Annotated in this window: 53 protein-coding genes and 1 riboswitch (1 of these 54 only partly in view); of the genes, 26 read left to right on the top strand and 27 right to left on the bottom strand. The window is 74.8% G+C overall.

Features of this window, described 5'->3' with window-relative positions; genetic code table 11:
* The 3 genes from ACIA8O_RS26740 to ACIA8O_RS26730 all read left to right on the top strand — a co-directional run.
* Positions 1-2,010 carry the 3' portion of a BTAD domain-containing putative transcriptional regulator gene (locus ACIA8O_RS26740; protein ID WP_396296521.1) on the top strand. The gene continues 1,353 nt to the left of window position 1, outside the view, so 2,010 of the gene's 3,363 nt are visible here — the last part of the coding sequence; its start codon lies beyond the left edge, outside the window; the stop codon is at positions 2,008-2,010.
* Positions 2,007-2,348, top strand: coding sequence for a hypothetical protein (locus ACIA8O_RS26735; RefSeq protein WP_396296520.1), 342 nt, complete (start codon positions 2,007-2,009; stop codon positions 2,346-2,348). Before ACIA8O_RS26740 ends, ACIA8O_RS26735 begins: the two co-directional genes overlap by 4 nt.
* Before the next feature lie 100 nt (positions 2,349-2,448).
* Positions 2,449-2,937 carry a YfbM family protein gene (locus tag ACIA8O_RS26730; RefSeq protein ID WP_396296519.1) on the top strand — a complete coding sequence of 163 codons (489 nt, stop codon included), beginning with the start codon at positions 2,449-2,451 and terminating at the stop codon, positions 2,935-2,937.
* A gap of 13 nt (positions 2,938-2,950) precedes the next feature.
* Here ACIA8O_RS26730 and ACIA8O_RS26725 read toward each other — a convergent pair whose 3' ends face one another.
* The 3 genes from ACIA8O_RS26725 to ACIA8O_RS26715 form a co-directional block, all read right to left on the bottom strand.
* Positions 2,951-3,820 carry an SAM-dependent methyltransferase gene (locus tag ACIA8O_RS26725; protein WP_396296518.1) on the bottom strand — a complete coding sequence of 290 codons (870 nt, stop codon included), beginning with the start codon at positions 3,818-3,820 and terminating at the stop codon, positions 2,951-2,953.
* 93 nt (positions 3,821-3,913) lie between these two features.
* The gene (locus ACIA8O_RS26720; RefSeq protein ID WP_396296517.1) at positions 3,914-4,711 is read right to left on the bottom strand and encodes an SGNH/GDSL hydrolase family protein; all 798 of its coding nucleotides are present in this window, start codon (positions 4,709-4,711) and stop codon (positions 3,914-3,916) included.
* Positions 4,695-5,267 carry a PadR family transcriptional regulator gene (locus ACIA8O_RS26715; protein WP_396296516.1) on the bottom strand — a complete coding sequence of 191 codons (573 nt, stop codon included), beginning with the start codon at positions 5,265-5,267 and terminating at the stop codon, positions 4,695-4,697. The genes ACIA8O_RS26720 and ACIA8O_RS26715 overlap by 17 nt, the downstream gene beginning before the upstream one ends.
* A gap of 90 nt (positions 5,268-5,357) precedes the next feature.
* Here ACIA8O_RS26715 and ACIA8O_RS26710 point away from each other — a divergent pair, with 90 nt between their 5' ends.
* Both ACIA8O_RS26710 and ACIA8O_RS26705 read left to right on the top strand, forming a co-directional pair.
* Positions 5,358-5,801: a nuclear transport factor 2 family protein gene (locus tag ACIA8O_RS26710; RefSeq protein WP_396296515.1), complete on the top strand. Its 444-nt coding sequence runs from the start codon at positions 5,358-5,360 to the stop codon at positions 5,799-5,801.
* Between the two features lie 50 nt (positions 5,802-5,851).
* A complete protein-coding gene (locus ACIA8O_RS26705) occupies positions 5,852-6,712 on the top strand; it encodes an acyl-CoA thioester hydrolase/BAAT C-terminal domain-containing protein (protein ID WP_396296514.1) in 861 nt (286 codons plus the stop codon).
* 311 nt (positions 6,713-7,023) lie between these two features.
* On the opposite strand, the gene ACIA8O_RS26700 is transcribed toward ACIA8O_RS26705, so the two are convergent.
* From ACIA8O_RS26700 to ACIA8O_RS26675, 6 genes are all read right to left on the bottom strand, one after another.
* Positions 7,024-7,755, bottom strand: a complete 732-nt coding sequence (locus ACIA8O_RS26700) for a hypothetical protein (RefSeq protein WP_396296513.1) — start codon at positions 7,753-7,755, stop codon at positions 7,024-7,026.
* A gap of 399 nt (positions 7,756-8,154) precedes the next feature.
* The gene (locus tag ACIA8O_RS26695; protein WP_396296512.1) at positions 8,155-9,222 is read right to left on the bottom strand and encodes a HEAT repeat domain-containing protein; all 1,068 of its coding nucleotides are present in this window, start codon (positions 9,220-9,222) and stop codon (positions 8,155-8,157) included.
* Positions 9,223-9,289: 67 nt separating this feature from the next.
* Positions 9,290-10,033: an amino acid ABC transporter ATP-binding protein gene (locus ACIA8O_RS26690; RefSeq protein WP_396296511.1), complete on the bottom strand. Its 744-nt coding sequence runs from the start codon at positions 10,031-10,033 to the stop codon at positions 9,290-9,292.
* Positions 10,026-10,811, bottom strand: a complete 786-nt coding sequence (locus ACIA8O_RS26685; RefSeq protein WP_396296510.1) for an amino acid ABC transporter permease — start codon at positions 10,809-10,811, stop codon at positions 10,026-10,028. The genes ACIA8O_RS26690 and ACIA8O_RS26685 overlap by 8 nt, the downstream gene beginning before the upstream one ends.
* A gap of 37 nt (positions 10,812-10,848) precedes the next feature.
* Complete coding sequence (locus ACIA8O_RS26680; RefSeq protein WP_396296509.1) at positions 10,849-11,733, bottom strand: ABC transporter substrate-binding protein; 885 nt, start codon at positions 11,731-11,733, stop codon at positions 10,849-10,851.
* A 370-nt stretch (positions 11,734-12,103) separates the two neighbouring features.
* Positions 12,104-12,481 (bottom strand): hypothetical protein, encoded by a 378-nt coding sequence (locus ACIA8O_RS26675; RefSeq protein WP_396296508.1) that lies wholly within the window; start codon positions 12,479-12,481, stop codon positions 12,104-12,106.
* A gap of 82 nt (positions 12,482-12,563) precedes the next feature.
* Here ACIA8O_RS26675 and ACIA8O_RS26670 point away from each other — a divergent pair, with 82 nt between their 5' ends.
* Entirely contained in the window at positions 12,564-12,953 is a 390-nt protein-coding gene (locus ACIA8O_RS26670) for a hypothetical protein (RefSeq protein ID WP_396296507.1), read from the top strand.
* 34 nt (positions 12,954-12,987) lie between these two features.
* Positions 12,988-13,596, top strand: a complete 609-nt coding sequence (locus ACIA8O_RS26665; RefSeq protein ID WP_396296506.1) for a GNAT family N-acetyltransferase — start codon at positions 12,988-12,990, stop codon at positions 13,594-13,596.
* Between the two features lie 7 nt (positions 13,597-13,603).
* On the opposite strand, the gene ACIA8O_RS26660 is transcribed toward ACIA8O_RS26665, so the two are convergent.
* On the bottom strand, positions 13,604-14,962 hold the full coding sequence (locus ACIA8O_RS26660; protein WP_396296505.1) for a DUF4190 domain-containing protein: 1,359 nt from the start codon (positions 14,960-14,962) through the stop codon (positions 13,604-13,606).
* A 146-nt stretch (positions 14,963-15,108) separates the two neighbouring features.
* Here ACIA8O_RS26660 and ACIA8O_RS26655 point away from each other — a divergent pair, with 146 nt between their 5' ends.
* Both ACIA8O_RS26655 and ACIA8O_RS26650 read left to right on the top strand, forming a co-directional pair.
* Positions 15,109-16,047 carry a hypothetical protein gene (locus tag ACIA8O_RS26655; protein ID WP_396296504.1) on the top strand — a complete coding sequence of 313 codons (939 nt, stop codon included), beginning with the start codon at positions 15,109-15,111 and terminating at the stop codon, positions 16,045-16,047.
* Between the two features lie 150 nt (positions 16,048-16,197).
* Positions 16,198-17,310 (top strand): glycosyltransferase family 4 protein, encoded by a 1,113-nt coding sequence (locus ACIA8O_RS26650; protein WP_396296503.1) that lies wholly within the window; start codon positions 16,198-16,200, stop codon positions 17,308-17,310.
* 22 nt (positions 17,311-17,332) lie between these two features.
* Here ACIA8O_RS26650 and ACIA8O_RS26645 read toward each other — a convergent pair whose 3' ends face one another.
* Genes ACIA8O_RS26645 through ACIA8O_RS26635 form a run of 3 tightly spaced genes read right to left on the bottom strand, consistent with a single transcriptional unit; the run spans position 17,333 to position 20,389 of the window.
* Positions 17,333-18,352, bottom strand: a complete 1,020-nt coding sequence (locus ACIA8O_RS26645) for an ABC transporter substrate-binding protein (protein ID WP_396296502.1) — start codon at positions 18,350-18,352, stop codon at positions 17,333-17,335.
* An 11-nt stretch (positions 18,353-18,363) separates the two neighbouring features.
* Complete coding sequence (locus ACIA8O_RS26640; RefSeq protein WP_396296501.1) at positions 18,364-19,302, bottom strand: ABC transporter ATP-binding protein; 939 nt, start codon at positions 19,300-19,302, stop codon at positions 18,364-18,366.
* Between the two features lie 58 nt (positions 19,303-19,360).
* Positions 19,361-20,389: a FecCD family ABC transporter permease gene (locus ACIA8O_RS26635; protein WP_396296585.1), complete on the bottom strand. Its 1,029-nt coding sequence runs from the start codon at positions 20,387-20,389 to the stop codon at positions 19,361-19,363.
* Between the two features lie 216 nt (positions 20,390-20,605).
* A riboswitch (cobalamin riboswitch) is annotated at positions 20,606-20,725 on the bottom strand.
* Between the two features lie 154 nt (positions 20,726-20,879).
* Between ACIA8O_RS26635 and ACIA8O_RS26630 the strand changes: the two genes are divergently transcribed.
* Positions 20,880-21,794, top strand: a complete 915-nt coding sequence (locus ACIA8O_RS26630; protein WP_396296500.1) for an SDR family oxidoreductase — start codon at positions 20,880-20,882, stop codon at positions 21,792-21,794.
* Between the two features lie 30 nt (positions 21,795-21,824).
* Positions 21,825-22,109, top strand: a complete 285-nt coding sequence (locus ACIA8O_RS26625) for an acylphosphatase (RefSeq protein WP_396296499.1) — start codon at positions 21,825-21,827, stop codon at positions 22,107-22,109.
* Here ACIA8O_RS26625 and ACIA8O_RS26620 read toward each other — a convergent pair.
* The 3 genes from ACIA8O_RS26620 to ACIA8O_RS26610 form a co-directional block, all read right to left on the bottom strand.
* Positions 22,096-23,550 carry an amino acid permease gene (locus ACIA8O_RS26620; protein WP_396296498.1) on the bottom strand — a complete coding sequence of 485 codons (1,455 nt, stop codon included), beginning with the start codon at positions 23,548-23,550 and terminating at the stop codon, positions 22,096-22,098. The two genes, ACIA8O_RS26625 and ACIA8O_RS26620, sit on opposite strands and share 14 nt — an antisense overlap.
* 216 nt (positions 23,551-23,766) lie before the next feature.
* A complete protein-coding gene (locus ACIA8O_RS26615; protein WP_396296497.1) occupies positions 23,767-24,615 on the bottom strand; it encodes a patatin-like phospholipase family protein in 849 nt (282 codons plus the stop codon).
* A gap of 101 nt (positions 24,616-24,716) precedes the next feature.
* Positions 24,717-25,673 (bottom strand): serine/threonine dehydratase, encoded by a 957-nt coding sequence (locus tag ACIA8O_RS26610; RefSeq protein WP_396296496.1) that lies wholly within the window; start codon positions 25,671-25,673, stop codon positions 24,717-24,719.
* Between the two features lie 147 nt (positions 25,674-25,820).
* Here ACIA8O_RS26610 and ACIA8O_RS26605 point away from each other — a divergent pair, with 147 nt between their 5' ends.
* Entirely contained in the window at positions 25,821-26,771 is a 951-nt protein-coding gene (locus ACIA8O_RS26605) for an SMP-30/gluconolactonase/LRE family protein (RefSeq protein ID WP_396296495.1), read from the top strand.
* A gap of 163 nt (positions 26,772-26,934) precedes the next feature.
* Here ACIA8O_RS26605 and ACIA8O_RS26600 read toward each other — a convergent pair whose 3' ends face one another.
* From ACIA8O_RS26600 to ACIA8O_RS26585, 4 genes are all read right to left on the bottom strand, one after another.
* Positions 26,935-27,969 carry a WD40 repeat domain-containing protein gene (locus ACIA8O_RS26600; protein ID WP_396296494.1) on the bottom strand — a complete coding sequence of 345 codons (1,035 nt, stop codon included), beginning with the start codon at positions 27,967-27,969 and terminating at the stop codon, positions 26,935-26,937.
* 108 nt (positions 27,970-28,077) lie between these two features.
* Positions 28,078-28,770, bottom strand: a complete 693-nt coding sequence (locus ACIA8O_RS26595; protein ID WP_396296493.1) for a pyridoxal 5'-phosphate synthase — start codon at positions 28,768-28,770, stop codon at positions 28,078-28,080.
* Positions 28,771-28,879: 109 nt separating this feature from the next.
* Positions 28,880-29,299 carry a VOC family protein gene (locus ACIA8O_RS26590; RefSeq protein WP_396296492.1) on the bottom strand — a complete coding sequence of 140 codons (420 nt, stop codon included), beginning with the start codon at positions 29,297-29,299 and terminating at the stop codon, positions 28,880-28,882.
* Positions 29,300-29,368: 69 nt separating this feature from the next.
* Complete coding sequence (locus ACIA8O_RS26585; protein ID WP_396296491.1) at positions 29,369-29,851, bottom strand: hypothetical protein; 483 nt, start codon at positions 29,849-29,851, stop codon at positions 29,369-29,371.
* A gap of 233 nt (positions 29,852-30,084) precedes the next feature.
* Between ACIA8O_RS26585 and ACIA8O_RS26580 the strand changes: the two genes are divergently transcribed.
* On the top strand, positions 30,085-34,449 hold the full coding sequence (locus ACIA8O_RS26580; RefSeq protein WP_396296490.1) for an NACHT and WD repeat domain-containing protein: 4,365 nt from the start codon (positions 30,085-30,087) through the stop codon (positions 34,447-34,449).
* Positions 34,446-35,339, top strand: a complete 894-nt coding sequence (locus tag ACIA8O_RS26575; RefSeq protein WP_396296489.1) for a serine peptidase — start codon at positions 34,446-34,448, stop codon at positions 35,337-35,339. The genes ACIA8O_RS26580 and ACIA8O_RS26575 overlap by 4 nt, the downstream gene beginning before the upstream one ends.
* Positions 35,340-35,425: 86 nt before the next feature.
* Here ACIA8O_RS26575 and ACIA8O_RS26570 read toward each other — a convergent pair whose 3' ends face one another.
* The 3 genes from ACIA8O_RS26570 to sigJ all read right to left on the bottom strand — a co-directional run bounded on the left by ACIA8O_RS26570 (position 35,426) and on the right by sigJ (position 37,097).
* Positions 35,426-35,590 carry a hypothetical protein gene (locus ACIA8O_RS26570; RefSeq protein ID WP_396296488.1) on the bottom strand — a complete coding sequence of 55 codons (165 nt, stop codon included), beginning with the start codon at positions 35,588-35,590 and terminating at the stop codon, positions 35,426-35,428.
* Between the two features lie 38 nt (positions 35,591-35,628).
* Complete coding sequence (locus tag ACIA8O_RS26565) at positions 35,629-36,036, bottom strand: DUF6896 domain-containing protein (RefSeq protein ID WP_396296487.1); 408 nt, start codon at positions 36,034-36,036, stop codon at positions 35,629-35,631.
* A 158-nt stretch (positions 36,037-36,194) separates the two neighbouring features.
* On the bottom strand, positions 36,195-37,097 hold the full coding sequence (gene sigJ, locus ACIA8O_RS26560; protein ID WP_396296486.1) for an RNA polymerase sigma factor SigJ: 903 nt from the start codon (positions 37,095-37,097) through the stop codon (positions 36,195-36,197).
* 168 nt (positions 37,098-37,265) lie between these two features.
* Between sigJ and ACIA8O_RS26555 the strand changes: the two genes are divergently transcribed.
* The 3 genes from ACIA8O_RS26555 to ACIA8O_RS26545 all read left to right on the top strand — a co-directional run bounded on the left by ACIA8O_RS26555 (position 37,266) and on the right by ACIA8O_RS26545 (position 39,595).
* Positions 37,266-37,694, top strand: coding sequence for a hypothetical protein (locus ACIA8O_RS26555; RefSeq protein WP_396296485.1), 429 nt, complete (start codon positions 37,266-37,268; stop codon positions 37,692-37,694).
* An 88-nt stretch (positions 37,695-37,782) separates the two neighbouring features.
* The gene (locus ACIA8O_RS26550; protein ID WP_396296484.1) at positions 37,783-38,736 is read left to right on the top strand and encodes a pseudouridine synthase; all 954 of its coding nucleotides are present in this window, start codon (positions 37,783-37,785) and stop codon (positions 38,734-38,736) included.
* 70 nt (positions 38,737-38,806) lie between these two features.
* A complete protein-coding gene (locus ACIA8O_RS26545) occupies positions 38,807-39,595 on the top strand; it encodes an SGNH/GDSL hydrolase family protein (RefSeq protein WP_396296483.1) in 789 nt (262 codons plus the stop codon).
* Between the two features lie 450 nt (positions 39,596-40,045).
* Here ACIA8O_RS26545 and ACIA8O_RS26540 read toward each other — a convergent pair whose 3' ends face one another.
* Positions 40,046-40,954, bottom strand: coding sequence for a diiron oxygenase (locus tag ACIA8O_RS26540; protein ID WP_396296482.1), 909 nt, complete (start codon positions 40,952-40,954; stop codon positions 40,046-40,048).
* Positions 40,955-41,224: 270 nt separating this feature from the next.
* Between ACIA8O_RS26540 and ACIA8O_RS26535 the strand changes: the two genes are divergently transcribed.
* Complete coding sequence (locus ACIA8O_RS26535; protein ID WP_396296481.1) at positions 41,225-42,025, top strand: tetratricopeptide repeat protein; 801 nt, start codon at positions 41,225-41,227, stop codon at positions 42,023-42,025.
* A gap of 43 nt (positions 42,026-42,068) precedes the next feature.
* Here ACIA8O_RS26535 and ACIA8O_RS26530 read toward each other — a convergent pair whose 3' ends face one another.
* Positions 42,069-42,989 carry a hypothetical protein gene (locus ACIA8O_RS26530; RefSeq protein WP_396296480.1) on the bottom strand — a complete coding sequence of 307 codons (921 nt, stop codon included), beginning with the start codon at positions 42,987-42,989 and terminating at the stop codon, positions 42,069-42,071.
* 311 nt (positions 42,990-43,300) lie between these two features.
* On the opposite strand from ACIA8O_RS26530, the gene ACIA8O_RS26525 reads away from it, so the two are divergent.
* The 3 genes from ACIA8O_RS26525 to ACIA8O_RS26515 all read left to right on the top strand — a co-directional run bounded on the left by ACIA8O_RS26525 (position 43,301) and on the right by ACIA8O_RS26515 (position 46,243).
* Positions 43,301-43,609 carry a hypothetical protein gene (locus tag ACIA8O_RS26525; RefSeq protein ID WP_396296479.1) on the top strand — a complete coding sequence of 103 codons (309 nt, stop codon included), beginning with the start codon at positions 43,301-43,303 and terminating at the stop codon, positions 43,607-43,609.
* A gap of 82 nt (positions 43,610-43,691) precedes the next feature.
* Complete coding sequence (locus tag ACIA8O_RS26520; RefSeq protein ID WP_396296478.1) at positions 43,692-44,477, top strand: ABC transporter ATP-binding protein; 786 nt, start codon at positions 43,692-43,694, stop codon at positions 44,475-44,477.
* Positions 44,474-46,243, top strand: coding sequence for a hypothetical protein (locus ACIA8O_RS26515; protein ID WP_396296477.1), 1,770 nt, complete (start codon positions 44,474-44,476; stop codon positions 46,241-46,243). The genes ACIA8O_RS26520 and ACIA8O_RS26515 overlap by 4 nt, the downstream gene beginning before the upstream one ends.
* 31 nt (positions 46,244-46,274) lie before the next feature.
* Here ACIA8O_RS26515 and ACIA8O_RS26510 read toward each other — a convergent pair whose 3' ends face one another.
* Positions 46,275-47,765: an alpha/beta hydrolase family protein gene (locus tag ACIA8O_RS26510; protein WP_396296476.1), complete on the bottom strand. Its 1,491-nt coding sequence runs from the start codon at positions 47,763-47,765 to the stop codon at positions 46,275-46,277.
* Positions 47,766-48,013: 248 nt separating this feature from the next.
* Between ACIA8O_RS26510 and ACIA8O_RS26505 the strand changes: the two genes are divergently transcribed.
* The 5 genes from ACIA8O_RS26505 to ACIA8O_RS26485 all read left to right on the top strand — a co-directional run bounded on the left by ACIA8O_RS26505 (position 48,014) and on the right by ACIA8O_RS26485 (position 52,821).
* Positions 48,014-49,222, top strand: coding sequence for a sensor histidine kinase (locus tag ACIA8O_RS26505; RefSeq protein ID WP_396296475.1), 1,209 nt, complete (start codon positions 48,014-48,016; stop codon positions 49,220-49,222).
* Positions 49,219-49,881: a response regulator gene (locus ACIA8O_RS26500; RefSeq protein ID WP_396296474.1), complete on the top strand. Its 663-nt coding sequence runs from the start codon at positions 49,219-49,221 to the stop codon at positions 49,879-49,881. The genes ACIA8O_RS26505 and ACIA8O_RS26500 overlap by 4 nt, the downstream gene beginning before the upstream one ends.
* Positions 49,882-50,000: 119 nt before the next feature.
* Positions 50,001-50,543, top strand: a complete 543-nt coding sequence (locus ACIA8O_RS26495; RefSeq protein WP_396296473.1) for an EF-hand domain-containing protein — start codon at positions 50,001-50,003, stop codon at positions 50,541-50,543.
* Positions 50,544-51,007: 464 nt separating this feature from the next.
* Complete coding sequence (locus ACIA8O_RS26490) at positions 51,008-51,757, top strand: helical backbone metal receptor (protein WP_396296584.1); 750 nt, start codon at positions 51,008-51,010, stop codon at positions 51,755-51,757.
* Positions 51,754-52,821 carry an ABC transporter substrate-binding protein gene (locus ACIA8O_RS26485; RefSeq protein WP_396296472.1) on the top strand — a complete coding sequence of 356 codons (1,068 nt, stop codon included), beginning with the start codon at positions 51,754-51,756 and terminating at the stop codon, positions 52,819-52,821. The genes ACIA8O_RS26490 and ACIA8O_RS26485 overlap by 4 nt, the downstream gene beginning before the upstream one ends.
* Before the next feature lie 120 nt (positions 52,822-52,941).
* Here the strand turns inward: ACIA8O_RS26485 and fxsT are convergent, their stop codons facing one another.
* Complete coding sequence (fxsT, locus tag ACIA8O_RS26480) at positions 52,942-55,362, bottom strand: FxSxx-COOH system tetratricopeptide repeat protein (protein WP_396296471.1); 2,421 nt, start codon at positions 55,360-55,362, stop codon at positions 52,942-52,944.
* Positions 55,363-55,406 lie beyond the last annotated feature (44 nt).

The raw sequence follows: 55,406 nt of genomic DNA, 5'->3' as shown, positions 1-55,406 counted from the left end.
CTGCTCGGTGCCGCTGCCGAACTCCCCTCCGGCACAAGGCTCCTGATCGTCTGCGCGTACCGGGCGCAGGAGTCCCCGCCCCTCCTCACCGAGGCGCTGGCCCGCCTCGCCCGCCGCGAACCGCTCCGCCTGCCCCTGGCCGGGCTGACCCCGTCCGCGGTCGCCGAACTGCTCGGTGCCCTCGGCGCCCTCGACATCTCCGGCCACCGCCCGGCCCCGAGCCCGCAGACCGTCGCCGCGCTCACCGAGCGCACCGGCGGCAACCCGTTCCACTTGCGCGAGAGTGCACGGCTGCTCGCCTCCACCGGGGAGGAGGCGGCGCTGACCGAGGTCCCGGAGGGCGTCCGGGACGTGGTGCGGCGCCGGTTCGCCCGGCTGCCGGAGCCGGCGGTGGCCGTACTCCGGCTGGCCGCCCTGGTGGGCGCCGAGGCCGAGGTCGAACTGCTGGTGGTGGCCGCGGAGACCGGGGAGGAGGAGGTGCTGGGCGCCCTGGAGGCCGGGGTGGTGGCGGGTCTGCTGGAGGAGCCGGTGCCGGGGCGGGTGCGGTTCGTCCACGCGCTGGTGCGGGAGACCCTGCTGGCGGACCTGACGGCCCTTCGGGCCCGCCGGATGCACGGGCGGATCGCCGAGGGGCTGGAGCGGCTCGGCTCCACCGACGTGACCGCCCTGGCCCACCACTTCGCCTCGGCCGCCTCCTCCGCCACCGCCCGACGGGCGGTCCACCACGGCCTGCTCGCGGCCGAGTTGGCCGGCCGCCGGCACGCCCACGACACCGCCGCCGCCCTGCTGAGCACCGCCCTCGCCGCCTTCGACCGCGTCCCGGACGCCGCCCCGGCCGAACGCGTCGACCTGCTCGGCCGCCTCCTCCGCGCCCAGGTCCGCGCCGGCGCCGTCATGGACGCCCGCGCCACCCGGCAGCTCGCCGTCGACTCCGCGCTGGGCGACCGCCCGCTCCTCACCGCCGCGCTCACCGCCTGGACGGTCCCGACACCGTGGCAGATCCGGCCGTACGGGGAGCTCGACCAGCCCCTGATCGCCCTGCTCGCCGCCGAGTCGGCCCGGCCCGGGCACTCCGACGCGGTCCGGTGCGAGCTCCTGCTCGCCTACTGCGCCGAACTCTCCGACCTCCAGGACCCGCGGGCCCGCACCGCCGCCGAACAGGCCCTGGCCCTCGCCGCCTCCGCCACCCCCACCGATCCGGTCCGCCACGGGCGCGCCCTCGCCGCGCTCCTGCGCGAACTCGACTCCGACCGGGAGCGGGACCTGCTCGCGCTCCGCGGCGCCGAGCTGGCCGGGCTCGCGCTCGCCCACGACCTGCCGGGGCTGCGGTGGTTCGGCCTCTTCTCCGGCGCCTCGGCCCAGCTCACCGCCTCGGCGGCCGACCGGCTGCTGGACGAGGCGGCGGAGGTCGCGCAGGCCTACCGTCTGCCGCAGGCCCTGATGGTGGGACGGACGGCGCTGGCCGTCCGGGCGGTGCTCGCGGGGCGGGCGGAGGAGGCCGAGCGGCTGTACGCGGAGGCCGCCGCCGGGATGGCCGCCCAGGGCTCCCCGCACGCGGAGGGCTTCCACCTCATCGCCCTCGCCACCCTCCGCACCCGCCAGGGCCGGCTTCCCGAACTCCTGCCCCGGCTGGCACACTTGGCCGCCCGGTACCCACCGGCCCGCGACCTCCTCGCCGCTGCCCTCTGCGCCGCCGGCCGCCACGACGAGGCCCGCACCGTCCTCGCCGAGGCCGGCCCGCTCCCCACCGACTTCTTCCTCAAGCTCTACGCCACCTTCCGCGCCACCACCGTCCTCGCCCTCCGGGACCGCACCGCCGCCGCCGACCTCTACGCCACCCTCCTCCCCCACCACGCCGCCCCACCGCCGACCGCCGGCTACACCGTCGCCATCCGCCCCGTCGCCGCCACCCTCGCCGACCTGGCCGCCTTCCTCGGCGACACCGAGGCCGCCGACGCCCACCGCCTGGCGGCCGCCGCCATCACCACCGACTGGGAGGTCCACCGATGACCGTGCACCGCCGTACCCTCCACCTCGACCCCGCCGCCCCCTTCGGCGTCCGCCCCGACGCGGACGGCGACTGGTCCTTCCTCTGCCGCGAGCGCCACCTCCCTTCCCTGCTCGCCTACTCCGAGGAGGACGGCTTCCTGCTCCTCGCCGCCGACCTCCCCGAGGGCACCGCCCCGCCCGCCACCCCCGTCGTCCACACCTCCCTCCCCGCTCCCGACCACGCCGAGCTCCTCGGCCTCCCGCCCACCGTCCCCGTCACCCACATCGACCTCACCGCCGACGGCTCGGGCGTCCGCATCGTCGCCCCCGCCCACCTCTGGGACCTCGCCCCGTCCTGACCGGCCGTCCTGACGGGCCGTCCTGACGCCCCGTCCTGACGGACCGTCCTGGCCGGCCGGTTCTGACGGACCGTCCGAACCGGCCTGTACGGTGTGCCGCATGACCCTGGGAGTCCACTTCGCCATCGACGCGGAGACCGCCGACCGTCTGCTCGCGGCCACCTCCGACGACGAGGTCACCGCCGTCGTCGAGGAGATCGAGGAGGAGGGCACCGGCCTCGGCTCCTGCGACACCGACAAGGCCTGGGACGCCATCCACCGCAGCCTGACCGACGGCCGCCTCTCCTACGACAACGGCTCGTACCCACTGAACGCCGTGGTCCTGGGCGGCGCGCAGCTCCACGAGGAGGACGACTACGTCGTCAGCCTGCTCACCCCGGACCAGGTCCGCGAGGTCGCCGACGCCACCGCCGCCGTCGACCCCGCCGCCCTGCGGGCGGGCTACGACCGCATCGACGTCGAGGACTACGGGCCGGAGTTCGGCGACGAGGACTTCGCCTACACCTGGTCCAACTTCGCCGACCTGGCCGCCTTCTTCCGCGAGGCGGCGGACGCGGGGAGCCACGTGATCTTCACCGTCGGCCTGTAGGCGTCGCGGACGCTCACGGCTTGCGGGCGACGCCGCCCGCGATGCAGCGTTGGCCGGCGGTCCTCGGCTTCAGCTGCGGGCCGTCGGGCCACCAGTCGGCGCAGGGGACGAGGCCGGGGGTGATCATGTCGAGGCCGCTGAAGAGGGGTTCCAGTTCGGCGCGGGTGGAGAAGGTGCCGCTGCCCATCATGCTGTGCAGGAACATCTCCTCCATCGTGCGGGCGGTGGCGCTGTGTTCGCCCCCGGGGTCGAGGAAGTGACTGACCGCCACGTACGAGCCGGGCGGCAGCGCTTCGATGTACGCGCGCATGATGTCGCGGCGGGTCCGCACGGCCTCGCCGTTGTAGTGGTGGAGCGTGCCCAGCTGCAGCAGCGCGACCGGCCGGGTCCAGTCGAGGGCGGTCCGTACGGTCTCGTTCCGCAGCAGCGCCTCCGGCTCGAAGATGTCGGCCTCCACGACGGTGACGTCCGCCGTGCCCGCGAGCAGGGCGCGGCTGTGGGCCAGTGCCGTCGGGTCGTTGTCCACGTACACCACCCGCGCCGCGGGGGCGAGGCGTTGGACCACGTTGTGGGTGTTCTCGGCGGTGGGCAGGCCGGAGCCGCAGTCGAGGTACTGGGTGATGCCGGCCTGGGTGGCGAGGAAGCGGCAGGCGCGGATCAGGAAGGCGCGGTTCTCCAGGGCCAGGTCGACGGCTTCGGGGGCGGCCCGCAGCACCCGGCGCAGCACCTCCCGGTCCACCTCGTAGTGGTCGGTGCCGTTGAGGAAGGCGTCGTAGACCCGCGCGATGCTCGGCTTCGTCGGGTCGACGTACGCGGGGACGGGCTCCTCGGACGAGGGCGCGGAGGAGGAGGGCGCGGGCGAGGACAAGGGCGTCTGGGCCATGTCCGCCGACCCTAGTCCGCCGGGAGCGCCGCCCGCCGCCGCAACGGCGCCCCGCCCGCACAACCACCCGTCCGTGTGAAGACCGACGCCGTGTCAGCCCCCGAGGGCCACCGGCGCGAGCGCGGGCCGCCGGGCGCTGCGCCCGTCGCCGGAGGAGCGGCCGCGGATGCGCCGGGCCAGCCAGGGGCCCAGGAAGGCGGCGGCCCAGCGGAGTTCGGCGGCGGTGGCGCGGAGGCCGGCCGGGACGGCCTGCGGCGGGAGCGGTTCGGCCCAGGCGCCCGAGCTGCCGGGCAGGCCGAGGGCCTCCGCCACCGCGTCGGCGATGCAGCGGTGGCCGAGCGGGGAGGCGTGCAGGCGGTCGGCGGCCCACATCCGGGGGTCGGTGGAGGCCTCCGGGAGGGCGGTCTCGGCGACCACCACGCCGTGCCGGGCGGCGGCGGCCCGGATGTGGTCGTTGATCTCCAGGATGCGGGGGCGCAGCGGCTTGGCGAGCGAGACGATCCGGGTGATGTCGGGGAAGGTGACGGTCGCGACCTGCGCCCCGGCCTCCGTCAGTGCCGCGAACATCAGCTCCAGCTCCCCGGCCACCCGGGCCGCCTCGAAGCCGGGCCGCAGCAGGTCGTTCACTCCGGCCACCACCGTGGCCAGGTCGGGCTTCAACTCCAGGGCGGGGCCCAGCTGTTCGGCCCGCACCTGCCCGGCCAGCCGGCCGCGGACGGCGAGGTTGGCGTACTGGAACCCGGGCTCCAGCTCGGCCAGCTGCTCGGCCAGCCGGTCGGCCCAGCCGCGCAGGCCGACGGTGTCGTCGCCGTCCCCGACCCCCTCGGTCTGGCTGTCGCCGAGGGCGACGTAGCGCAGGTAGGGGCGGCTCTGCTCAACTCCGTTCGGCACGGCTCTCCTCGCGTGCTCGCAGGACGGCCGCGATCCGCAGGCACCAGTCCCTGGTCTCCCGTTCGAACGCCACACCGCGCAGGCAGGTCAGGTAGGGCCCGATCCGCTCGCCGTGCAGCAGGTACTCGTCCTCGTCGGCGCCGCCGCGCAGGGTGCGCAGCAGCTCGACCAGGAAGTCCACCTTGGCCGCGGCGATCTCGGCGCGCTCGTCGAGCTGCGCGAGGACGGCGGCGGTGCCGATCCGGTCGGCGGCCTGCACCTTCACCATCAGGTCGTCGCGGATGAAGGAGGGTTTGGCCGCCACCTCGGCGAAGGCCTCCAGTTCGGCCCGGCCGGCCTCGGTGACCCGGAACAGCCGCTTGTTGGGCCGGCCCTCCTGGAGCACCTGACGGCCCGACACCAGGCCGTCCTTCTCCAGCTTGGCCAGTTCGGCGTAGAGCTGCTGGGGCAGGGCGTGCCAGAAGTTGGCCACGCCGATGTCGAAGGCCTTGGCCAGCTGGTAGCCGCTGTACTCGCCGTCCAGCAGCGCGGCCAGGACCGCGTGTCGCAGTGCCATCTCCCGTGCCCCTTCCGTTCCGAGGTCCGCGGCTGCATCATACTCAAGAAAATGACTAGTCACATTGATGACTATCGAGGAGACCCCGCCATGCCGCTGCACCCCACCGCCGAACGCTTCCGCTCCGCCGTGGAGAAGGGCGACCACGCCGCGCTGGAGGACCTGTTCAGCGCGGACGTCCGCTTCTTCAGCCCGGTGAAGTTCACCCCCTTCGAGGGTCGGCCGCTGGTGTTCGGCCTGTTCGGCGTGCTGCTGCACACCTTCGAGGACTTCCGCTACCTGGGCGAGTTCGACGGCACCGCCGAGCCGACCGCCGGCGGCGAGCCGGGCCGCTCCGCGATCCTGCCGTTCCGCACCACCGTGGACGGCAAGCAGATCCACGGGATCGACCTGCTCCAGTTCGACGAGGAGGGGCGGATCGACGAGTTCACCGTAATGGTGCGGCCGCTCTCGGCGGTGCAGACCCTCTCCGCCGCGGTCCTGCGCGGCCTGGTCGCGGCGGGCCTGGTGCCGGACCCCGCCGCCGCCTCCTGACGGGGCGTCGGCTAGCGTCCCCACCAGGAGCACGAGCACCGGGGGACCTCATGACCGTGACCGAGCAGGAACTGACGGCCCCGTGGGAGGCACTGCTGGTCGGGCCGGCCTCCGGCCGTGCCACCACCGGCGTCCTGGTGCTCGCCGGGTCCAGCGGCCGGGTGGACCGCGCCCGGGCCCGGCTGCTCGCCGAACAGGGCGTGCTGGCCCTGGCCGTCCGCTGGTTCGGCGGGCCGGGGCAGCCGCCGGGGGTGTGCGAGGTGCCGCTGGAGACCTTCACCGCCGCCGTCGACCTGCTGGTGGCACACGGCGCGGAGCGCATCGTCACCCTCGGCACCTCGAAGGGCGCGGAGGCGGCGCTGCTGACGGCGGTTCACGACCCGCGCGTGGACGCGGTGGTGGCCTTCTCCCCCACTCCGGTGGTCTGGTGCAACGTCGGCCCGGGCCTGGACGGCCGCAACCGCCCCCTGCGCTCCTCCTGGACCTGGCGCGGCGAACCGCTCCCCTTCGTCCCGATCGACGAGTCCTGGAAGCCCACCGAGCCCGAGGGCACCCCGGTCGCCATCCTGGACTGGTACGAGCTCAGCGAACGCACCTTCGCAAACCGGCTGCCGCCCGCCGCGATCCCGGTGGAGCGGACCCGCGCGGAGCTCCTGCTGGTCGCCGGAGGGGACGACGCCATGTGGCCCTCGCTCCGGTACGCCGGGCAACTGGCCGCCCGCCGCCGCGGGTTCGGCCTCCCGGCCACCGTCCTCAGCCACCCGGCCGCGGGCCACCGGACCGTCCTCCCGGGCGAGTCCGCACCGGCCCCGTCCACCGTCTACGCCTACGGCGGCAGCGCGGCCGCCGACGCCGAACTCGGCCGGGCCGCCTGGCCGGCGGTCCTGTCCCTGCTCCCCCCGGACGCGTGACTCGGACCAGGCGGTCGGCGTCGTGACTCGGACCAGGCGGTCGGCGTCGTGACTCGGACCAGGCGGTCGGCGTCGTGACTCGGACCAGGCGGTCGGCGTCGTGACTCAGTACCTGTTTTCAATCCCCGAAGCCGCAGGTCAACCCGCTAATGCCCGATAGGCGAAGTTCGCGGAAGCGTTCGCCGAACGGTCACTGTGACCGTTCGGCGAACGGAAGTGCGGGGGCGGGTGTGCCGCGCAAGGCGTTATCCGTGGAGAACAGGGCCTGGGAGGCTCGCTCTGTGGGCGCCTGGCGGTGGCAGGGTCTGCCGTTAGGGGTTGAGCTTGACCACCAGCGGGACGGTCTTGGAGAGCGGGGACTGATTGCCGGCCTTGTCGAACAGCCAGTACCCCAGCTTCACCGTTCCGTCGCCGGCACCGGCGACGAAAAGGACCGGGTACACCAAGGTGACCTCCTCATCGTGACGACCGGTCAGCGTCACTTCCGGGCCGTGGTGCAGGTCCCCTTGCGCGTCCTCGATCACCAGCTGCACCAGGTCCCCGGGCTCGGCGCCGGGGTAGGGGGGAAGGGTCGCGCTGATCCCGAACTCCAAGGTGTTCAGGACCTCGGTGGTGAGCCCGTCGCGGTAGCGGTCCGGGTCGGTGAGCTCCGGCGGCGCGGGCTGCCCGCTGGGGCCCGGGGGCGTGCGGTCGATGGTGAGGACGACCGGGTCGAGTTCGGTCACCGCGCCCGACGTGTTGTTGGTCGCCTCGACACGGACGAGGACGTCCCCTTCGCCTTGCAGGAACGTCGGCGGGATCTGGACGGTGACCGCGTTCCCCTCGGTGGCGTCCTCGGTCACCACGCTCGCGGCCTCCGTGGAGCCCAGGTAGACGCGCAGCGTGTGGGTGGCGCCGTCATCGGTCCCCGGCCGGCGTTGGATCACCACGGCCAGGGGCTGCGACGCCGCGGACACCGGCAGCGTCCGCTGCCCGTCGGAGAAGAGCGCGTCGGGGATCTCGACCCACCCGTCGTAGTCGTAGCCGGGAATTTCACGCGTCATGTGACCACCTCAGTACTCAGAGAATCCCGAACAGGGCGCGCCGTGCGGACACGCCCCCGCCGTGCCGTCCAGTGACCACGACCCTCGGCGGCCGGCACCGGGCGAGCCGTCACAGGCCGGGTGCCGCGACCAGCCGAAGATCATGATCAAGGTCGGACGAGACCAAGGTAGTTCGTGACGCTGGGCCGGACAGGCCGATCCGCAGGATCGGTACCGGGTGTTCCCGCCTACCGGGCCTGCGGGATCCCGAACATGGGCTGTCGCCGACCTAGACATCCTGTCCACCCACCACGGCATCACATGGCCGATCGGCAACTTGGCCCGAAGGCCGACGGGTCGGACCGCCCTTGATCGTTCTCACGGTGGTGGCCACCAACAGGGCCCAGAACCCACCCGCCATCAAGCTACCGGCTCAGCGCCTGCCAAAGGATCAGAAACAGGCACCCAGACCGGGAGGTCGGCGTCGGCCAGCCCGGCGGCGCGCGCGGGATCACCGCCCGCCCGCCGGAGCAGCGCCGCCACGTCGTAGTCGCCCTCACCGACCACGAGCGACAGGCCCTCCTCGAACCGCGGCCGGTACAGGCCCGCCCGGAGGTCGGGGCGGAGGCGGTCGAGCTCGTGGAGCAGCTCCCAGCCGGCGGCCTCCAGGCGCGCCCGCTCCTCCGGGTCACAGGCCTCGACGGCGTCGGAGACGTCGGAGTCCTTGAGGTTGTACTGCCGCAGGTACGGCAGCAGCTCCGGCGCGCCCAGGATCCCGGCGGCCCGGAAGGTGAGGGAGCTCACGCCCTCCGGGTCGTCGAGCAGCTCGGCCATCAGCGGGACGGCGCGCGGGTCGTGACGCCGCGCCAGCCCACGGATCCCCTCCTTCCGAGCCTCGGCGTACTCGTCGTCCGTCCGCTCCCAGAGCGCGGAGCGGACCTCGGCGGTGTCGGCCTCGCTCAGGAAACCCAGCGTGTGCGTCGCCCGGTCGCGGACGTCCGGGTCCTCGTCCCGGGTCAGCCCGATCAACGCGCGGATGTCCGGCCCGTCCGGCAGCCCCGTGAACACCTCGGAGAAGACGTAGGCCACCTGGGACCGGACGTCGGCGTCGGGGTGCCGGGCCAGCGTCACCAGGACCGGGACGGCGCACTGCTCGTGGGTCCGGCCGAGCGCCCGGACCAGGGCCCTGCGGACCTCGCCGTCCGTCTCCCGCTCGGCGAGCGCGACCAGCGTGGCCGCCGCCTCGGGGGCCACCTCCTCGTTCCGGTCGGCCGTGTACCCCAGCAGGGTGCACCCCAGCTCCCGCTCGCCCGGATCCTGCGCACCGGTCAGCTCCTGACCGAGCGTCAGCGCACCCGGTCCGTCCGCGGCCGCCCGCCACAGCAGCCCGCGGTACTCGTTCCAGTCGTCCCAGTCGTCCGTCTTCTCGGCCAGCCGTGCGGCCGCCCGCGCCTGCTCGACCAACTCGGTCACCGTGCTCGTCTCCATCCGGGCAGTCTGCCGAACGGAGCCACCCGCGCGCACACGGGTTTCGCAGCTCAGGGCACCGGCCCGGTCAGATCACGTCGGCCAGGAACTGCCGCAGCCGCGGGCTGGCCGGGTCGCCGAAGACGGCCTCCGGCGGGCCCGACTCGACCACCACGCCACCGTCCATGAAGGCGACGCCGTCCGAGACCGACCGGGCGAAGCCCATCTCGTGGGTGACCACCACCATCGTCATGCCCTCCTTGCCCAGGTCGGCCATCAACGACAGGACGCCCTTGACCAGTTCGGGGTCGAGCGCGGAGGTCGCCTCGTCGAAGAGCATCACCCGGGGCCGCATCACCAGTGCCCGCGCGATGGCCACCCGCTGCTGCTGGCCGCCGGAGAGGGAGCCGGGGCGGACGTCCGCCTTGTGCCGCAGCCCGACCAGGTCGAGTTGGCGGTGGGCGGCCTCGACCGCCTCGTCCCGGGAGAGCTTGCGCAGTTTGCGCAGCGGGAGGGTGAGGTTGTCCAGCACGCTGCGGTGCGGGAAGAGGTTGAACTGCTGGAAGACCATGCCGATCTGTTGGCGCAACAGGTCGGGATCGCTCCGCAGGACACTCTCGCCGTCCAGCAGGACGTCCCCGCGGTCGGGCTCGACCAGGCGGTTGACGGTCCGCAGCAGGGTGGACTTGCCGGAGCCGGAGGGGCCGATCACCGAGACGGTGTGGCCCTTCGGGACGTCGAGGTCGACGCCGCGCAGGATGCGGTTGCCGCCCAGCGAGAGGTGCAGGTCACGGACGCCCAGGCTGACGGGCGAGAAGGTCGGGTCAGGCACGTGCCGCTCCTTCGGGGACGGGGACGGCGTCGGGTCCGGGTCCGGGTCCGGGTTCGGGTTCGGGCTCGACGACCCGGCGCCCGGTGCGCAGGCGTCGGTCGATGACGTTGACCAGGTGGGTCAGCGGCACGGTGAGCAGGAGGTAGAAGAGTCCGGCCAGGACCAGCGCGGACTCGTTGCCGGTGTTGGCGGCGGCGTCCTGGCCGATCCGGAACAGGTCACGCTGATCGGCCATCAGCCCGAGGAAGTAGATCAGGCTGGAGTCCTTGATCAGCGCGATGAGCTGGTTGACCCAGGCCGGCAGGATCCGCCGCACGCCCAGCGGGATGACGACCAGTCGCATCGCGGCGGCGTAGGAGAACCCGAGGGCCCGGGCCGCCTCCAACTGCCCCGGCTCCACGCTCTGGATGCCGGAGCGGAAGATCTCGCCGAAGTAGGCGGCAGCGATCAGCGAGAGCGCCAGGATGCCGAGCGGGTACGGGTCGGGCCCCCAGATCAGCATGCCCTGCGGGGCCAGCCCGACCCCGATCAGCAGGATCGTGACCGCGGCCGGCAGGCCGCGGAACACGTCCGTGTAAAGGCGGGCCGGCCACCGCAGCCAGCGGGTCCGGGCGATCCCGGCGACGGCCAGGAGCAGGCCGAGCACCGTGCCGATGACGGCCGAGGTGACGGCGAGGACCAGCGTGTTGGGCACGCCGGTGGTGAGCAGGTCGGGGATCGCGGAGCGCATCGACTCCCAGTTGAAGAAGGTCTCCGCCAGCGTGCCCAGCTGGTCCACGTCGGTCTCCTGTCCTCTCGGTGACGGTGACGGTCGGTCAGGAGGTGGGCGAGGCGCTCGCCGTGCCGCCGGCCGCCGCGAGCGGCGGGAAGGCGACCGAACCGCTGCCCGGCTTGAAGCCCTCGGGGATCGGGCGGCCCGGGTAGTACTGCTCCTGCAGGCGGGTCCAGGTGCCGTCCGCGATGACCTCGTCGAGGGCCTTGTTCAGGGCGGCCAGCAGCTCCGGGCGGTCCAGGGCGACGGCGAAGGCGGTCGGCGCGGAGCTGAGCTGCTTCTGCGCGAGCACCACCTTGCCGCCGCTGTCCTTGGCGCTCTTCTCGCCGATCTCGGCCGGGGATATCCAGGCCTCGGCGGTGCCGGTCTTCAGCTGGTTGAGCGCGCTGTTGTAGTCGGGCACCCGCACCGGGTCGAGCTTGTTCTTGGTGGCGTAGTCGTCCTGGACGGTGCCCTGGACGACCACGACGCGCTTGCCCGCGAGCTGGTCGAAGCCGGTGATCGGCGAACCGGCGGGCACGTCCAGGCCGAAGTAGCCGAAGTCGTAGCCGTTGGTGAAGGCCACCGTCTTCTTCCGGGCCTCGGTGACGGTGATCGACGAACTGCCCACGTCGAACTTGCGGTTGGCGACCTGGGAGAGGAGGGCCGAGAAGTCCGTCGAGGCGTACTGGACCTTGAGGCCGGCCTTGGCGGCGACGGCGGTGAACAGGTCGTTGTCGAAGCCGGTGAACTTGCCGTCCTTGAGGTAGACGTTCGGCGGCGCGTCCGAGAGCGTGCCGACCCGGACGGTGCCGGGCTCGTTCAGCTTGTACGGGTTGTCGGCGGGCTTCGCCGAGGAGGAAGAGGAGGCGTTGCTGCTGCAGGCGGCGAGCGGGGCGAGGGCGAGGACCGCGGCGAGGGTGGTGACGAGGGCACGGCGCGAACGCATGGGAGCTCCAGGGATGGCGGAGGGCGGGAAGGAGGCGCGCGCCGACGCCCCCGCTCCGGCTGTGGGGCCGGGAACGGGACGGAGGCAGCGCGAGGAACCCGGACGGGCCCGGTCAAGGGCGTGCCGACGGGAGGGGAACGCGGGAAGGAATGCGGGGAAGAACGCAGGGAGGGACGCGGCGAGCGGTCGGCGTCAGAGCCGGAAGTGGGCGCGCGTCAGCAGCTGGGGCGACAGCTCATCGCCGTCACACGGCGCAGGTCGATGTGCCTGCGCGAAACGAGGTATCCAGCCATGCGGGCACTATGCGTGGTGATCGTCCCCGGAGTCAAATCACATGATCCAAGGCCGTCAGACCGCACGGCCTGGCATTTCACCAGCCGTCGACCACCGCCTGCGCCTCTTCCGCACTCCCCCAGAGCGGCCGCCACGTCGCACCGTCGAGCGCCCGCGCCAGGGCGGGGCTGTGGACGGCCCGGACCCGGACGTTCTCCAGGCGGTCCTTGCGCATCACCACCGCGATGTAGCGGTTGAAGCGGCCCCAGTGCCGCCCCACCACCCGCAGCCGGTCCGTCCAGTCCCACGTCTGCGGCACCACCCAGACCTTGGCCCCGGGCGGGAAGTGCCTGGTCCCGCGCCGGACCTCCAACCCGCCCGGGCCCTGCGCGACGAACTCCACGATGTTCGCCGCGATCGCGAACCCGAACGGCCCCGGCTCCGGCTCCGCCTCCGTCGTCAACTCCTCTGCCATCCCGGCATGATGACCCCTCCCCCGCCCCGCGCGCACCGGGTTTCCGGGCGGGCTGTCGGTGGGTGGTGACACGATCGCCGGCATGACGCCCCTCCTCCTCTCCGACATCGAACGTGCGGTCCGCGACAGCTGGAGCGCCGAGACCTGCACGCCGGAGTACCGCGCGCGCTGGAGCGACGCGAACCCGGCGCGGGACCAGTGCGGGGTGACGGCGATGGTGGTGAACGACCTGCTCGGGGGTGAACTGCTGCGCGGCGAGGTCCTGGTCGGGGGCGAGCGGGTCGACTACCACTGGTGGAACCTGCTCGGCGCGGGCGTCGAAGTCGACCTCACCCGCGAGCAGTTCGCCCCGCACGAGCTGGTCACCGAGGGCACCGTCGTCCCCCGCCCGCCCCTGGCCGAGTGGCGCCGTCTCCGCCCCGAGTACGAGCTCCTGCGCACCCGGGTTCTGGAGCGCCTCGGGCACCGCTGACCGCCCGTCACGGGCGGTGTGCCAGGATGCCGGGATGATCGACGAGGACACCGCCGGCCGTGACGCCGCGTCAGGACCGCCCGTGCTCGGGCTGCCCCGCGGCCTGGAGCTGCGGCCCTGGACGGACGCCGACGCCGGGGCGCTGCTGGCGGCCGGGCAGGACGCGGACGTCCGCCGGTGGAACCTGTTCGGCGTGGCCTCGGAGGACGAGGCCCGGGGACGGATCGCGCGGATGCGGGAGCGGTGGGAGGCCGGCACGGGGGTGGTCTGGGCGATCGCGGAGCGGGGCGGCAACGGCTCCGGGGCGGTCGGGCTGATCGGGTGCAACGACCTCGATCCCACCCACCGCAGCGCGGAGTTGGTCTACTGGCTGCTGCCCGCCGCCCGCGGCCGCGGGCTGGCGGTGGACGCCGTGCGGCGGGTCACCCGCTGGGCGGTGGAGGAGTTCGGCCTGCACCGGCTCCGGCTCTGCCACTCCACCGCCAACCCGGCCTCCTGCCGGGTGGCGGAGAAGGCCGGGTACTCCTTCGAGGGCACCATGCGCGGGGCCCTCCTCCACGAGGACGGCTGGCACGACCAGCACCTGCACGCCTTCCTCCGCGGCGACCGGCTCCCCGCCCTCGCGGCCGACCGGGGCGCCTGACGGGCGGTCAGACCTGGGCGGGCCGCTCATCCGGCGGGGTGGAGCGCAGGCCGATGGCCTGGCGCAGCAGGGCGTCGGCCTCGCCGTTGGCGTTCTGGTCGAGGCCGTCGTAGGCGTCGTACAGGGCGTCGACGTCCTCGTCCCCGGTCTCGCCGAGCTTCTTGGCCTGGGTGACGACGCGGTCCAACTCGCTCTGGAGATCCGCGAGTTCCGGCCGGTCCGGCTTGCCCCACGGCACCCGTGCCAGCTTGGACTTGGCGGTGGTGGCGGCGTCGGCGACCGTGCGGCCCCACGCCTGGTAGTCGTCCGTCGCGTCCTCGACCTCCTCGGTCGGGGCGCCGGCCAGCGCGACGTTCAGCTCCCGGGTGGCCTCCAGGTAGCCGGACTGTTCGGCGGTCAAGCGGGAACGGTCCTGCCGGAGGGTGCCGGTGCGCGGCCGGTCGGAGTCGAAGAGGCAGATCGCGCGCTTGGTGGAGGGCCAGGCCTCGCGGTCCGGGTAGATGCTGGTGGACTCGACGGTGGCCGGGATGGACCAGTGGTCCGGGGTGTAGGCGTACTGGGGGCCGATGCACTGGAGCGAGACGGTCCGCTCCAGCTGGGAGGTGCCGGGGTGGTCGGTACCGGGGAGGTGGACGACGCCGAACACCTCGCCGTGGTGCGGTTCGCTGCACGGCACCACGGTGAAGCGGGCACGGACCTCCCGGTGCCCGGTGGCCTCCTTCATGCAGTCCCCGGCCTTGAGGTCGAAGACCGCGGCCCGGCTGCCCGCCTCCTGCACGCCCTCCTTGATCCCCTCCACGAAGTAGGGGGCCAAGGCCAGCGTCACCAGGGCCCAGCAGGAGGAGAGGACGATGCCGGCCACCGCCATGCCCTTGCCGCGCTGGGGGCGCCGCTTGAGCTGGCGCAGCGCGGCGATGCCGAGGCCCAGGCCGAGCGTCCAGGCCAGGCAGAACAGGCCGAGGATGCCGAGGACCAGCGAGGCGACGGCCATCCCGTTGGTGCCGGGCGCCGGGGGCGGCGGGCCCTGCCAGACGGGCTGCCCGGGGTACGGCGCACCGGGGTACGGCGCACCGGGGTACGGGGCGGCCCCGTACGCGGCATCACCGTACGGCGCGCCGCCGTACCCGCCCCCGTCGTACGCAGCGCCACCGTACGGAGCACCGCCGTACGAGCCGCCCGACCCGTACGGGCCGTCTGACGGTCCGTAGGACGCCGACGGCCCGTACGGGTCGGCGGAGGCCTGCGGCGGCACGTAGGCGTACGGGTCGGCCGCCGGGGCCGGGGCGCCGGTGTCGGCGGGCGGGGACCAGTCGGGAGCGGCCGGGGTGGCGCTCGGCTGGCTGGACTGGTCGGGCTCGGACGACAAGGGGGCTCTCCCGGAGGGAACGGGTTCCGTCGGCGCGACGGTTGCGCGAATATAGCTGATCGTCCGACTGTCTTCCCAGCGAGACCCCAGCTCACCCCGCCTCCCGCTCCTCCGGCTGTCGGCGGCGGGCCGTACGCTCACGTCCCATGGACGGGAACCGGACGGAGCCGGACGTGATGCCGGGCTGGACCTCGACGGGGCTGCGGTGGCGCGAGGGCGTGCCCCGGCTGACGGCCGCCCGGGGGGCGGAGGAGCGCGACCGCGAGATCGGGGCGGGCACCCGGATCGACTGGGAGGTGGCGGGGCCGCGCCGCTGTACGGGCATCCGGACGGCGCACCGCCACCACCCCTGCCCCGCCTCCGCCTCGCTCGACCCGGCCGGGAAGTCCGGGCAGTGCCCGTCCTGCCAGGACGCGGACCCGGGGCTGGCATTGGCCCGGGACCGGGTGGTGGACGACGGGCGGACGTACCGGCTGTACCTGGCCTGGTTCGGCCCGGGCCTGGCCAAGGTCGGGCTGACGGCGGAGCAGCGCGGCAGTGCCCGGCTGCTGGAGCAGGCCGCTCCGGCCTGGACCTTCCTGGCCCGCGGGCCGCTGCCGGGGGTGCGGCGGGCGGAGCTGACGGTGGCCCGGTCCGGGCTGGCCCGCGAGCGGTTCACCACGAAGGCCAAGAACCAGGGGTGGTGGCACCTGCCGGGGCAGCGGGAGCGGGCGGAGGCCGTCCGGGCGCTGCGGGAGCGGGTGCTGCCGGTGCTGGCCGGGCACGCGGTGGAGCTCTTCCCGGACGGGCCGGTGGTCGACCAGGTGGAGCTGTTCGGCCTGGCCGGGGGGCCGCCGCCGGTCTACCGGGAGGTGACGGCGCTCTCCGACGGGGCCCGGCTGAGCGGGGTGCTGCGCGCGCCGGTCGGCGGGCAGCTCTTCCTGACGCCCGATCAGGTGCCGGGCGCCGCCGGCGAGGCCGTCCCGCTGCTGCTGGACACCCGTCTGCTCACCGGCTGGACGCTCCGCCCGTGCGCCCCGGCGCCCTGTACGGGCCTCACCGAGGTGCCCCGCTCCCGCCCCGTGGAGCAGACGGCACTGTTCTGACGGCCGCTGACCACCCGGGTGATCCGCACCACCCCCACCGCCGCGCCCCGTGCGCCCCGGCGTACCACCGTCCGTACCCCGGCGCCGTTGTGACGGGGTGTGGGCTACGGGAAGCATGAGGAACCCAGTCCATTTGCGGAGGACCCGAGCATGCGGATCGCGTACCTGCACGACGGCAGCATCCCCACCGACCGGGCCGCCGGTGTGCGGGCGGTGCGGATGTGCGACGCCCTGGTGGACGCCGGGCACCAGGTGGTCCTGTACGCCCGGGCCGGATCGGTGCCGGACGGGGACCTCTACGCGTACTACGGCACCCGCAACCGCTTCGAGGTCCGCCCCGTCGCCCAGCCCGCGGTGCCGCTGCTCGGCCCCTGGCTGCGGGCCCTGCGGGTCCGGGCCGAGCTCCGCCTGCGGGCCGTACCGGACCTGCTGTACGGCGACGACCGGCTCGCCCTCCTGGCCTGCTCCGGCCTCGCGCCGATGGTGCACGAGGCGGACCGGCTCCCGGCCGGCCGGCTGGACCGGGCGCTGGAGCACCGTCTGCTGCGCCGCCGGCGGCTCCGCCGGGTGGTGGCCGGCTCCCACGCGCTGGCCGAGGAGCTGCTCCGCTCCCTCCCGCCGTCCACCCGGACGGACCGGCTGACCGCCCTGCCGGGCGCCGATCCGGTGCCCGCCGACGGTCCGGTGGCCCAACTCCCGGGCCGGGAGGGCGCGGTGCGCATCGGCTGGATCGGACGGCCGTCCACCGGCCGGGGCACCGGACTGCTGCTCGCCCTGGCCGAGCGCTTACCGGAGGCCGACTTCCACCTGGTCGGCGGCACCGAGGCCGAGGTCCGGCACTGGCGCGACCGCTGCCGCTCCGCCAACGTCCACTTCCACGGCCACCGCCCGCCCTCCCGGATCGCCCACTACCTGCGGGCCTTCGACCTGGTCCTGGCCCCGCACCAGCAGCACGCCGACGGCGCCGCCCGCCGCACCGTCCCCACCGGCCTCCTCGAGTACCTCGCCCACGGCCGCGCGGTGGTCGCCTCCGACCACCCGGTCCTGCGCGAACTCCTCACCGACGAGGTCAACTCCCTCCTCTGCCCGCCCGATTCGGTCGAGGACTGGGTCAAGGCGATCCGCCGCCTCACCGAGGACCAGGAGCTCCGCGAACGCCTCGCCACCGGTGCCCTCCGCCAACACCTCACCCACCACACCTGGCACGCCCGCGCCGCCCGCGTCCTCGACGGCCTCCCCGCCGACCACCGCCCCTGGCGCTGACGCCGATGCCGACGCCGACGCGTCAGCCCGCGATGCCCTTCAGGTAGGCGGCCAGGCGGGTGATCGCGGCGGGGTTGCGCGGGCTCTCCACCAGGTCGACGTAGGAGAGGACGAAGACGCGGTCGTTCTTGACTGCGGAGACCTGGGCCAGCGGCGGGTAGGACTTCAGGAACTGCCGCTTGGCCTCGGCGCTGGTGTCGCCGTAGTCGTTGATGACGATGACCTCGGGGTCGCGGGAGACCACGGCCTCCCAGCCGACGGTGGTCCAGGAGTCGTCCAGGTCGCCGAAGACGTTGCGGCCGCCGGCCTTGGTGATGATCTGCTCGGGGGCGGCGAACCGGCCGGAGGTGAAGGGCTTGTCCTGGCCGCTGTCGTAGAGGAAGACCGACGGGCGCTTCGCGGGGGCGGCGGCCTCGGCCTTCGCCACCTCGGCCTTGAAGTCCGCGATCAGCTGCTGCGCCTTCGCCTCCACGTCGAAGATCCGGCCCAGGTTGGTGAGGTCGGCGTGGAGGGCGTCCAGCGGGGGCATCACGCCGCGGGCCTTCTCCTTGCCGTTGCGGCAGGACTCGGTGAGCGTGTACGAGCCGACGCCCAGCTTGCCCAGGCCCTCGGGGGTGAGGCCGGTGGTCTCGTTCCAGCCGTAGTTCCAGCCCGCGAAGACCAGGTCGGCCTTGGCGTCGAGGACCAGCTCCTTGGTGATCTCCTTCTTGGAGAGCCACGGGGCGCGCTCGTACTCCTTGCCCCAGGGGACGGCCGACAGGTCGCCCTTCTCGTCCGGCATCACGTACCCGGCCATCCGGTCGGCCAGGCCCAGGGCGAGCATCAGCTCGGTGATGCCGATGTCGTTGGTGACCACCCGGGCCGGCTTCTGCTGGTACGTCACCTGGCGGCCGCAGTTCTCCACGGTGACGGGGTAGTGCGCCGACTGGGCGCCCTCCGACGAGGCGGCGGGGGTGACCTCGGCGCCGCAGCCGGCCAGGCCGAGGGAGAGGCTCAGGGCGGCGGTGGCCGCCAGGGCGCGGCGGGAAGTGGTGAGCAGCACGTGATGGTCCCTCAGGAGTCGGTGGTGAGACGGTCGAAGAGCAGTTGGACGGCCCCGGTGACGGGGTGCCGGACGGGGTGGGCGCGCACCCCGAAGACCTCGGCCAGCAGGTCGGCGGAGAGCACCTCGCCGGGCGGGCCGGAGGTGACGATCCGGCCGCCGGCGATCACGTAGAGCAGGTCGCAGTGGGCGGCGGCCAGGTTGAGGTCGTGCAGCGCGGTGAGGACGGTCAGTCCGCTCTCACGGACCAGGGCCAGCACCTCCAACTGGTGCGCGATGTCCAGGTGGTTGGTCGGTTCGTCCAGTACCAGCACGTGCGGGCGCTGCACCAGCGCGCGGGCGATCAGCACCCGCTGCTTCTCGCCGCCGGAGAGCTGGAGGAACCCCCGCCCGGCCAGGTGGGCGGCCCCGACCCGGGCCAGCGCGGCGGCGGTGTCGGCGAGGTCGTCGGGGCCGGGGGCCGCTGGGACCGACCGGCGATCGGGGGGTGGAGGAAGGAGCGGAGTTGGGGTGCGTGCATCGGCGGTGCCGACGAGGGAGTCCATGCGGAGCATCGGCGACTGAGGAGAAGCCGGCGAGGTGCGTGCCCCGGCGCCGCGACGCCACCCCCCGATCGCCGGTCGGTCCGAGCCCCGGCGGTGCGGCAGGCGGCCCATGCCGACCACCTCGGCGACGGTGAAGTCGAACTCGGCCACCGTCTCCTGCGGCAGCGCCCCCACCCGGCGGGCGCCCTCACGGGGCGTCAGCCCGTGCAGGTCCTCGCCGTCCAGCAGGACCGTGCCGCTGCTCGGGCGCAGCGCCCGGTAGACGGTGCGCAGCAGGGTGGACTTCCCGCTGCCGTTCGGCCCCACCAGCCCGATCACCTGCCCGCTCGCCGCCTTCAGGGTGGCCTCGTGCACCAGCCGCGCCCCGGCGATCTCCACCGAGACCGCGTCGATCTCGACCTTCACCGGTGGCCTCCCGCCGGGTCGTGGGCGGCCTGCGGCCCCGTCCGCTCCCGGGCCCCCATCAGCGGCCGCCGAAGCTGTAGGCGCGTCGCCGCATCAGCAGCAGGAAGCAGGGCACGCCGAGCACCGCCGTGATCACCCCGACCGGGAGTTCGGCGGGGGCGAGCAGCAGGCGGGAGACGATGTCGACCCAGACCAGCAGCACCGCGCCCAGCAGCGGAGCGACCGTCAGCACCCGCCGGTGGCCGGCCCCGACCAGCATCCGGGCCAGGTGCGGGACCATCAGCCCGACGAAGCCGATCGCCCCGCTGACCGCGACCACGGTGCCGGTGACGGCGGCGGTCACCAGGAAGAGCGCCCGCCGGAGCCGGGCGGCGTCCACGCCGAGGGCGGCGGCCGTCTCGTCGCCCATGGCCAGCGCGTCCAGGCTGCCGGCGGCGGCCAGCAGGTAGACCAGTCCGGCCAGCACGGTGGCCGCCGCGATCGGGACGGAGGCCCAGGTGGCGCCACCCAGGCTGCCGAGCAGCCACATCATCGCGGTGCGGGCGGCCTCGCCGCGTTCGGCGGAGAAGACCATCAGCGAGGTGACGGCGGAGAAGCCGTAGGCGAGGGCGGTGCCGGTGAGGACCAGGCGCAGCGGGGTGAGGCCGTGGGCGGTGCGGGCCACCGCGTAGACCAGGACCATGGCGGCCAGCGCCGAGCTGAAGGCGGAGAGCGAGAGCGCCCAGACGCCCAGCGAGGCGAAGGCGCCGAGCAGCAGCACCGCGTTGGCGCCGACGGCGGCGCCGGAGGAGATGCCGAGCACGAAGGGGTCGGCCAGCGCGTTGCGGACCATGGCCTGGACGGCGACGCCGACGGCGGAGAGCCCGGCGCCGACCACGGCGGCGAGCACCGCCCGGGGCAGCCGGATCTCCCAGACGATGGTGTAGCCGGCCACCTGGTCGGCGTCGATCCGCCCGCCGGTGAGCCCGGCCTGGAGGAAGTGGGCGACCTGACCGAGGCTCAGCCCCGAGGAGCCGAGGGCGACTCCGCAGACCAGCGAGGCCAGCAACGCGGCGCCGAGGCCGAGGGCCAGCGGGCCGGTGCGCAGCGGTGGCCGGGCGGGTGCCGGGCCGGGCCGGCTGGTGGTGCCGCCGGGAGGTCCGGTGACGGTGGTCGCGCTGCTCAACGGCTGGGCCTTCGGTCGGGCCCCGGGCGTACGGGGGCGCGAGCGGCCGTGCCCCGCGCGGCGGCGGACGGCGGGCGTCCGCGCGCTCCGGCGGGCGCGCCGTTCGGCATCCCCTCGCAGTCCGCGGCGAGTTCTCGGGAGGACCGCGCCGCCGGGGGCGATCGGACTCACGGACCGTCAAGGTCCGTTCCACCGTTGCGGGTCAGCGCCGGGTTCTCACCGGACTTCTCCCTCGGGACGCCCTGGCAGCATAGCAAGGCTCACCTCACCTGTAAGGGGCCCTTCCCTGTGGCACCCGGCACATCCGGCGGCGCGCTCCGCGCGTACCCGAACCCGTCGCACCCGATCGGTAGCGTTCGCGACGGGACGACCCGACGGGCCAAGACGGGCGAGGACGAGCGAAGGAGCGGCCGTGGCAGGGGAACTGACGGGACGGGTGGCCTTGGTGGCGGGAGCCACCCGGGGTGCCGGGCGGGGCATCGCGGTCCAGCTGGGCGCGGCCGGCGCCACCGTGTACTGCACCGGCCGCTCCACCCGGGGCCGCCGTTCGGAGTACGACCGGCCGGAGACGGTGGAGGAGACCGCCGAGCTGGTGGACGCGGCGGGCGGGCGCGGCGTCGCGGTGGTGACGGACCACCTGGTGCCGGAGCAGGTCGAGGCGCTGGTGCGGCGGATCGACGCCGAGCAGGGGCGGCTGGACGTGCTGGTGAACGACATCTGGGGCGCCGAGCACCTCTTCCAGTGGGACACCCCGGTCTGGGAGCACGACCTGACGAACGGTCTGCGGCTGCTGCGCCTCGCGGTGGAGACGCACGCCGTCACCAGCCACCACGCGCTGCCGCTTTTGCTGCGCTCCCCCGGCGGGCTGGTGGTGGAGATGACCGACGGCACCGCCGAGTACAACCGGGAGAACTACCGGATCAACCTCTTCTACGACCTGGCCAAGACCTCGGTGCTGCGGATGGCCTTCGCCCTCGGCCACGAGCTCGGGCCGCGCGGCGCCACGGCGGTGGCGCTCACCCCGGGCTGGATGCGCTCGGAGATCATGCTGGAGACCTTCGGCGTCACCGAGGCCACCTGGCGCGACGCTCTCGGGAAGGTCCCGCACTTCGCCATCTCGGAGACCCCGTCCTACGTCGGCCGCGCGGTGGCCGCCCTGGCCGCCGACCCGGACCGGGCCCGGTGGAACGGGCGGTCGCTCTCCAGCGGGCAGCTGGCCCGCGAGTACGGCTTCACCGACCTCGACGGCTCCCGCCCGGACGCCTGGCGTTACCTGGTCGAGGTGCAGGACCCGGGCCGCCCCGCCGACACCACCGGCTACCGCTGACCCGGCGCTCCGGCCGGGTACGGTGGGCGCATGAGCGACGACCGTGCCCGGCTGACCGCCCTCGTCCACGGACTCGTGCAGGGCGTCGGCTTCCGATGGTCCGTCAGGGAGCGGGCGGAGGCGATCGGCGGGCTGACCGGCTACGCCCGCAACCTCGCCGACGGCGGGGTCGAGGTGCTGGCCGACGGCGGCCGGGACGGCTGCCTGCGCCTGCTGGAGTGGCTGCGCGGCGGCGAAACCCCGGGGCGGGTGGACTCGGTGGCCGAGCGCTGGAGCTCCCCGGCCACCGAGCACCCGGGCTTCACGATCCGCTGAGCGCCCCGGCCCCGGCCCGCTTGCGCCGGCCGTGCAGCACGCCGAGCAGCACCACGACGGCCGCCACCGCCATCGAGAGCGAGACCACCTCGCGGTTCTCGTCGTCCGTGAACATGTAGCCGATCACGAAGACGATCATCGCGATCGCCGCCCAGGTCAGCCACGGGAAGAGCCACATCTTCACCGTCAGCCCCTCCGGGTGCTCCCGCAGCAGGATGCCGCGCATCCGCAGCTGGGTGCAGCAGATCACCAGCCAGACGAAGAGCGCGATCGCCCCGGAGGAGTTCAGCAGGAAGCTGAACACGGTGTCCTTGAACGCGTAGTTGAAGTAGACCGCGACGAAGCCGAAGACCACCGAGCCGAGGATCGCCGCCACCGGCACGCCGCGGCGGTTCGCCCGGGCGAAGGCGGCCGGCGCGTCGCCGCGCTCACCGAGCGAGAAGGCCATCCGGGAGGCCGTGTAGAGGCCGGAGTTGAGGCAGGACAGGACGGAGGTGAGGATCACCACCTCCATGATGGTGCCCGCCTGCGGGATGCCGATCGAGTCCAGCGCGGCCACGTAGGAGCCCTTGGCGGTGATCGCCGGGTCGTTCCACGGCAGCAGGGTGAGCACCACCAGGATCGAGCCCAGGTAGAAGACCGCGATCCGCCAGATCACCGAGTTGGTGGCCCGGGTGACGGCCCGTCGGGGGTCGGCCGACTCGCCGGCCGCCAGCGTGACGATCTCGCTGCCCATGAAGGAGAAGACCACCATCAGCACGCCGGTGAGCACCGCCCCGGCCCCGTGCGGGAAGAAGCCGCCGGTGTCGGTCAGGTGGGCCAGACCGGCGCCCGGGTTGTCGGAGCCCGGCAGCAGCCCGAAGACGGCGAGCAGGCCGATCACCACGAAGACCCCGATCGCCACCACCTTGATGCCGGCGAACCAGAACTCGAACTCGCCGTACGAGGCGACCGAGCCGAGGTTGGTGACGGTCAGCACCGCCATCACGATCAGCGCCCAGGCCCACTGCGGCACGGCCGGGACCCAGCCCTCCAGGATCACCGCCCCGGCGGTGGCCTCCACCGCGAGCACCACCACCCAGAAGAACCAGTACAGCCAGCCGATCGAGAACCCGGCCCAGCGGCCCAGCGCCCGGTCCGCGTACGCCGAGAAGGAGCCCGGGTCGGGGCTGGCGGCCGCCATCTCGCCGAGCATCCGCATGACCAGCACCACCAGCACGCCGACCAGCAGGTACGACAGCAGGATGGCCGGGCCAGCCTTGGCGATCCCGGCGCTCGACCCGACGAACAGGCCGGCGCCGATCACCCCGCCGATCGCGATCATCGACAGGTGACGATTCTTCAGACCGGCGTGCAGGCCGTCCTGCGGCTGTCCGTTCTCCGCCGACGGGCGACCGGTGGTGGGGTCGCCCTGCTGGGGACGGGTTCTGGTGGAGTCCATGGGCATGTCCTTGCGGTTCGGGCCGCCGGGGTCCGCCCGGGGTCCCCGAGCGCGCCGACGGCTGGGGCCACGATCACGTGGCTCGGCCACATGCTGCCCCGCTCCGGACCGCTTCGGTGGAACTCCCCGGTGTCTCCGTCAGGTCCCCACCCATTGGCCACGCCGTTCTGAGCAGCCTCTGAGCATCGGGGGAGAAGGCCCCTGAACAGGCCGTTCTCAGCCCGCGGCCCCTGCCGTCCCCCAGACGGAACGCAGCCGGTCCGCCGACCCGGCGGCCTGGGCGACGCCCGCCCGGTAGGCCGGGCCCCAGACCGTCACGTCGCCCAGGTCCGGCCCGAAGGCCTCCACCGAGGCGGGGTCGGGGCCGATGGTCTCCGTCGTCCGCGCACCCACCGCCGCCACCTGCCCCTCCAGGACCCCGGGAGGAGAGAGGTGCGCCATCGGGGCGACCACGACCAGCGTCCGGGCGCCGGCCGCGAGGTCGGCGTTCACGCCCGCCCGCAGCGCGCCGTCCATGTACCGCCGCCCGTCCACCTCCGGCGGGGGCGCGGCCCCGGGGAAGGCGCTGCTGGCCGCCACCGCGTGCACCAACGGCGCCCCGCTGTCGCGGTCCCACGCCACCGGCTCGCCCGTTCCGGCCTCCACCGCGGTGATCACCAGCCGCCGCTCCGGCCACTCCCGGGCCCCGATCAGCGCGGCCCGCCCGGCGAGCAGCGCCTCCTCGGCCCGGGGGTCGACGCCACCGAGCGCGAGCTGCCCGACCCGCCGCCTGGCCTCCTCCGGCTCCAGCGTCCGGTCCCCCAGCACTGCGAAGGCCTCCCCCATCCGCGCGTGGTCCACCGGCACCCGGTGGCCCTCCGCACGGACCGGCGTCTCCAGCCGCCCGGGGTCCTGACCGGTGGCCAGCACCGCCCCGACGATCGCCCCGGCGGAGGTGCCGACGATCAGGTCCGCCGCGTCCAGGTCCACGCCCGCCCGGAGCAGCCCGTGCACCAGCCCGGCGGCCCAGGCCGTGCCGACGGGACCTCCCGGGCCCAGGACGAGCGCTCGGTCGACGGTGTGCACGGATGATCTCCCCCCGTTGTCGGGAACAGTCGTATCACAGCTCCCTGACGGTGCTTCAACTCCCCTACGTCGCGGAGGGTCCCCGGCTTCCTGGCGCCCCGTCAGGACACCGCGTCCCCCGCCAGCGCGGCCGGGTCGGTGTTCGCCCCGCAGAGCACCACGCAGACCCGCTCCCCCTCCGCCGCCCGGTACGCACCGTGCCGCACCGCCGCCAGCGCCGTGGCCGCCGCGTGCTCCACCACCAGGCGGTGCTCCTCCCAGAGCGCCCGCCGCGCCGCCACGATCGCGGCCTCCGGCACCAGCACCGACTCCACGCCCTCACCGCCGCGCACGGCCACCGCCAGCGCCGCCGCCGAGACCCGCCGGGCGCCCAGCGAGTCGGCCGCCACCGAGTCCACGTCCACGTCCACCACCCGTCCGGCGCCGATCGCCGCGTTCAGCGCCCGGCAGTTCTCCGGCTCCACCGCGACCGTCCGGATCCCGTGCTCCGCCGCCGCGGTCGCCACCCCGGCGAACAGGCCGCCGCCGCCCACCGCGACCACCACCGTGTCGACGCCGGGCAGCCCGTCCCGGATCTCGTCCAGCAGCGTGCCGGCCCCGGCCGCGATCAACGGGTGGTCGTAGGCGTGCGAGGCCAGCGCCCCGCTCTCCGCCGCGTACTCCTGACAGGCCGCCAGCGCCTCGGCGTACTCCCGGCCCACCGTCCGGACCTCCGCGCCGTACCCGCGCAGCCGGGCAACCTTCACCTCCGGCGCGTTGACCGGCAGGAAGACGGTCGCCGGCACGCCCTGCTGCGCGGCCGCCCAGGCGCAGGCCAGCCCGGCGTTGCCGCCGGAGGCGATGGTGACCCCGGCCTCCGGCAGGGTGCCGGCCTCGCGGTGGGCCCGCAGGAAGTTCTGGGCGCCCCGGGCCTTGAAGCTCCCGGTGTGCTGGAGCTGCTCCAGTGCGAACCAGAGCCCCTCCCGTCCGCCGGGCACCACCCCCACCGGCCGCACCGCCCCGGCGATCCGCTCGCGGGCCGCCCGGACGTCCTGGTAGTCGAAACCGGCTCGGGTCACGTCGCTGCTCCTCGTCCGCAAGGTGGTCGGACCCGTACCGTACGCCGCGACCCCACCCCGTTGACCAGTGGGTTTCGGGCAGGGACGAAAGGGGAGGTGCCCACGGCCTCCCGGGCGCCACCGTAGGGGCCGAAGGAGGTCCAACCCATGTCCCTCACCCGCACGTTGACCCTGATCGGCACCACCCTCGGGCTGGCCCTGGCCCCGCTCGGCCAGGCCGTCGCTGCCCCCTGCCCGCACCCCTCCACCTACCTCGTCTCCCGTGACCCGGGCGTCCTGCCCGAGGGCATCGCGATCGACCGCGACGGCACGGTGTACGTCTCGTCCTCGGCCACCGGCCGCCTCTACCGCGGCCGGGTCGCCGTCCCCTGGATGCGGCCGTTCGCCGCCCAGGGCGTCGCCGACCGCACCCGCACCCTCGGCGTGCACACCGACCGGCACGGCCGGGTCCTCTCGGTCGGCGGTGCCACCCTCACCGTGCACGCCCCGGACGGCCGCCTGCTCTCCCGCCTCACCGCCCCGGACGGCCCGCTCGGTGCCCCCGACCTCAACGACCTGGTGGTCACCCCGGACGCGGTCTACGTCACCGACTGGGCCAACCCCTTCGTCCTGCGCGCCGCCCTCGACCGCGACGGCCGCCCCGGACCGCTGCTGCCCTGGCTGGACCTGCGGCCGAGCCTCCCGCAGTTCCCGGCGCGGTACTGGCTGCTCAACGGCATCGTCGCCACCCCGGACGGCGCCACCCTGCTGGTCGCCTCCAACGGCACCGAGGCGGTCTGGCGGGTCGACACCGCCACCTCCGCCGTCTCCCGCCTGGACCTCGGCGACCAGTCCTTCGGCGCCGACGGCATGGTGCTGGCCGGCCGCACCCTCTACGCCGTGCTCAACTACGGTGCCCCGTCCGGCGTCTACGTCGCCGAGCTCGACCCCGACCTCCGCGGCGGCACCGTCACCCACCGCCTGACCGGCGCCCCGTTCGACTCCCCGACCACCCTGGCCCGGCACGACTGCCGCCTCTACGTGGTCAACAGCCAACTGGAGCACGGCCCGGGCGCCCCGCCGTACACCGTCTCGGCCGTCCCCGACCCGTTCTGCTGACGCCCGCGGGGCTGGTCCGACCGTTCGCGTAGGCCGTGACACGGGCGGCTCCGCCGCGTGCGGCCGGGACGCCCTCGCGGCGGAGCCGCAGGTGTCGCTCCGGCCGTGCGGCGAGCGCGCGTTCGTGCATGCGTCCCGAAGGGGGAGTCCCCCGGCCGGGCCGTCAGGGCTTCGCGCGCCCCTTGCGCCACAGCAGCAGCGCCACCCCGGCGGCCACGGCCAGCAGCAGCGCGCCCAGGTGATTGGGCCCGTCCTCCTGCTGCCCCGCCGGGGCGGGCGCGGCCGCCGGAGCCCCCGCCCCACCGGCGCTCCTGCTGGGGCCTGCGCTCGGAGTCGGCTGCGGCGCGGCGTCGCCCAGCGGCACCCGCCACACCTCCGACTCCTTGCCCTCGCTCCCGAACATCAGCGCCGAACCGTCCGCCGCGAAGGTGACCGACTCCCCCTGCCGCTGGAACGGCACCGACACCGACCGCTCCGCCCCCAGCGCGCCGTCCTTCCAGTCGTACAGCTTCGCCCAGAAGTACCCGCGCAGGACCACCCGGCGGCCGTCCGGCGAGAACGCGCCGTCCGTCACCCACGGCACCTCGCCGACCGGCCGGAATACGTTCACCCCGGTGCTCGCCAGGCTCTCCGGCCCCTGGTAGAGGCGGCCGTCCTTCTGGTCCTTGCTCGCGATGTACACCCGCCCGGTGACGAGGTGGACCAGCAGCGCCTCCGCGTCGCGCGGCCCGTCCTCGTACCGCACCCGGTACTTGGTGACCGCGACGGCCTGGTCGCGCAGCTGCTCCGGCTCGGCGAAGCGGTAGAGCCAGACCTCCGGCCACTTCCCGTGGAAGTTGTCCCCGATGTCCGCCAGGTAGAGCTGGTGGTCCGGCCCGAGCGCGATCGCCTCCACGTCCCGCGGCTTGATCCCGCGCAGCGTCAGCGTCGCCACCGTGCGGCCGGTCGCGGCCTCGACCCCGTAGACGTACGGGCCGTCGTCGCTGTCGTTGTGGGTCCAGTACACGCCGGGGTGGCGCTGACTCGCCGTCAGTCCGCTGGACTCGGTGATCCGCTCGTCCCGGAGGGTGAACTCCCGGCGCGACGCCTCCGCCGCGGCGGCCGGCCCCACGGCCGGAGCGGCCACCACCAGGGCAGCCAGCACCACCGCGACCGGCCGGCCCACCGACCGCCCCCGCCGCCACCTTCGGACGTCCACGCTCACCACCCCGCGATCATCGCACGGGCCGCGCCGCCGACACCTCCGACACCGTCGCCGCCCTCAGCGTCCTCGGCGTCCTCGGCGCCCTCGGTGTCCTCACCGCCCTCACGGCCAGAGCAGCGACCGCCGCCACCCGTCGCCCTCCCGGCAGTACGCCAACCGCACGTGCCGCCGCCCTCCGTCCCCCTGCCAGAACTCCACCGTGTCCGGGCGCAGCAGGTACCGCGTCAGCCCGGGTACCGGCCCGTCCGGGTCGGCGTTCGCCAACACCAACGCCCGCTCCCAGAGCGGCCCGAACTCCCCCGCCGACCGCATGGTCTCGCTCTGCCGCCCGACCAGCGCGGCGGCGTGCGCGGCCGCGCTGATGCTGCGCACCGCCCGCGGCGCGTCCTGCTGGTCGACCGCCGTCACCCGCCCCCGCAGCCGCACCTGCCGTCCCATCGGCGGCCAGTACGAGGTCATCGCCGCCCAGGGCGTGGCCGCCAGCTGACGGCCCTTCGGGCTCCGCCGGTCCGCCACGAAGCTCCACGTCCCCGTCTCCGGGTCGATGTCCCGCAGCCCGACCACCCGGGCGTCCGGCCGCCCGTCCGCGTCCACCGTCGAGACGGTGACCAGCTGCGCGTCCGGCACCCCCTCCGTCATGGCGGCGTGCAGCCAGGCCACGTGCAGCTCCGCCGGGTCGTCGGGCGCGGCCTCCGCGTCGAACCCCGGCAGTTCACGGGCCATCGGCGGCCGGCTCCGCAGCATCTCCCGCAACTCGGCCAGCCTGTCCTGCCCGCCCACGACGTCCTCGCTCATCCCGGCCTCCTGACCCCACGTCCCCCGCGGCCGACGGGCACCCCCGCCTGCCGACGATCATTCTGCCGTGCCCGCTCCACCCCGACTGCCGCAGGATGCCGCAGGCCGCTCAGAGCACCAGGTCGTCGTGCTCGTCGAAGATCCAGCCGTCCTCGTACAGCACCTCGAAGAGGTGGCCGTCGGGATCGGTGAAGTACCCGCTGTGCCCCCAGGCGTTCGGGCCCGCCGGGCGGGTGACGGCGGCGCCCAGCTCGGCGGCCTTCGCCATCACCGCGTACACCTCCTCCGCGCTGCGGGCCACGTACGCGAGGGCGAAGCCCGCGAACCCGCCCGGCCCCCGGTCCGGCAGCCCCGCGTCGGCGGCGAAGGCCTCCCGCGACTGGAACGCGACCGCCACCCCGCCCAGTTCGAACAGCGCGAACTCCTCCGAGCCCGCCTTGGACCGCTCCCAGCCCAGCTCCTGGTAGAAGGCCACGCTCGCGGCCACGTCCCGCACGCCGAGCAGGATCAGGTTGAGTCGTTGCCGCATGTCGTCGTCCTCACTGGTGGTACCGGTACCCGGCCGGTCATCCTGCCACCCGCCTCCGACAACGCCCCGTCAGTCGTGGACCGCCAGGTACAGGATGGTGGCCCACTCCTCCGTCACCAGCAGCAGGCAGCGCCACCCGATCTCCCCCGTCGGCGGCGCCCCGACGTCCCCGCACCGGCGCACCGGCCCCAGGTGGGCCTCGATCAGATCGGCGATGCCGTCGGCGAGTTCACCGGTGCGCCGGAGCTCCTCCGGAGTGCGGCAGCCGGGGTCCGAGTACCGCACGGCCGGCTGCATGAACCCCTTCAGCACCGCCCGCCGGAACGCCTCCCGCCACTCCCCCGCCCCCTCGAACCACCCCACCGGCCCCACCCGGAACCCGCTCGGCCCCGCGTCGTACACCGCCTGCGCCAGCTGATCGTCCGTCAGCCCGGCCACCGGGACCGGGTCGTGCAGGTCCACGCTCGTCACGTGGTTGTTGTCGTCGAGCAGCTCCTCCAGCGGCTCGGCCGCGGCCCGCACCGCCTCCGGAGCATCACGTGGGTCCAGCATGGGCGTCCGATCCTCCGTACGGTTTCCGTCCGACGGCCCAGTCTCCCAGCCGGGCCGCAGTCCCCGGCCCCCTGACCCCCGACCCCCTGGGCAGGAGGGAGCGGTGACGCGGCGTCAGCGGTACGACCGATCCTGACGTTGGGGTGCCCATCCCGGCCCGGGATGTCTATCGTCGAACCGCACCGCTGATCGAACCGCCGAGCGGTCCGTGACGAAGGGGGACGGCGCCAGGCGTGAACAGCTCCGGGGGGACGGACGGACGGCGGCACGTGGTGCTGACGCTGGGCATCGCACTCAGGCGGACCGAGGACGGCGACTCGCCGCGCCTCGGTCTCGACGTCCTGGCGGAGGCCCCCGAGCACGCCGAGCGGGTCGCCCGGATCCTGGAGGAGTTCCGCTACACCCGGCGCGAGCCCGCCGCACCGGCCGAGGACACCGACCACGCCGCGCGGGTCGAGGCCGCCGTCGAGGCCGAGGACGCCGACGTGCTGATCGTGCACGTCGTCGCCCACGGCGAACTCGCCACCGGCAGCAGCGAGAAGCTCTACGTCCTCGACCAGCACGGCAACCGTCTCCCCCGTCCGGTCGGAGGGTGGATCGACCTGATCGAGGACCATCCCGACCGGCACCGGCCCACCACCCTGTTCGTCCTCGACGTCTGCTACGCCGGGCAGGCCGCGGTGACCGCCTGGCACGCGCGGATGGACGTCGACCGCCGCCGGGCCTGGGTGCTCGCCGCGACCGGACCGGACCGGCAGGCCTTCGGCTACCGCCTGAGCCGCGCCCTGGTGCAGGTCCTGGAGGGGTACCGCGACCTGACGGTCCGTTTCGACCCCTCGCTGCCGTACATCCCGCCCACCACGGTCTGGCGGGACGTCGACCGCGCCGTCGGCGAGTTGGCCGCCCGGGCCGGCGGGCTGCCGCAGTCGATCCTGACCAGCCTCGTCCCCGGCCACGCCGACCTCTCCCGGCTGCCCTTCTTCCCCAATCCGTCCTACGACCCGACCCGCACGAGGGCCGCTGCCAGGAGCCTTCCGCCGGAGATCGCCCGCCTCGCGGACTGGGCCGCCGACCCCCTGCACTTCATGCGCCGGGCCGGCGGCGCCGAACCCGTGGCCCGCGACTGGTCCGAGGGCTACTTCAGCGGCCGCACCGCCCAGTTGGACACCCTCACCGCCTGGCTCGACGAGGAGACGGCCGCACCGGGACTGCGCGTCGTCACCGGCAAGGCCGGAGCCGGCAAGTCCGCGCTCCTCGGCGTCCTGCTGTGCGCCGCCCACCCGGCCCTGCGACGCCACACCCGCCCGCTCTGGGCCGCACTGGACGACCACGTCCCGGGGGAGAACGACCGGCTCGTGGCGGTCCACGCCCGCCGCCTGGGCCTCGACGACATCGCCGCCTCGCTGGCCCGCCAGCTGCGCCACCTGACCGGGGCCGGCTCGCCGGCCCCCGACGACGCGTCAGGAAGCCCCGCGCAGCGGCTGCTGGACCTCCTGCGGCCCGACGACCGCCCCGTCACCATCGTCATCGACGCCCTCGACGAAGCCCTCAACCCCCAGGACGTCCTGGCCGCCCTGCTCCTCCCGCTCGCCCGCCACGCGCTCGGGGCGGACCGCCGGCTGAGGCTGCTCGTCGCCACCCGTGAGGACCACCGTTCCGCCTCCCTCCTCGACCTGGCACGCGCCACCGGTTCCCTCACCGACCTCAGCACCGTCGGCCGGGAGGAGGTCCGCCACGACGTGGCCGCCTACGCCAAGCGGCTCCTCAGCGCCGACGGCCCCTACAGCCGCGGGGCCCTGCGGGACGTGCGCACCACCTTGGCCGAGACGATCGCCGACACCCTCACCACCCGGACCGGCCGGCCGGACCACCAGCCCGCCTCCCTCGACTGGGGTGAGTTCCTCACCGCCGGGCTCTACGTCCACCACCTCCTGGCCGTCCCGCCCGCCACCACCCACGAGGAGGCCGTGCGCCTCGGCCGGGCCGTGCCCCGGGACCTGCCCGAGCTCCTCGAACTCGACCTGCGCCGCCACACCGACCAGCCCCATCTGCGCCCGGTGCTCACCGCCCTCGCCTTCGCCCAGGGCCGCGGCACGCCCGAGGGCGTCCTGGCCCACGCCGCGGCGGCGTTCACCGCCGACGGCGCCCCGCTGCCCCTGCCCGAGCTGTACGCCCTCCTGGACGGCGTGGCGCGCTTCTACCTCCGCCGCGACATCGACGGCGACGGCACCACGCTGTACCGGCTCTTCCACGAGGGCCTCGCGGACTGGCTCCGCCAGAGCGCCGGACCTGCCGCCGACGACGACCCGTCAGGGGCGCACGCCACCGGGCACGGTGAGGCGGACCGCCTGCTCGACAAGCTGCTGGACTGCGTTCCCCGGAACCCGGCCGGCCTCCCGAGGTGGCAGCACGCCGCCGGGTACCTGCTGCGCCACACCGCCCAGCACGCGGTCGACGCCGGCCGCCTGGACGAACTCCTGGACGACGTCGGCTACCTCCAGCACGCGGACCCGCACACCCTCGCCGAGGCGCTGCCCCACGTGCACTCGCCCCAGGCCCAACTCGACGCCGCCGTCTACCGGGCCTCCTGGGGCGTGCACCACGGCCTGCCGCCCGCGGCCCGCCGGCAGGTCCTGGCCCTGGACGCCGCACGACTGCGCGACGTCGCGCTCCAGCGCAGGCTCCCCGGGGACGCCGACTGGACCGTCCACTGGGCGACCGGCAGTCAGATCTCGCCGGCCCTGGTCCGCACGCTCACCGGCCACACCGGAGCCGTGCGGGCCGTCGCGGCGACGGTGCTGGCGGGGCGCCCGCACATCGTCACCGGCGACGACGGCGGCGCGCTCCGGGTGTGGGACGCGGCCACCGGTACCCTGGCCCGCGAACTCACCTCCCGGACGGGCGCGGTGCACACCGTGGCACTGCCGGAGGCCGGCCGGCACGCCGTCACCGTCGACGACGGCGGCGCGCTGCGGCTGTGGAACCTGGCCACCGGCCTCCAGGTCCGTGAACTGACCGGGCACACGGGCAGGGTGACCACGGCGGCAGCGGCGATGCTGGAGGAGGGGCCGCGCGCGGTCACCGGTACCCGCGACGGCCGGTTGCAGGTCTGGGACCTGAGCACGGGGGCCCTGGTCCGCGAACTGGACTGCCGCCGTGAGGGGTTGACCGCGCTGACCCTGGTCGTGCTGGAGGGCGGGCCGCGCGCCGTCACCGGGGACGAGGGCGGGACGGTCCGGCTCTGGGACCTGGCCACCGGCACCCAGACCGACGCCTTCCCCGGCCACGCCCGAGAGGTCCACGCGGTGGCGGTCGGCCACCCGGAGGACGGTCCGTACGCCTCGCAGAACCCGATGATCATCAGCGGTGGCGGCGACGGGAAGCTGCTCTCCCGGGGGCTGCGGTACAGCTGGAACCGGCGGGAACTGTCCTGCAGCGGCCGGGTCCGCGCGGTGGTGCCCGTGCTCCTGCACGGGTCGCTGCACGCGGTCTCCGGGAGCGACGACGGTTCGGTGCAGGTCTGGGACCTGAACTGGGGTCACCTCGCCGGCCGGCTGGCGGGCCACACCGGTGCGGTGAACTCGGTGGGCCTCACCATGCTGGGCAGGCGCCCGCACGCCGTCACCGGCAGCAGTGACGGCTCGGCACGCGTGTGGGACCTGGCCACCGGCACCCGGACCGACACGCTGACCGCCCACACCGGGAAGGTCCTCTCCGCGGCGGTGGTCCCGACGGGCGGACACCCGCACGCCGTCACCGGCGACCGCAACGGAACGGTCGTGCTGTGGGACCTGGGCACCGGCACCGCCCTGCGCCAACTCACCGGCCACACCGGCGCGGTCAACTCGGTGGCGCTGCTGTCCCTGCGGGGGCACCCGCACGCGGTGACCGCGGGCGGCGACCGCTCGGTGCGGCTGTGGGACCTGACCACCGGGGCCGAGACCGCCAGGCTGGCCGGCCACACGAGTGCGGTCAGCGCGGTGGCGGTGGCCTTCGTACGGGGCCGGGCCCTCGTCCTCACCGGCGCCGAGGACGGCCTGGTCCGGGTGTGGGACCTGGCCGCCCGGACCGCGATCGCCCGGTTGCCCGGGCACCGCGGCCGGGTGAACGCCGTCGCGGTGGTCGCCCTGCACGGGCGCGAACACGTCGTCAGCTGCGGCGACGACGGGACGGTGCGCGTACGGGACCTGGCCACCGGCGCCCGGGCCGACGGGCCGGCCGGCGGCACCGGCCGGGCGAACGCGGTGGCGCTGACGAGCCCGGGAGGCCGTCCGCACGTGGTCGGCGGGGGCGCCGACGGCACGCTGCGGATGCGCGACCTGACCACCGGGGCGCTGGTCAGCGACCTTGCCGGCCACGACGGCGCCGTGACGACGGTGGCGGCGGTGTCCCTGGGGCGCCGTTCGTACGTCCTCAGCGGGAGCGCCGACCGGACGGTGCGGGTGTGGGACCCCACCACCTCCGCCTGCCTGACGACGTTTCACTTCCCGGACGCGGTGAACACCCTGGCCCTCGCTCCGGACGGCACCGTGGTGGTCGGCTTCGGCTCCGAGGTGGCCGCCCTCAGCATCGACCCCCTCATGAGGAGGCTCCGTTGACCGCCCAAGCCGCATCCCGCCTACGGGTCGTCGCCGTGCACGGCATCCACAACGGCTTCGGGGCCGGCGTCCCCGAGGCTCGCAAGGAGGAGCTGCGCGCGCTCAAGGCCGCCGTCTGGGCGCGGGACCTGGCCGCCGGGCTCGGTGTCGCCCCGGAGCACCTGGACGTCGACTTCGCCTACTACGCCGACCGGCTCCTGCCGGGCCCCGCCGCCCAGGGCGGGCCGGACGGGGACTTCCTCGCCGACCCCCTCGCGCAGGAGTTCCTCGACGCCTGGGCCCGGGCACTGGGACTGCCGGACGAAGCCGCGCACGGAAGCGCCGCGGTGCCGCTGCGCGGCTTCTCCGCCTGGCTGGCGCGCCGGTTCGACCTCGCGGAGGGGCCGCTGCGGGTCTTCGTCCGGCTGCTGTGCGCGGAGGTGGCCGCCTACCTGCGCTCGCCCGACGCCCCGGAACGCTCCGCGGCGCGCGAGGAGGTCGCCGCGCGGATCGCCCGTCACCGGCCACGGGTCGTCGTCGCCCACTCGCTGGGCTCCGTCGTCGCGTACGAGGCCCTGCAGGCCCACCCGGAGCTCCGGCCCGAGCTGTTCCTCACCCTGGGATCGCCCCTGGCCCTGCCCCGCCTGGTCTTCGACCGGCTGGTCCCGGCCCCTCGGCCGGCCGGCACCCCCCAGCCGCGCGGTGCGGGCCTGCCCGGGGGGACCCGGTGGGTGAACATCGCCGACCCCGGTGACCCCGTCGCGGTCCCGCCCGGCCTGGGCGGGTACTTCGCCGGCGTCGCGATGGACCACACGTCCACGGTCAGCGCCCTGTTCCGGTTCCACCACGCCGAGAACTACCTGCGGTGCGCGACCACGGCGGCCACCCTCGCCCCGTACCTGGGGAGATGAGGCATCCGTGCCGAGTTCGGCGCGGCGGAACCGCCCCACCCGTCCGGGTTGTCGGCGGCTCGCACCCGTCAGCCGGGCGAGGTCGCCTACCAGCGATGCCATGCCGCTTCGGGCACGCCGTCGAGCGCGTCACCGTAATCGTCACCCGCGACGAAGAACAGCGCCCAGGACACGGTGCGGTCGCCGGCGCGCTGCACCCCGAGCGCCAGTTGAAGGTCCTTGCAGACGCAGTCCCCGGTGGGACCGACCACCAGGTCGGTGTCGTACGTGTCCGCGAGGGCCGGTCGAGTCAGGCACCGGATGCGTCGGCCCCGGCAAGTCCGCCGTGAACGCCGGACACCGTGAACCACCCGGGGCTCACCTCGGCCAGGACATCCTTCAGGCTCTCGACCGCCGCCCGCAGCTCTTCCGTCGTGGGGACGACGGGCGTGGGCAGGCTCTTCCCGTAGTACTCCAAGCGCGAGAAGTCGAAGGCCGCCACCTCGCCGAAGAAGTCCACGTCCACGTCGACTCCGCCCGGGCCGATCATTCGACAGCCCCTGCCGTGCACCACGTACGAGTACCGGCCGGCCTCACCCCTGCGGCTGATCCGTCCCGAGCGGGCGAGCACCACTACGTCAGCCAGCCGCTCCAGCACGGGGAACGCCTCGTGCATCGCGCTGCCGGCCGCGGCGAGATCGCCGACGAAGGCGAGCACCAGGTCCTGCGGTGAACGAACTGGAGCAGCGTCGCTCCCCGATCCCTGCACAACATCCTCCGCGGCATCATCACGTGACCAAGGACTGCGATCCTTCCACGGTGCAGTCCACCGTGCCGAAACCCCACATCACTTGGCATGCGGGGTGGACGGCGAGCTCAGGCCTCCCAGGCCCGGAGCTTGTCCGGGTTCCGGACGGCCCAGATCCGGGTGATCCGGCCGTCCTCCACCGCGAAGGCGGCCACCGTCACGGTGCTGCCGTCGAGCAGGGCGACCAGCCCGGGGCGGCCGTTGACGGAGCCCTCGCGGAGGGTCTGGCCCGGGGTGCGGTCGGCGATGCCGAGGAGGAGGCGGGCGATCTGGTCGGCGCCGGTGACGGGGTGGACGGCTGCTCCGACGAGGCCGCCGCCGTCGGCGGTCATGGTCGCGGCGGGGTCGAGGAGGGCGACGAGGGCCGCGATGTCCTTGGTCTCCCAGGCGTGCTTGAACTCGCGGACCACCCGGGCCTGATCGACCGTCATCGCCGGCTCCGGGGCGGCGTCCCGTACCCGCCGCCGCCCCGAGGCCGCCAGCTGCCGGCAGGCCGCCGCCGAACGCTCCAGCACCGCGCCGATCTCCCCGAACGGGAACCCGAAGACGTCGTGCAGGACGAAGGCCACCCGCTCCGCCGGGGTCATCGTCTCCAGCACCACCAGCAGCGCCATGTCCACCGACTCGTCCAGCGCGATCCGCTCCGCCGGGTCCTGCCGCTCCGCCACCGACGGCCCGGCCGGCCACTCGGTGCGGTCCGGGACGGGCTCGGGTATCCACGCGCCGACGTACCGTTCGCGCCGGGCCCGGGCCGAACCGAGCTGGTCCAGGCAGATCCGGCTGGTGACGGTGGTGAGCCAGGCCTCGGGCGCGACGACCGCCGCCTGCCGCTCCGGCGACAGGGCGTACCAGCGGGCGTACGCCTCCTGCACGGCGTCCTCGGCCTCGGTGAGCGAACCGAGCAGCCGGTAGCCGATGTTGAGGAGGCGGCTGCGCGCGCCGTCGAGGGCGGTGGCGGTGACGGTGGTCATGGTCCGGCTGGCTCCTTCGCGACGGCACGGGGCACCGTCATGATCCGCTGGGCGGGCCACCGGCGCGAGCCCTTTCGCGCCCGCACCTCACATTCCGGCGGGCCGTCTCGTCAGAAGGGTGAGCAGCCGGGACACGGACCCGGCGCCGGGCAGAGAGGACGGACGGCGATGGCCACCCTTGCGACGGCGGTGACGGTGCGTCAGGGCACCAGGTTCCAGGGCTTCGTTCGGTTGGCGGTCGGGCTGCAGACCGCGACCATCCTGGTGCAGGCGGTCAGTGCGGGGCTGGCCTTCTCCACCTCCTACGGCGAGCTGCTGCACGCCGTGGGCGCCCGGGTGACGTACGGGGCGACCATGCTGTACGTGCTGGCCGCGGTCCTGGCCTGGCGGCCGGGCGGCGCCTCGGGGCGGCCGGTGCTGTACGCGACCGGGTTCCTGGTGCTCTCCTCGGTGCAGGTGGTGGCGGGCATCGCGCACCTGGCGAGCCTGCACATCCCGCTCGGGGTGCTGATGTTCGGCGCCAGCCTGCTGCGCCTCGGCTGGGACCTGGCGGGGTACCGGACCGGCGGCACCACCGACCCTGACCTGCGGCGGTGACCGACGGCGGTGACCGGCGGCACCACGGACCCTGACCTGCGGCGGTGACCGACGGCGGCCGCGGCCCCGGGCGTTAGGCTGACGCCCCATGAGACGCCGCCCCGCCGCCCCGCCCCCGCCCCTCCCCCAGCGGCACGGCGTCGACCCGGTGCGGCGGCGCCTGCCGGAGGGCGACTGGGCGACGGTCCGCGCCTACCTGACGGAGTTGCTCCCGGTGGAGCCGGCCCTGGTGGACGCGCTGTTCGACGGCGACGCCCCCGGGGACGGCGTGCACTCCGCCGACGGGCGCCTCGCGCCGGACGCGCCGTTCGTCCCGGGCGGGTGGATCTGGTACCACCGCGACCTGCCGCCCGAGGTGGAGGTGCCGTTCCCGCTCGCGGTCGTCCACCGGGACGAGCGGATCGTCGTCGCGGACAAGCCGCACTTCCTCTCCATCGCCCCGCGCGGCAAGCACGTCACCCAGACCGCGCTCGCCCTGCTCCGCGACCGGCTCGGCCTGCCGGAGCTGAGCCCGGCGCACCGGCTCGACCGGCTGACGGCGGGTCTGGTGCTCTTCGTCGTCCGGCCGCAGGACCGGGCGGCCTACCAGGGGCTCTTCGCCGAGCGGCGGGTCCGCAAGGAGTACCGGGCGGTCGCGCCGTACCGGCCGGAGCTGGACCTGCCGCGGACGGTGGAGAGTCGGCTGGTGAAGGAGCGCGGCGAGCTGACGGCCCGGGAGGTGCCGGGCGAGCCGAACAGCCGGAGCGTGGTGGAACTGCTGGCGCACGACGGGCGGAACGGTGGATACCGCTTGCTGCCCGAGACGGGCAAGACCCATCAGCTGCGGGTCCACCTCGCCTCCCTGGGCATCCCGATCCTCGGCGATCCGCTCTACCCCGTCGTGCTGCCCGAGGCGGCCCCGGACGATTTCCGCGAACCGCTCCAACTCCTCGCCCACAGCCTGGAGTTCACCGATCCCGTGACGGGTGCCGCGCACCGCTTCGAGAGCGGGCAGCGGCTGGCCCGCTGGCCGGAGGAAGTTCCGGCCGGCGAGACCCTGTGACGAAGGTCACCCCCGGGACTCCGTCACCTACGGTCGCGTAAGGTAGTTCACAAGGTGAACTATCTCCTCCATGGCTGACACACAGGAGACCCTTGACCTCAGCTCGTACGTGGCACTCGGCGACAGCTTCACCGAGGGCCTCAACGACGCCCGCCCGGACGGCCTGTACGCCGGATGGGCCGACCGACTGGCCCGACTGCTCGCCGCACAGCGGCCGTTGGGCGACTTCCGGTACGCGAACCTCGCGGTCCGCGGCCGGCTGCTGGACCAGATCGCCGAGGAGCAGGTGCCCCGGGTCGCGGAGATCCGCCCCGACCTGGTGACGCTCTGCGCCGGCGGCAACGACATCCTCCGCCCGGGCAGCGACCCGGACACGGTGGCCGAGCGCTTCGAGGCGGCCGTGGTGGAGCTCAAGCAGCACGCCGGGACGGTGCTGATCTGCACCGGCTTCGACACCCGGGGCGTCCCGGTGCTCGGACTGCTCCGCGGCAAGATCGCCACCTACAACGGGCACCTGCGGGCGATCGCCGACCGGCACGGCGCCACCGTGGCGGACCTCTGGTCGCTGCGCTCGGTGCACGACCGCCGCGCCTGGAGCGAGGACCGGCTGCACCTCTCCCCCGAGGGGCACCAGCGGGTCGCCCTGCTGGCCGCCCGCTCCCTCGGCCTGCCGCTCGGCCCGGAGCAGGACCCGGAGGCCCCCTGGCCCGCCGCGCCCGTGCTCACCACGGCCGAGCAGCGCCGGGAGAACCTGCAGTGGGCCCGCGAGTTCCTGGTGCCGTGGGTCGGCCGCCGCCTGCGCGGCGAGTCCTCCGGGGACAACATCGAGGCCAAGCGGCCGGAGCTGCTTCCCCTCTGACACCGCGTCAGCCACCGGCCCGGACCTCCCCACCGGAGGTCCGGGCCCGGCTTTTCCCGCACCGGGCACGACCCGGGCCGCGGCGCAGCGGCAGCCTGGGCCCGCGAACGCGAGGACGTACGCGGCACCCCCGAGGCGCGAGGACCTGCACACGGGGGGGCACGACAGCACGTGTAACCGACCGACCGTGCACGGGCAGCAGGTGAGCCGCCTTCCGCTTCGCGCAGTTCCTCGCGCCCCCGGGGTGACCACGTACCCCCTCAGATCACCGCGGCGCAGCGGGGGCCTGGGCCCGCGAACGCGAGGACGTACGCGGCGCCCCCGAGGCGCGAGGACCTGCACACGGGGGCACGGCAGCACGTGCAACCGGCTGGCCGTGCACGGGCAGCAGGCGGGCCGCCTTCCGCTTCGCGCAGTTCCTCGCGCCCCCCGGGGTGGCCACGTACCCCCTCAGATCACTCCGGCGCGGCGCAGCAGCCAGCGGTTGGTGGGGCCGACCAGGCCCGCGCGGTCGAGGACGCCGACCGCCTTCGCTGCCATCCGGGTCTTGGTGGCCCGCCAGTTCGGGTTGTGCCGGGCGGCGGCCCGGCCGGCCTTCGGGTCGATGCCGACCGCCGCGTAGAGGCGGGGGTTGATCAGGCCGCTGGTGGAGCGGTGGACGATCAGCCCGATCAGCAGCTGCTCGTAGCAGCGGCGCAGCGGTCCGACCCGGGTGCGGACCAGCTCCTCCCGGGCGTAGGTGATGTGGCGGGACTCCTCGATCACGTGGATGCGGGAGACCTGGCGGGTGAGCGGCTGGAGCGACTCGTCGTTCATCAGCTCGCGCTGGAAGGCGTCGAGGATCTCCTCCACGTACATGGTGCCGCCGAAGGTCTGACTGTGCGTCGAGATCGCCTTGAAGATCCGGCCGAGTTCGTGCGAGAGCCGCCCGGGGCCGTAGGCGGGGACGCCCATCCAGGAGATCATCCTGGCGAACATCACCGAGTGCCGGCACTCGTCGGCGATCTCGGTGAGCGCGTACTGGACGTGGGCGCTGGTCGGGTCCCGGTCGAAGGCGTGGCGCAGCAGCATCTGCATCAGGATCTCCTCGAACCAGATGCCGAGGCTGGCGACGCTGGCCACCTCGTGCTTGCTGAGCTCGATCCGCTGCTCCTCGCTGAGGCCGGCCCAGAGTTCGGTGCCGTAGAGGGAGAGGTGGTGCGGCGGGCAGAAGTAGCGGCCGGGCAGCGGCGGGGTGTCCCAGTCCACCTCGGTGAGCGGGTCGAAGGAGAGCCGGGCCGAGGAGGCGAGCAGCCGCTCGGCGGTGCGGCGGCGCTCCTCGGGCCAGGTTTCGGGGGCGGTCCGGACGGTCTTGGTCATCGGCCCTCTTCCTTCCTCTCGGCGCACGGTGGGGCGTACGGCGGGGCACGCCGGCCCTGTGAGCGGGACGGTAGAAGCTATTAGACAGTGCGTCAATACTTCGCGCAGGTCTGCCTCCCCGGAAGACCTGACCCTCCGTCAACTCTCCCCGGCGGGAAAGCGGTCGGCGGGTCCGCGGATCTTGTCCGGTTCGCCGAACAGACGTGCGCGATCTTCGTATGCTCGGGACACCACACCCCTTGGGTCGACCGAAGCGAGGCTGGCCGGATCATGACGAACCCCCTGACGCACGCCACCGCCCTCTACCACGCGGGCCGCTACGCCGAGGCCGAGGCCGAAGCCCGCGCCATCGCCGAGGCTCCCCGGACGGGGCCGGAGGACATGGTCTTCGGGCTGCTGGCGCTGGAGATCGTCGCGCTGGCCGCGAGCGCCCAGGGCCGCCACACCGAGGCCCTCGGCATCTTGGACGAGGTGCGGCCTCCGTTCGAGGAGTTGATCGGGCCCGAGCACATGCTTGCCCTCAAGCTGCGCGCGGACCGGGCCCAGGTGCTGACCACGCTCGACCGCTACGCCGAGGCCGAGTCGGAGTGCGCGGCCGTCGCCCACCTGGCGGAGCGTCAGATCGAGGCGGGGGCGGAGCCGGAGATGCAGCTCCTGCGGCTCAACGCCCGCAGCGGTCAGCTCCACGCCCTCACCGCGCTCGGCCTCCACCCGGAGGCCGAGGCGGTGGCCCGCCAGGCCATCGCCTCGCACCACGAGGACGACCAGATCTCGCTGATCCTGCGGCTGGGCCTCTGCCGGAGCCTCAACCTCCAGGAGCGCCACGAGGACGCCCTCGCCGAGGCGCGGCTCGCCGACGAGCTGCGCAGCGGCTGGGACGAGGAGCGCCGCCGCCCGGAGACCGGAGCCGTGGAGCTGGCCGCCGCCAGGGCCCTCCTCGGACTGGGGCACGAGGCCGCGGCCCGTCCGCTGGTCGCCACCGCACTCGACGCCTGCCTGACCGCGTTCGGGCCGGACAACTCCCGCACCGTCGAGGCCCGCGAGCTGCTGGAGCGGATCGACGGCGCCTGACGGCGACCGCTTGGGACCGCTCGGGACCGCCGACTGCCGACGGTCAGTCAATCTCCTTGCGGGGGGCGGCCGCCGTCCAGTAGTCCGCGTCGGGCGGGATCCGCTGGGCGAGGTCGGCGCGCACCTGGTCGGCGAGCCTGCGGGTGTCGCGGCGGTTCATGGTGGCGCCCAGGCCCGCGCCGATCAGCAACGGGGTGAGGGAGGGGAGCTTGCGCAGGGTGCTCCGGGTGAGCCGCTTGCGCAGCTTCTGCCGGACCTCGGAGCTGACCGCCATCGCGGCCAGGCCGGCCGGGCGGACCAGGGCGGCCCGGTCGATGCCCCGCCCGTCCGCCCAGGCGCCGACGTACGCGGTGGCCCGCTGCGCCACCGTGCCCCGGGCGGGCACCCCGTAGACCTCGTGCAGCTCGGCGATCAGCTTGATCTCCACCGCCGCCACCGAGAGGGTCTCCGCCGCGATCTCCACCGGCATCGCCGGCGGCACCGGCATCATCGCCGCCGCACCGGCCCCCGCACCGAGCGCGGCGGAGGAGCGGCAGGCGCCGAGGGTGATCAGTTCGGCCAGCTCCTCCGGGGTGGCGGCGGTGGGGTGCTGGGCGCGCAGGGTGGCCAGGCTGCGGATCGGGATCCGGGGCGCGGCGTCCAGCAGCCGGTCGGCCAGCACCTTGCCGCCGTACCCGGCGCCCTTGGCCGCGGCCTTGCCGCCGCGCCCGAGCACGCCGGTCAGCGAACGGACCAGGGCACCGGCGCGCTGGCTCCCCTTCCGCCGGTACCACGCCTCCTGGACCGCGGGCGCGGCGTCGGGCAGGCTGCGCTCCATCTCGGCCGAGAGCGCGGCCAACTGCCCGGCGACGTCCTCCTCGCCTCCCCCGGCTCCCCCGCCCCCGGTTCCCCCGGCGCCTCCCCGGGCGCCCTCCCCCGGCCCGGGGCCGGGCTCCTCGTCTCGCCTCCGTCGGATGATTCCCATGATCTGCGCGTACCCGGTTCGCTCCGCCGCCACGCCGCGCGGCCACCCCGATATCCCCCTGGTACCGCTCAGGTCTCGGTTCGGGCATGCCCACGCCCACGAACCGTCCCCGCCCACCACACTGGGTGCGGCCGGTCCGACGGGGCGTCACGGGGGCGCGCACCACTGCCGACCGGCCGCACCGGAGCCTGCCTCGGCCGCACCGGTGCACGCACCGCGCACCTCCGGACGGGCGCACCACGCGCCGCCGTCCGCCGGGCCCCTCGCCTGCTCGCACGCTCGCACGCTCGCCGAGACCGAGGGGACCACCCGTGCAGACCTCCACCAGACCCCGCGCCACGGACCGCGGCGACCTCCGGCTGGCCGCCCTGCTCTGCGCCGCAGCCGCCGTCCTCGACCTCCTGCTCCTCCTCGTGGCCACCCGCGTCGCCGGTCTGATCCTCTCCTTCCACCTGGGCGGCGCCACCGTCGCCGTCCTGCGCGCCCTCTGGTACCCGGCACCGCCGGCCCGCCAGCTGCGCCGCCTGGCCCTCTGGCTGCTGCTCGGCCAACTCGCCCTGGTGGCAACGCTGCTGGCCACCCTCGTCGCCGTGCACTGGGCCCTGCGCGGCACCCCCTGAGCGGTCCCCGAGCACCTCCCGGCGGCTGCCCCCCGACCGATGGGTACTGTGGGCGAACCACCCCGCGAAAGGCGCCCTCCCCATGACCGAGAACGCCGCCGGACCGTCCGCCGCAGCACCCGGGACCACCGCGCCCGCGCCCCTGCTGCGCCTGACCGGCGTCAGCCGCTCCTACGGCGAGCGGGAGGTGCTGCACCCCGTGGACCTGTCGCTGGCGGCCGGCGAGTGCGTCGCCCTGCTCGGCCACAACGGATCGGGCAAGTCCACTCTGCTCCGGGTCGCGGCCGGGCGCGACGCGCCCAGCAAGGGCACGGTGCGCTTCGACGGCCTCCCGATGGACCAGAACGACCCCCGCGTCCGGGCCCGGGTGGCCGTGGTCGGCGACACCGTCGCCTGCTACCCGGACCTGACGGTCCGTGAACACCTGCTGCTGGTGGCGGTCGCGCACGGCGTGGCCGACGCACCGGCGTGGATCGCCGAGGTACTGGCCCACCGCAACCTCACCGAACGGGCCGACGCCCTGCCCTCGGCCCTCTCCTCCGGCCAGATGCAGGCCCTGCTGCTGGCCTGCGCGATGGTGCGCCCGCGCGATCTGCTGCTGCTGGACGAGCCCGAGCAGCGGCTCGACCCGGAGGCCCGGCGCGATCTCGCCGAGCTGCTCAAGGGCGAACTGGCCGACGGCGTGGCGGTGTTGCTGGTCACCCACCACACCGACCTGGCGCTGGACGTGGCCGACCGGGTGGTGGTGCTGGAGGACGGCCGGATCGTCAGGCAGGGCACACCCCGTCAGGTGCTCGCGGCGGAGTACGCGGAGTACACCGCCCGCACCACCGCCGCCACCGCCACCGACGCGGCGGGTGGGCGATGAGCACCACCACCCCGAAGCCGGAGAGCACCGCCCTCCCGGAGCCGGAGAGCGCCACCGCCCCGGAGCCGGAGAGCGCCGCCGAGCCCTGGTCGGCGGACGACGACTGGACCGACGAGACCCTCGCCCTGCTGCGCGCCCTGCGCGCGCCCCACCGGCGCAACCGCGCCAAGTCCGTCGCCTTCGCGCTCTACTGCGTGGTGCTCGGCCTGGTCGTCTGGGGCGGCGTGCCCAGCCTCGGGCTCTTCCTCCAGGCCTCGATGGGCGCCGACTACACCGGCCACGGTGCGGACCTGCTGGCCGCGATGCCCGCCGGCATCACCGCCGTCGGCCTGACCACCTTCCTGCTGCTGCTCCGGGACGGCCTCTGGCGCGGCCCGGTGGTGCCGCCCCGGGCCGCGACCGACTGGCTGCTCGCCCACCCCGTCCGGCCCCGGCCGGTGCTGCGGCCGTGGTTCTGGCTCTCCTGCGCGGTGGCCGCCTTCCCCGGCCTGGTGGCGGCGGTCGCCGGCATGGTCGCCCTCGGGCTCACCGTGCGCACCGGGCTGCCGGCCGCGCTCGGCTGGTGCCTGCTGGGCGGGATCGGCGTTCCCCTGCTGGCCACCTGCGCCGCCCTGGTGGTGGAGCGCAGTGACGGGGCCGCGCGCTGGGTGCGCCGCCTCACCCCCTTCCTCACCCTGCTGATCCTCGCCCTCGCCGCACAGACCGTCCTCGCCGTCACCGGTCACCCGGTGGGGTGGCTGGAGCGGATCGAGCTCTGGTCCGGCCCCTGGGGCTGGGCCGCCGTCGCCGCGCTGGCCCCGACGCCCGCCGCCGTCCCGGGCGGCTGGATCGCCGCCGGCCTCCTCCTGCTCTCCACCACTGCCGCCCTGGTGGCGGCCGACCGGGCCGCCGGGACCGTCCCGCTGGCGCGCCTGCGCGAACGGGCCCGGACCGCCGCCGGGGTGCTGGCCGCCCTGCGCACGGTCGAGCTGCGCAGCGCCCGACTGGCCGTCAACAGCGCCAACGGCAGCGCCCGGCAGCGCCGCCTGCGCCTCCCGGCCCCTCGGCGGGCCTGGCTGGTGGTGCCCTGGCGCGACGCCCTCGCGCTGCTCCGCTCCCCGGCGAGGCTGGGCCGTGCGGTGGTGCTGGCGGTGCCCGCCCCGCTCTGCGCCGTGCTCGCCCACGGCGCCCGGGGCGGCCTCTCCTGGCTGGCCACGACGGTGGCCCTGGTCTTCGGCTACCTGGCGGTGGCCCAGCTGCTGGAGCCCGCCCGGATCGAGACCGACGACGTCCGGCGGGCCTCCTGGTCGCCGTACCCCTTCGCCGGCCTGATGCTCCGTCACGCCGTGGTCCCGGTGCTGGCCGGCCTGCTACCGGCCCTGGCCTGCGCCGGTTCCCTGCTCGCCCTCGGTGGCGGCTCGGCGGGGGCCGCCGTCTGGCTCCTCCCGGCCGCCGTGCCGGCGCTGGTCGCGGCCGGGCTGGTGAACGCCTGCCGGGGCCCGGTGCGCACCGACCTGATGTACTCCCCCGCCCGGGGCGCGGGCACCGGCGCGGGGGCGGGCGGGAGCACCGGGCCGCTGGTGTTCGCCGCCTGGTACGCGGCCGGGCCGGCGGTGGGGGTGGCGGTCCTGACGCCGCTGTACTCGGCCGCCCTGCGGGCGGGCTCCGCCCCGGCGGTCGCGAAGGCCTCGGCCCTGGCGGTGGTGCTCGCGGTGCTGCTCCTCGTCTGGGCGCGGAACCGAGCCGTGCGGATGAGCACGGCCCGGCCAGGCGGGTCCGCGTCCTGACGGAAGTCGGCCGGATCGCGTCCGTCCTGACTCACCGTCCGCCCGGGTGGTGGACGGTGAGCTCGCCGTAGGCCGCGAGGGCGGCGGCCGGGTCACGCCCCGGCCGCCCGCGCAGCGTGGCATCGAGGAAGGCGAGGGTGGCCGCGGCGGTGACGCGGGGGCCGCCGGTGCGGCCCAGCGAGCCGGTGAGCGAGGGCACCGGCGGCAGGTAGAGGGGGCCGTCGGTGAAGGTGAGGTGGGCCGCGCCGGGGACGGTGAGGCGGTAGCCGGTCGTGGTGCTGGCGTCGAGCGCCTCGGTGAGGCGGGGCAGGTAGCGGGGGTCGGTGTCCGGGGTGAAGGCCTGGGTGAGCGCGAGGGCCGGCTGCTGGAGGGCGGGCACCGTGGGGCCGTGCGGGAAGCCGTCCAGGTCGACGACCGCGCCGAACCGCCGGTCCTGCCGCGCGGCCTGGAGGGCGGCGGCGCCCCCCATGGAGTGGCCGGTCACCGCGGCGCGGCCGGTGTCCAGACGGCCCGTCAGCGGGTCGGCGTCCTCCCCCCGGTCCAGCGCGGTGAGGCGGGTGAGGACGAAGCCGAGGTCCGCGGCCCGGACGGCCGTCCAGCCGGCCGCCAGCTGCTCGTCCCTGTCGCGGTCGCCGGTGGAGGTGGTCGCGGTGGTGACGGTCCGTCCGTCGGCGAGCAGCACGGCGGCGGAGTCGTAGGGGTGGTCGAGCGCGGCCACCAGGTAGCCGTGGGCGGCCAGTTCCTCGGCCCAGGCGGTGTTCTGGGTGCGCACTCCGCTCGAACCGGGCGAGAACAGGACGACCGGGAAGCGGCCGCCCCCGTCCGCCACCGGGGCGTCGGGGACCGCGCGGGTACGGGCGCGCGGTATCCCGTCGAGCAGGAAGCCCGGCAGGCCCGCGGTACGGGCGAGGGCCTCGGAGACGGTCCGCGCCTCGCGCTCGGTCCGCCCGAGGTACCGGGCCCGCTCCGCCCCGCCGGGGCCCTTCCGCGCCGGGTACCAGAGCTGCACCACGACGGTGCGGCGGTCGTCCGGGTCGGAGGTGAAGGTCTCGGGGCGGCCCGGGTCGGTCCACTGCACGACGCGGGTACCGACGGCGAACTCGCCCGAGGGCTCCGGGAACACGGGCACCGGGAACGCCCAGGCCGCCACCGGCCCCGCCGCCAGCAGCCCGACGCAGGCCACCGACCCCGGCAGCGCCGACCACCACCGGACCCGCCGGACCGGCCTCCCCGCACGGGCCCGCAGGACGGGGACGAGGGCGAACGGCAGCGCGACGGCGCCGCCCGCCAGCACCGGCAGCAGCTGCCAGCGGATGCCCGCCACCGCGAGCACCGCCGCCGACAGCACGTAGCCCGCCGCGGCCACGACGGTGGTGCGTCGGCGGGCGGTGGGCGGCAGCCAGCGCGCCAGGGCCAGGGCCAGGGCGGAGAGGAGGGTGAGGAGTTCGGGCAGGGACACGGACAGCTCCGGGATGATCTCGGTCACCCGCCCATCGTCGGGGCCGCCCCCGCCCCGGCACATCAACCCCGGGTCGTCCCCGGACCGTCGCCCGCTGCGCCCGCGGTCGCAGCGGTGCGGGCTCGGTGAGCTGCCGCGTTGCGACCGCGGTCGGTGGCGCGGCTCCTCCTTGAGGCGTACCTCGGGGCGGCACGATCAGACGGTGGGCGCATGTGCGGGCCGCTCCCGGGCCCTACCGTGGCAGCAGTACCGGAGCACCGAAGTGCCGAAGCACCGAGCACGACGCCGAACCGAGCCGACAGGAACGTGTGATGACCGAGGCGGCCACCGAGCCCGGCAGTGCCCAACACCTGCCGCGCGCCCACGCCCGGCACGGCAGGCTTCGACTGCCCCCTCCGCTCGTGGACGCGCTCCTCCCGGCGCTGCTCCTGCTCAACGTCCTGACCACGCACGGGCGTCCGGAGCTCCCGGCGGCCGCGGCCCTCACCACCGCGCTCGCGCTTCCGCTGCTGTGGCGCCGCCGGGCCCCGCTCGCGGTGTTCGGCGCGGTGGCGGCCGCGGCCTTCGCGACCTGGCTGGCCGACCTCCAACTCCCGGCTTCCGTAGCCTTGTTGGTCGCCCTCTACACCGTGGCCGCACACGCCGACCGGCGGGTCACGCTCCTCGCGGGCACCGTCGTCGAGGCCGGGGCCGTGCTGGCCTGCCTGCGCTGGACACCGGAGGGCGCCTTCCTGACACCCTTCGTCGCCGTGACCGCACTGGTCGTCGCGGCCGCCGCCCTGGGCGTCAACGTCCGCACCACGCGCGCCTACCTGACCCTGCTGGAGGAGCGGGCCGCCCGCCTGGAGCAGCAGCAGGACCAGCAGGCACGGCTGGCCGTCGCCGAGGAACGCGCGCGCATCACCCGCGAGATGCACGACATCGTCACCCACAACCTCTCGGTCATGGTCGCCCTCACCGACGCCGCCCTGCACGCGCAGCACCGCTCGCCCGACCGGGCCACCGCCGCGATGCTCCGGACCTCCGAGACCGGGCGCCAGGCCCTCACCGACATGCGGCGCTCCCTGGGCGTCCTGCGGACCGACGAACCCGACGCCCGGCGCCACCCGCTCCCCGGCATCGCCCAACTGGAACCGCTCGCCGAGCAGATGGGCACGGCCGGCCTGCCGACGCACGTCGAGGTGCAGGGCGGCCACGACCACGTACCCGCCACCGCCCAACTGACCGTCTACCGCCTGGTGCAGGAGGCCCTGACCAACACCCTCAAGCACACCCCCGCCGGCACCCGCGCCACGGTCCTCGTCCTCTGCACCGCCGACACCGTCACCGTGGACGTCACCGACACCGGCCCCGCCGCCCTCCCGCCCTCCCACTCTTCCACTCCCTCCGGCCACGGCCTGCCCGGCATGCGCGAACGATCCGCCGCCTACGGGGGCACCCTGCGGGCCGGACCGCTCCCGGGCGGCGGCTGGGGCGTGCACACCCGCCTCCTCCTCGGCGGCGGGCCGGTGCCGGCATGACGATCCGCGTCCTGATCGCCGACGACGAGGCCCTCCTGCGCATGGCCTTCACCATGATCCTGGAGGACCAGCCCGACATGACCCCGGTCGGCGAGGCCCCGGACGGCGCCCAAGCCGTGGCACTGGCACGGGAGTTGCACCCGGATGTGATCCTGATGGACGTCCGGATGCCCGGCACGGACGGCATCGAGGCGACCCGCCGGATCGTCACGGCCTCCCCGCGGACCAAGGTACTGATCCTCACCACCTTCGACCTGGACGAGTACGCCTTCGCCGGCCTCGAAGCCGGCGCCTCCGGCTTCCTCCTCAAGAACACCATGCCCGACGAACTCCTCACCGCCATCCGCACCGTGGCAGCGGGCGACGCCGTGGTCTCCCCCCGCATCACCCGACGCCTGCTCGACACCGTCCGCCCCCACCTCCCCACCGGCACCGGCCCCCGCCGCGACCCCCGCCTGGCCCGGCTCAGCCCCCGGGAGCACGAGGTCCTCCTCCAGGTCGCCCACGGCCTGTCCAACACCGAGATCGCGGCCGAGCTCCACCTCGCCGAGGCGACCGTCAAGTCCCACCTGGGACGGATCCTGCTCAAGCTCGAACTCCGCGACCGGATCCAGGCCGTCATCTTCGCCTACGACAACCGCCTCACCCACCCCGCCTGACGGGCCGTTACCACACCGGGCCCGCCCACCGAAGGGATCCGTACGAACCTCGGATCCCCCCGTACGCCGGTCCCTAGGGTGGCCGCCAGATCGGTTCCGCACGGAGGAGGTCCCCGTCCATGGCCAACGAGTTCCAGCGGCGCAAGCTCCGCAACGTGTTCAACGCCTTCGACGCGGACGGCGACGGCTACCTGCGGAGGACCGACTTCGAGTCCCTGGTGGTCCGCTGGAGCCGGCTCCCGGCCGTGCAGCGGAGCCCCGAACTCCGGGCCCGCGTCGAGGCCTTCCTGCTCGGCTGGTGGGACCACCTCGCCTCGGTCGCCGACACCGACCACGACGACCGGGTCGACATGGACGAGATGCTCGCCCTGGTCGACCAACTCCCCGCCATCCGGGGCACCGTGACCGCCACCGCCGACACCGTCTTCGACGCCGTGGACGAGAACGGCGACGGCCGCATCTCCCGCGAGGAACACCGCCGCCTCGTCGACCTCTGGCACGGCCGCCCCGTCGAGACCGAGGACGTCTTCCCCCTCCTCGACCTGGACGGCGACGGCTACCTCAGCCGCCCCGAATTCGCCACCCTCTGGGCCCAGTTCTGGATCAGCCCCGACCCGTCCGCCCCGGGCAACGCCATGTGCGGCCGCATCCCGGAGCAGTGACGGCACCGCGACGCACCCCGGGCAGCCCTGGCAGAATGCCCGACATGACGACTTGAAGAGCGGACGGCCGACCGTACTGGACGAAGGCCGCGGCCCTGGACACCCTCGCCGACGGTGCCGAACGACGCTGCGGAACCTGCCGGACACCCGTCGGCTCGTACCACTACCGCGTCCACCCACCCGGGTCGTCGTCGTTCGAGCGCTGCGTCGGACTCACCTGGTGCGCGGCCTGCCGGACCTACGCCGCCACGATGGTGCACGTCCCCCGAGCACGAACGCTCGTCGACGCCCTGGCAGGACTACCGACCGGGGAGCGCGAGCGCATCGGCCGTTCGGAGACGCGCCTGGTGCAGTTCCTCAGCCGGCCCCGCCCCGGAGCGGGCGGCGCCGACGGGGCTGCTCCGTCGAGCGGCGGCCCACACGATCAGTCCGGTGCGGCGGGCGGGTAGCGTGGCGCCATGACGATGCGGGTGGTGTCGCTGGTGCCATCGTTGACCGAGGCGGTGGCGGTGACGGGGCGGGAGCTGCTGGTCGGGGTGACCGACTGGTGCAGTGAGCCCGGGGACCTCGACGTGGCGCGGATCGGGGGGACGAAGAACCCCGACGTGGCGCGGATCGTCGGCCTGCGCCCGGACCTGGTGATCGCCAACGAGGAGGAGAACCGCGAGGCCGACCTCGCGGCGCTGCGCGCGGCCGGGGTGGCGGTGCGGGTGACCGAGGTGCGGTCCGTGCCGCAGGCCTTCGACGAGCTGCGGCACCTGCTGACGGAGGATCTGGAACTGTCCCCGCCCCTCTGGTTGGCGGAGGCCGAGGAGGCCTGGGCCGGGCTCGTGCCCGCACCGACCCCGCTCCGGGCCGTGGTGCCGATCTGGCGGCGGCCGTGGATGGTGCTGGGCCGGGACACCTTCGCCGGTGACGTCCTGCGGCGTCTCGGCGTCGAGCCCGTCCACGCGACCCACCCCGAGCGCTATCCCGCCATCCCGATCGAGGAGCTCCGCGCCGAGCGGCCCGACCTGGTGGTCCTCCCGGACGAGCCCTACCGGTTCACCGCCGACGACGGACCGGAGGCCTTCCCCGGTGTGCCCGCCGCACTGGTGAGCGGCCGTCACCTCACCTGGTACGGACCGTCCCTGGCCGAGGCCCCGGCGGTCCTCACCGCCGCACTGCGCAACGCCCTCCCCCACCCGGACGCCCAAGGAGGCACCACCCCGTGAGCACGCCCGCACCCATCGGCATCGGCGCCCTCGCCCCGCTCTCCCGCCCCGGCTGGGTCGAGGCCGGCCGGCACCTGCTGGCCGGGATCGAACTCGCGGTGCGGGAGGTGAACGGCACCGGCGGCATCCACGGCCGTCCCCTGGAACTGACGGTCCGTGACACCGCTGCCGATCCGCAGCGGGCCGAGGCCGCCGTGGAGGAACTGGCCGCCCTCGGGATGACCGCCCTGGTCGGCGAGTACCACAGCGTCGTCGCCCGCGCCGTCGCCGCCCGCGCCGACGCCCTCGGGGTGCCGTTCCTCTGCTCCTCGGCCGTCCTGGACGCGCTCACCGACCGGCCCACCGACCTGGTCGCCCGCATCGCGCCCGCCCAGTCGCACAGTTGGCGCGTCTTCGCGGACTTCCTGCTCGCCGCCGGCCACCGCCACCTCGCGGCGGCGGTCGACCCCAGCGTCTACTGGACCTCGGGCATCGCCGTCCTGCGCTCCCACCTCGCACCGAACGGCGGCACCGTCACCGAATGGGCCGCCGCCGACCTCGACCCGGCCGCCCTCGCCGACAGCGGTGCGACCGCGCTGCTGCTCCTGACCAGCGTCCCCGACCGGGCGGCACAGCTGGTCCGCACGCTCCGTCACGACCCGCGCCTCGCCGGGCTGTTGATCGGTGCCCCGGCCGGGCAGCCCGAGTTCTCCGACTGGGCCGAACAGCTGGGCCCGGACGGCGACGCGGTGCCCTTCCTGCGCTACCTCCCGGCACACCCCACCCCCCGACAGGCCGCCACCGAGGCTCAGCTGCGGCACCACCTCGCCGCCGCCCCCTCCTTCGTCGCCTTCGAGGGCCACGACACCGTGACCGCCCTGGCCGAGGCACTCCGCACCCACGGCACGGACCGCGCCCACCTCACCGCGGCCCTGCCCCACCTCACGGCGGAGGGCACCCGGGGCACCGTCCGCTTCGACCGCGTACCGGGCATCGGCGTCCACCAGTGGGCCTGGCCGCCGGTCCAGGTCGTGCAGCGCGACCCCTCCGCACCGGACGGCTTCCGCGTCCTCCACCAGGGCTGACCGGCATCCTCCGAGGGCAGGGGCACTCGGCCCCTGGCCGGGTGCGCTGTCGGTGCTCGAGACACGTGATGTACAGCGGCCGAGGTCGCGGCTGTGCCGTCGTCCCTGCGGTGCGTGTGCTCACTCGTCGTCGGCGCCCGCCACGTCGCCCGTCTCGCCCTGCCAGTGGGCGAGGTCGTGCCGGGTGGTGAGGGTGTCGGGGTGGTCGGGGCCCAACACCCTCAGGCGGTCGGCGAGCAGCTCCTCGAACGCGGCCACCGCACCCGCCACATCACCCGCCTCCCCCCGCCAGTACGCGAGGTTGCTCCGGGCCGTGAGGGTTTGGGGGTGGTCGGGGCCCAACACCCTCAGGCGGTCGGCGAGCGGTCCCTCCAACGCGGCCACGGCACCCGCCGCATCACCCATCTCCCCCCGACAGGCGGCGAGGCTGTGGCGGGTGGTCAGGGTGTCGGGGTGGTCGGGACCCAACACCCTCAGCTGGTCGGCGAGCAACTCCTCGAACGCGGCTGCGGCCCCCACCACATCACCCGCCTCCCCCCGCCAGCGAGCGAGCTCGTTCCGAGCGGTCAAGGTGTCGGGGTGGTCGGGGCCCGACACCCTCAGCTGGTCGGCGAGCAGTTCTTCGAACGCGGCCACGGCACCCGCCGCATCACCCGCCGCCCCCCGATTGGAGGCGAGGTTGTGCCGGGTGGTGAGGGTGTCGGGGTGGTCGGGGCCCAACACCCTCAGGCGGTCGGCGAGCAGTTCTTCGAACGCGGCCACCGCACCCACCACATCACCCGCCTCCCCTCGCCAGTACGCGAGATTGCTCCGAGCAGTGAGAGTTTGGGGGTGGTCGGGGCCCAACACCCTCAGACGGTCGGCGAGCAATCCCTCCAACGCGGCCACAGCACCCGCCACATCACCCGCCTCCCCTCGCCAGAAAGCGAGGTTGTGCCGGGCAGTGAGGGTGTCGGGGTTGTCAGGGCCGAACACCCTCAGCTGGTCGGCGAGCAGCTCCTCGAACGCGGCTGCCGCACCCACCGCATCACCCGCCTGGCCCCGCCAGGAGGCGAGGTTGTGCCGGGCGGCGAGGGCGTCGGGGTGGGCGGGGCCGTGGCGGTGGGTGGTGGTGTCGACCATGTGCTGGAAGTAGTCGCGGGCGGCGGCGGCCTGGCCGCTGTCGCCGAGGCTGTGTCCGGCGCAGAACAGCACCTTGTGGGCGGCGGGCTGGTGGAGAGTGTCAGAGGCGTGGTTGGTGAGGATGGTGGTGTTGGCCCGCAGGGCTCGGGCCAGAGCGGTGTCGTACTCGATGTCGGGCCAGGCCGCGAGCAAGGCATCGGCGGCGGTGTGGGCGGTGCGGCCGTGCCCGGTCCGGTCGAGGGTGTCGCGCACGGCCCACTGGACGAGTTGGTGGACGCGCACGGCCTGGTGGGCGGTGTCGGGGTCGTGGGTGATGAGGCCGAGCCGGTGCAGGACCCGCAGGGCGGCGACGGCCTCGGCCTGCGTGACAGCGGCAGCGCTTCGCCGCCGGCGCGGCCACCACCAACGGCGACGTCCCGGAGCCGGGAGGCCGCGGGTGAGCGCGAGGTGCGTGAGGGCGGGGGCACTCGTGAGGACGGGCTCGGGAATGCCGTTGGGGTCGAGGAACGCGGCGAGGCTGAGCATCGGAGCGGCCAGACCCACCGGCTGCAGGGCGTTTGCCCGTTCGACCGACAGGGTCCAGGCCGCAGAGACGGCATGGGTCTGATCGTCGGGCAGCGGCGTCGAGGCGGTGTCGGCGAGGGGGCCGGCGCTGTCGGCGAGCAGGGCCCGGTAGGCGACACAGGAGAGACCGGCGTCGATCAGATAGGCGGCGGCCTGGGACAGTGCGAGCGGCAGATTCCCCAAGTCCGTTGCCAGGGAGCGCAGTTCGTCTTCTGGTTCCTGCCGGCCGTGGGCAGCGAGAGCGGCGGCGAGGTAGGCGAGCGATTCGTCGCCGGTGAACAGGCCGACCTCGACCAGGCGGCGTCCTGCGCCGGCCAGCGCGGCGTCCCTGCGGCGGGTGGTCACCAGGGTGCGGCCGTGGGGGCTCTGCGGTGGCCACCAGCCCCGCAGGTCGTCGGGGTCGGCAACGTCGTCGAGCACGACGAGCCAGCGGCACGGCCGCCCCTCGGGCTTGGGCTCCAGCCAGGCCAGGAACGCCTGCGCCGCCACTTCCGGTTCGGCGCCCAGGAGTTCGGCACCGGCCTGCGCGTACCCGGCCACGACCGCCTCGGTGCCGGCCGCGGTGATCCACACCAGCACGTCCAGCTCACCAGCGCCCCATGCGGTGCGGGCGTAGTCCGCGGCCAGCTGCGTCTTGCCGACCCCGCCCAACCCGGTCAGCACCCCGCCCGCCCGGACCCCACCGGCCGGGCCGACCACCGCGGTCCCGCCGCCCTCCAGCACCGCGGCCAGCCGCACGGCCTCCGCCCGGTCCTGGAAGGAGCCGGCCCGCGGGGGAATCCGGCCGACCTGGTGCGGCCATGGCGCAGGCGTACGCGGCGCAGCGTGCACGACGTCACCGGTGCTGATCGTCACGGGCCCGTGGATGCTGCCCGCCGCCACCGACCTCCCACCACTCG

The organism is Kitasatospora sp. NPDC051853 (assembly GCF_044452665.1).
Classification (GTDB): Bacteria; Actinomycetota; Actinomycetes; order Streptomycetales; family Streptomycetaceae; genus Kitasatospora.
This window is presented reverse-complemented; position numbering and strand designations above follow the sequence as displayed.

Bases quoted from the DNA above. Each gene is read 5' to 3' on its own strand.
- ACIA8O_RS26735 (WP_396296520.1), top strand. From the start codon at position 2,007: ATGACCGTGCACCGCCGTACCCTCCACCTCGACCCCGCCGCCCCCTTC.
- ACIA8O_RS26730 (WP_396296519.1), top strand. From the start codon at position 2,449: ATGACCCTGGGAGTCCACTTCGCCATCGACGCGGAGACCGCCGACCGT.
- ACIA8O_RS26725 (WP_396296518.1), bottom strand. From the start codon at position 3,820: ATGGCCCAGACGCCCTTGTCCTCGCCCGCGCCCTCCTCCTCCGCGCCC.
- ACIA8O_RS26715 (WP_396296516.1), bottom strand. From the start codon at position 5,267: ATGGCACTGCGACACGCGGTCCTGGCCGCGCTGCTGGACGGCGAGTAC.
- ACIA8O_RS26710 (WP_396296515.1), top strand. From the start codon at position 5,358: ATGCCGCTGCACCCCACCGCCGAACGCTTCCGCTCCGCCGTGGAGAAG.
- ACIA8O_RS26705 (WP_396296514.1), top strand. From the start codon at position 5,852: ATGACCGTGACCGAGCAGGAACTGACGGCCCCGTGGGAGGCACTGCTG.
- ACIA8O_RS26700 (WP_396296513.1), bottom strand. From the start codon at position 7,755: ATGACGCGTGAAATTCCCGGCTACGACTACGACGGGTGGGTCGAGATC.
- ACIA8O_RS26695 (WP_396296512.1), bottom strand. From the start codon at position 9,222: ATGGAGACGAGCACGGTGACCGAGTTGGTCGAGCAGGCGCGGGCGGCC.
- ACIA8O_RS26680 (WP_396296509.1), bottom strand. From the start codon at position 11,733: ATGCGTTCGCGCCGTGCCCTCGTCACCACCCTCGCCGCGGTCCTCGCC.
- ACIA8O_RS26675 (WP_396296508.1), bottom strand. From the start codon at position 12,481: ATGGCAGAGGAGTTGACGACGGAGGCGGAGCCGGAGCCGGGGCCGTTC.
- ACIA8O_RS26670 (WP_396296507.1), top strand. From the start codon at position 12,564: ATGACGCCCCTCCTCCTCTCCGACATCGAACGTGCGGTCCGCGACAGC.
- ACIA8O_RS26665 (WP_396296506.1), top strand. From the start codon at position 12,988: ATGATCGACGAGGACACCGCCGGCCGTGACGCCGCGTCAGGACCGCCC.
- ACIA8O_RS26655 (WP_396296504.1), top strand. From the start codon at position 15,109: ATGGACGGGAACCGGACGGAGCCGGACGTGATGCCGGGCTGGACCTCG.
- ACIA8O_RS26650 (WP_396296503.1), top strand. From the start codon at position 16,198: ATGCGGATCGCGTACCTGCACGACGGCAGCATCCCCACCGACCGGGCC.
- ACIA8O_RS26625 (WP_396296499.1), top strand. From the start codon at position 21,825: ATGAGCGACGACCGTGCCCGGCTGACCGCCCTCGTCCACGGACTCGTG.
- ACIA8O_RS26620 (WP_396296498.1), bottom strand. From the start codon at position 23,550: ATGGACTCCACCAGAACCCGTCCCCAGCAGGGCGACCCCACCACCGGT.
- ACIA8O_RS26605 (WP_396296495.1), top strand. From the start codon at position 25,821: ATGTCCCTCACCCGCACGTTGACCCTGATCGGCACCACCCTCGGGCTG.
- ACIA8O_RS26595 (WP_396296493.1), bottom strand. From the start codon at position 28,770: ATGAGCGAGGACGTCGTGGGCGGGCAGGACAGGCTGGCCGAGTTGCGG.
- ACIA8O_RS26590 (WP_396296492.1), bottom strand. From the start codon at position 29,299: ATGCGGCAACGACTCAACCTGATCCTGCTCGGCGTGCGGGACGTGGCC.
- ACIA8O_RS26585 (WP_396296491.1), bottom strand. From the start codon at position 29,851: ATGCTGGACCCACGTGATGCTCCGGAGGCGGTGCGGGCCGCGGCCGAG.
- sigJ (WP_396296486.1), bottom strand. From the start codon at position 37,097: ATGACCACCGTCACCGCCACCGCCCTCGACGGCGCGCGCAGCCGCCTC.
- ACIA8O_RS26555 (WP_396296485.1), top strand. From the start codon at position 37,266: ATGGCCACCCTTGCGACGGCGGTGACGGTGCGTCAGGGCACCAGGTTC.
- ACIA8O_RS26550 (WP_396296484.1), top strand. From the start codon at position 37,783: ATGAGACGCCGCCCCGCCGCCCCGCCCCCGCCCCTCCCCCAGCGGCAC.
- ACIA8O_RS26545 (WP_396296483.1), top strand. From the start codon at position 38,807: ATGGCTGACACACAGGAGACCCTTGACCTCAGCTCGTACGTGGCACTC.
- ACIA8O_RS26540 (WP_396296482.1), bottom strand. From the start codon at position 40,954: ATGACCAAGACCGTCCGGACCGCCCCCGAAACCTGGCCCGAGGAGCGC.
- ACIA8O_RS26535 (WP_396296481.1), top strand. From the start codon at position 41,225: ATGACGAACCCCCTGACGCACGCCACCGCCCTCTACCACGCGGGCCGC.
- ACIA8O_RS26530 (WP_396296480.1), bottom strand. From the start codon at position 42,989: ATGGGAATCATCCGACGGAGGCGAGACGAGGAGCCCGGCCCCGGGCCG.
- ACIA8O_RS26520 (WP_396296478.1), top strand. From the start codon at position 43,692: ATGACCGAGAACGCCGCCGGACCGTCCGCCGCAGCACCCGGGACCACC.
- ACIA8O_RS26515 (WP_396296477.1), top strand. From the start codon at position 44,474: ATGAGCACCACCACCCCGAAGCCGGAGAGCACCGCCCTCCCGGAGCCG.
- ACIA8O_RS26510 (WP_396296476.1), bottom strand. From the start codon at position 47,765: ATGTGCCGGGGCGGGGGCGGCCCCGACGATGGGCGGGTGACCGAGATC.
- ACIA8O_RS26505 (WP_396296475.1), top strand. From the start codon at position 48,014: ATGACCGAGGCGGCCACCGAGCCCGGCAGTGCCCAACACCTGCCGCGC.
- ACIA8O_RS26500 (WP_396296474.1), top strand. From the start codon at position 49,219: ATGACGATCCGCGTCCTGATCGCCGACGACGAGGCCCTCCTGCGCATG.
- ACIA8O_RS26495 (WP_396296473.1), top strand. From the start codon at position 50,001: ATGGCCAACGAGTTCCAGCGGCGCAAGCTCCGCAACGTGTTCAACGCC.
- ACIA8O_RS26490 (WP_396296584.1), top strand. From the start codon at position 51,008: ATGCGGGTGGTGTCGCTGGTGCCATCGTTGACCGAGGCGGTGGCGGTG.